Here is a 57,671-nt window from a genome sequence, read left to right on the forward strand (position 1 = left end):
TCGGCAAAGACGCGGTAGCGTCGTTCCGCATGGAGCTGGTCGATCGCGTCCTCGAAGAACCGCTGATAATTCATGTCGGCTTCCCAGTTTTGGGCTGGATCATAATCATTGCCCGATTGGCCGTCCACCGGCCCGTTTTGGTCAAAATGCCACGCCCCGCACCTGTTCCTAACGAGGGGCGGATCATGGCCTATTTCCTGGCGATAACGGCCTGTAGGGCGCTTTTGTTTCGACATGATGCCATATGCCGGCCAAGTCGGTTACGCAGGGTTTTATTGGTCATAGGGCGGGCTTTCCAGTAGAGCGGGTGTTGAGACAGTTTCCGATAGATCTTGAATGCGAGGACGCGGAATGACGGTTTTGGTGACAGGCGGCGCCGGCTATATCGGCAGCCATATGGTCTGGGAATTGCTGGATGCGGGCGAAAGCGTGGTCGTTCTCGACCGGCTTTCGACCGGTTTCGAATGGGCGGTGGCACCGGAGGCAAAGCTGGTCGTCGGCGACGTCGCCGACAAGGAATTGGTCGGCTCCATCATCCGCGACAACAATGTCGACGCGATCATCCATTTCGCGGGCTCGATCGTCGTTCCCGAATCCGTCGCCGATCCGCTCGGCTACTACGAGAACAACACCTGCAAGACGCGCACGCTGATCGAAACGGCGGTGCGCGAGGGCGTACCGAACTTCATCTTCTCCTCGACCGCCGCCGTCTATGGCGGCGCTGGGCTGGAACCGGTGCGCGAGGATGCCAGCCTGACGCCGGAATCGCCCTACGGCCTCTCCAAGCTGATGAGCGAATGGATGCTGCGCGATGCGGCGATCGCGCATGGCCTGCGCTACACGGCGCTGCGCTATTTCAACGTCGCGGGCGCCGATCCCAGGGGGCGCACCGGCCAGTCGACGCCGGGCGCCACGCATCTGATCAAGGTCGCTTGCGAGACGGCGCTCGGCAAGCGGCCGTTCATGCAGGTGTACGGCACCGATTATCCGACGCCCGACGGCACCTGCATGCGCGATTATATCCATGTCAGCGACCTGGCCGCGGCGCATCGCCTGGCCCTTGAGCGGCTGCGCGCCGGGGGCGCGAGCCTCGTCGCCAATTGCGGCTACAGCCACGGCTACTCGGTGCTGGAGGTGATCGAGAGCGTGCGCCGCGCCTTCGGCCATGATTTCGAGGTCAGGACGGGCGAGCGCCGCCCCGGTGACGCCGCCGCGGTGGTTGCCAATTCCGATCTCGCCCGGACGGAACTCGGCTGGACGCCGCAACGCGACGATCTCGACCAGATCGTTGCAGATGCGCTCGCCTGGGAGCGTATCCTGACGGGGAAGAATTCCGCACGCGGTTGAGCGGGTTTTCCCAAGGGCTCGCAAGCCGCTCCGCGAAGCGCTATGGAAGCGTTCGCGGAGGGTGCGGAAGCGCGCTGCCCGGTTCGACCTTTTTTGGGGGGACGACATGAAGATAACGGTGCTCGGGGCCGGCGTCGTCGGCACGGCGGCCGCCTACTATCTGGCGAGCGACGGCCATGAGGTCACCGTCATCGAGCGTCATCCGGCGCCGGCGCGGGGCACCAGCCAGTCGAATGCCGGGCTGGTGTCGCCGGGCGATGCCACCGCCTGGGCTTCCCCGGCGGCGCTGAAGACCTTCCTGCGCGGGCTCTACAACCACGATCTCGGCATCAAGGTGCGACTGCGCTTCGATCCCTATTTTCTCGCCTGGAGCCTGCGCTTCCTGCGCCAGTGCACGGTGGCGCGCCTGCGCGCCAACACCGACGTCAAGCTGCGGCTCGCGCTCTATTCGCGCGACTGCATCAATGCGCTGTCGGAGGCGACCGGCATCCACTATGACGAGCGCAAGAAGGGCATCCTCTACTTCTTCCGCTCGCAGAAGAGTCTCGACACCGGGACCGACAATTATCGCTATCTTGCCGAGCATGGCTTGCCGATCGAGATCGTCGGGCGCGACCGGCTGGTCGAACTGGAGCCGGGGCTTGCCGGGGTGAAGGACAAGATAGCCGGCGGGGTTTATTCGCCCACTGACCAGACTGGCGATTCCAAACTGTTTGTCGACAGGCTCGCCGCCTATGCGACCGAGAGGCTTGGCGCCGAGTTCCGGTTCGGCACCACGGTCGAAGGTTTCGATATCGAAGGCGACAGGGTGCGGGCCGTCATCACCTCGTCAGGCCCGGTGGCCGGCGATGTGGTTGTCATCGCAATGGGCCCGGAAAGCGGCCTGCTCGGCCGCCGCTACGGCATCGACCTGCCGGTCTATCCAGTGAAAGGCTATACGGCGACGATTCCCCTGGAGGACGAAAGCAAGGGGCCGACCATGGGCGGCGCCGACGAGGACCGGCTGATCGGCTATTCCAGGCTGGGCAACCGCTTGCGGATGTCCTCGACGGCCGAGTTCACCGGCTTTGACCGAAGCTTCAAGCCCGCTGACTTCAATACCATCATCAGCACCGGCAAGGATCTTTTCCCTGGCGCCTTCGACGAGAAGAAGGCCATGTTCTGGGCGGGCCTGCGGCCGATGATGCCCAATTCCGTGCCGGTCATCGGCCGGGCCCGCTACAAAAATCTCTATCTCGACACCGGCCACGGCCATGTCGGATGGACCATGGCCTGCGGCTCGGGCAAATTCCTCGCCGACCTCGTCGCCGGCCGAAAGCCCGAAATCGATCCACAGGGGCTGGTCTATGAAGACTAGGCAAGCGGATCCGTAGTTAGCCCCGCCCTTCGACCGCCGCACGCCAGGTGCTTGCATAATCCGTCAAGGCGGGGTCGACCGGCGGTTCTTGTCTCAAACCCTTGCCATGCGCCTCAGCCTTGTCCGATGCCAGCAACGCGGCGCCGATGCTGGTGCCGGTCGCGGCTTCGGAGGCGACGACGCTTCTGGCGGTCGCCGCCGCCAGCATGCCGACAAAGAGCCGGTTGCGGGCGAAAGGGCCTTCGACAATGGTCGGGCCGTCGGCGCCGATCAGATCGAGGCAGGTCGCCGTCATCAGCGCCAGATAGAAAGAGATGGCGGCAAAGCGCTGGCCGCTGTTCATGCCGTCAGCGTTGAGCCACGCCGCCGCATGATGCGGGAACGGTCCCGACCCCTGTTGTGTCGATGGCAGCAGCAGCGTCCTTTTTGCCAGCACGGCCCCGACATCGTCTTCGGTCGAGTTCTCCGGCTGATCATCCGTCAGCACGGAAAATTCGCGGCCGCCCATGAAGCGCGCCGATGGCACGGGATCGCCCAGCGCGTTGACGTTGACCAGCGTATCACGCGCCGGGTCGAGCGCCACCGATCTGCCGCTGACCGACATCGACACCACCCAGGTGCCGGTCGAGACGACGCTGAAAGGCGGCGCGTCGGCGAGAAGATGCGGCAGCAGCGAGGCGTTGGAATCGTGCAGGCCGCAGAACACGGGCGTCTGCGGATCGAGCCCCGTTCGCTCGGCAAGCGCCGGCAGGAGCGGGCCGAGCCGGTCCCTTGCCGGCCGCACCGGCGCCATCAACGCGCGCCAACCGAGGCGGTCGATCATTGCCGAAAAATCCGCTTTCCACGGGTTCCACAGATCGGTGTGGCAGCCGAGCGAGGTCACCTCGTTGGCGGCGATGCCGGTCAGCCGCAGCGCCCAATATTGGGGATACATCAACATCGCCGTTGCCCTGGCGAATTCCGTCGGAAAGCGCTTCTGCTGCCAGAAGAATTGCGCGCCGAGATTGAGGCCGAGCGGCAGCCGCGGCGTGCCGGTTTCAGCGAAGGGCGGACGGATCGCGTCATACTCGGCCGCGAGTTCCTCGGGGCCGTCGAATTCGTAGTCGAGCACGGGCAACACCAGTTCGCCGGAGGCCTCAACCAGAGCGCCCGTCGCGCCATGGGTAGTGATCGAAACGGCGTCGATGGTCTGTTCGCGGTTGAGATCGGCAAGACTGTCGAGGATGAAGGCCCACAGCGCCTCGACGTCGTGATGCGGGTAGCGGGCTTGCCGCACCGGCGCGTTCGCCACTCGGCGCAGCGAGACCTCGCGCAGCGTGGCGAGGTCGACCAGCGCCACCTTGGCGTTGGTCTTGCCGATGTCGATGACGGCGATGTGGCGCGGGGCACTCATGCCATGTGGAACATGGTTTCCAGGGGCACGGCCACCGGCTCATTGTCAGGCCTGGTCTCCATGAGGTCGGCCATGTCTGCCCACCAGCGCTGCATCACCGGATGCTTCGGCAGGTCGGCCATGCCATGGTCGTCCCGCCGCCACAGCACGCCGAACAGGATGTTGGTCTCCTCGTCGAGATGGATGGAATAGTCGGAAACCCCGGCCTGCTTCAACAGCGCGACCAGCGATGGCCATATCTCGTCGTGACGCTTCTTGTATTCCGCCTTCATGCCGGGCTTGAGCATCATCTTGAACGCGTATTTTTCGGCCATCAGTGTCCCCCGCGCAGCCGCCGCCAGACGATCGGCAGCGCGATGACGATGATCAGGAGCAGGCCGATGAAGATCGACATGACGATGCCGGGCACGTTGAGCAGGCCGAGCCCGAAGGTCACCAGCCCCATGATGAAGGCGGCGAGCACGACGCCGACAATGCTGCCTGCGCCGCCAAGGATGCTGACGCCGCCAAGCACCACCATGGTGATGACTTCCAGCTCATAGCCCTGCGCGATCGAGGGACGGGTCGAACCGAGCCGGGAGGTGATCAGCACAGAGGCGATGCCGGACATCAGCCCGGTCAGGCAGAACAGGATGAACTTGATGCGGCCGACACGCACGCCGGAAAACTGTGCCGCGACCGGATTGTTGCCGATGGCGAAGACGCGGCGGCCGAAACTCGTGCGGTGCAGCACGAACCAGTAGACGACGGCGGCGATGAGAAAGAGCACCAATTCGAACGACACCACCCACCGGACGTAACCCTGGCCGAAGAAGGCGAAGCTCTCGGGATAACCCTTGTAGGCCTGGTCGCCGAGGATGATGAAGGCGATGCCTCGAAACAGGCTCATCGTGCCGATGGTGACGACGATCGAGGGCAGGCCAAGCCTCGTGACCAGCAGGCCGTTGAAGGCGCCGCAGCCGAGCCCGACGACGATGCCGATCGCCACCAGCACCGGCGTTCCGGCGCCGGCCTGCACCGCCATGCCCATCATGGTCGAGGCCAGCGCGATGATGGCGGCGACCGACAGGTCGATCTCGCCCGAAATGATCAGCAGCGCCATGGCGAAGGCGATCAGGCCCTTCTCGGTGAAGTTGAAGGTCAGGTCCGACAGCGAATAGGGGTCGAGGAAATAGGGCGAGGCGAAGCTGTTGATGGCGAAGATGGCGAGGGCCACCACGACCAGCAGCGCTTCCCAGGAAAAGATCGCCGAACGAAACGGCTTGTCGAGCCGGTCCGGAATGTGGCGCGGGGCAGGGACGTCGCTCATGCCGCCTCCATTTTTCTCAGGATGATGCGGCCCTGCTGGCGTTCGCCGCGCGCGTTGAGCACGACGGCGAGGATGATGGCGCTGCCCGAAATCGCCATCTGCCAGAAGGGCGAGATGTTGATGACCGGCAGCGCGTTGGAGATGATGCCCAGGAACAGCGCCCCCAACACCGCGCCCCCGACCGAACCGATGCCGCCGGCAATCGAGATGCCGCCGATGACGCAAGCGGCGATGATGTTGAGCTCGTAGCCATTGGCGACCTCGACCGAGGCGATCACGTAGCGTGAGATCCAGAGATAGCCGGCGAGCCCGCCGATCATGCCGGAGATGCAGAAGACGATGAATTTCGTCCGCCCGACATCGATGCCGGCATAAACCGACGCCGTAGGATTGACGCCGATGGCATAGATCGAGCGGCCGAGCGCGGTGCGCGTCATCAGGATGAAGAACAGCGCGATGACCAGAATGGCGATCCAGGACAGCACCGGAATGCCGAGTAAGGCCGCGCGTTGGAAGCCGATGAACTCGGGGCTCATCTTGTCGGCATTGACCCAGGCGCCGCCGGAGATGACGAAGGTGGCACCGCGATAGATGGTCAGCGTGCCCAATGTCACCACGATCGAGGGGATGTTCAGCCGCCACACCAGAAGGCCGTTGATGGCGCCGAGCACCAGGCCGACGACCAGGGCAATGACGATCAGCAGCGGGATCGGGATCGCCGGGTGAGCGGCGTTCAGCATCGCCACCACCATGCCGGTAAAGCAGAGGTTCGACGCCATCGACAGGTCGATCGAACGGGTCAGGATGACCACCATCTGCCCGAGCGCCAGGATCATCAGGATCGAGGTGTCGTTGAACACCTGGCGCAAATTGCCGGGGTCGGCGAAGGCGGGAAAACGCGTCGAGATCAGCCCGATCAGCACGACGATGGCCGCCAGCAACCAGATTTCGCGATATTTCAGCAAAGTTTTCATGCCGCGATCCCCGCCGCCGTCCGGACCAGCGTCTCGGCGTCCAGTCCGTTGTTGTCGTAGACGGCCGCGACAAGGCCCTCGCGCATGACGACGACGCGGTCGGACATGCCGAGGATTTCGGGCAGCTCCGACGACACCATGATAACCGACAGGCCTTGCGCCACCAGCTCGGCCATGAAGCCGTGCACGGCGGCCTTGGAGCCGATGTCGATGCCCTTGGTCGGCTCGTCCAGGATGATGACCTTGGGCGTGGTCGCCAGCCATTTGGCAATGACGATCTTCTGCTGGTTGCCGCCCGACAGCGTGCCGACATCCTGGCTGAGCGAGGAGGCCCTGAGGTCGAGCCGCTCGGTGTAGGAGCGGGCGAGCGAAAATTCCTCCGCCAGCCGCAGCACGCCGGATTTGGAGGTGCGTGCCAGCGACGGGAGAGAAACATTCTGGAAGATGGGCAGGCCGATCACCACGCCTTGCTTGCCGCGTTCCTCCGGCACGTAGACGATGCCGGCCTCGATCGAATCCGCCGCCGATTTCGGCACGATCGACTTGCCGTCCAGCGTGATCGTGCCGCCGGAGGTGCGAGTGATCCCTGAAATCGCCTGCATCACCTCGCTGCGGCCGGCGCCCACAAGACCGTAGAAGCCGAGAATCTCGCCCTTGTGCAGTTCGAAACCGATGTCGTTGAATTCGGTGGGGTGCGACAGGCCGGAGACCGACAGCACCTGCGCGCCGATCTCGGCCTTGCGCTGTGGAAAGATGTGATCGACCGCACGGCCCACCATCATGCGCACGATCTGGCTCTGGGCGGCATCCTTGATCAGCCCTTCGCCGACCATCTCGCCGTCGCGGAACACGGTGTAGCGGTCGGCGATGCGGTAGATCTCGTCGAACTTGTGGCTGATGAACAGGATCGCCTTGCCTTCGCTCTTGAGGAACTCGATCAGCAAAAAGAGCTCTTCGATCTCCTTCATCGAAAGGGCGGCCGTCGGTTCGTCCATGATGACGATCTGCGCGTCGATCGACATGGCCCGCGCCACGGCAACGAGATGCTTGTTGGCGATGCCGAGGTCCTTCAGCCTTGCATCGGCGTCGATATGGCGGGCATGCATGGTGTCGAGCACTTCGCGCGCATTTCTGCGCATGGTGCGCCAGTCGATGGTGCCAAAGCGGGTGCGCGGCGCATGGCCGAGAAAGATGTTTTCGGCGACAGTCAGATCGTCGAACAGCACGGTTTCCTGATGGATGGCGGTAACGCCGTGGCCGAAGGCGGCGTGCGCGCTGGGCAGGGTGACGTCCTGCCCGTCTATGCTGATCGTGCCCGCATCGGGCTGGTAGATGCCGGTCATGATCTTGACCAGCGTCGACTTGCCGGCGCCGTTTTCCCCGATCAGCGCCGTCACCTGGCCCGGATAGAGCGACAGGCTGACATTGTGCAGCGCGCGCACGCCTGGAAAGCTCTTCGAGATGCCGGACAGCGTCAGGCGTGGCGTGGAGGCCTGGGGCCCATCCTTCACCGTGCCGTGTTGGGCTGTCGTGTCCATGGTCGTATCAAGCCCTGAAACAAGGTGCGTTTGAAGTTGCGGCGGGGCGTGAACCCCGCCGCGTCAGCTTGAAGCTCCGGATCAGTAGATCTTGGAGAACTTCTCGATGTTGGTCTTGTCGAACTGGAAGGGCGGAGCCATCGCAGCCGAATTGGTGTCGTCGAGCGTGACCTTGCCGACGCGGCCGATCGACAGCGTCGCACCGGGCTTGGCCTCTTCCTTCTTCACCGCCAGATCGTGGGCGAGGTAGACGGCGGAGTAACCGAGATCGATCGGGTTCCAAAGAGCCACGGCCTGTGAAGCGCCGTTGTCGATGAACTTCTTGAACTCCGACGGCAGCGCGAGGCCGGTGACGTTGACCTTGCCGATCAGCTTCTCATCGGTGACGACCTGGGCAGCGGCGACGACGCCGACGGTGGTCGGCGCGATGATCGCCTTGAGGTTCGGATAGGACTTCAGCAGGCCCTTGGCTTCGTCGGTGCTCTTGGCCGAATCGTCGTCGCCATAGACGGTGGCGACGAGCTTGATCTTCGGGAATTTCTCCGGCAGCACCTTCTTGGCCGCGTCGATCCAGGCATTCTGGTTGGTCGCGGTCGAGGAGGCCGACAGGATGGCGACGTCGCCGCCCTCCGGCAAATAGTCGGCGGCGAGCTTGATGATGGTCTCGCCGATCAGGCCGGTGTCGGACGGGTTCAGGTGAAGCTGGCGGCCTTCCTTGGCGACGCCCGAATCCCAGGAGATGACGGTGATGCCGCGCTCCATGGCCTTCTTCAGCACCGGCACCAGCGCGTCGGCGTCATTGGCCGAGATGGCGATAGCGTTGACCTTTTGCGCGATCAGTGAATTGACCACCTCGATTTGCGCTTCGGCGGTCGCCTTGGTCGGGCCGGTGTAGATGATGTCGACATCGCCCAGTTCCTTGGCCGCCTCTTCGGCGCCCTTGTTGGCGGCGTCGAAGAAGCCGTTGCCGAGCGACTTCACCACCAGCGCGATCTTGACGTTCTCGGCATAGGCGGCATTCACGACCATGGCGGCGGAAAAGGCCGCCGTAACCATCAGTTTCTTCAGAAAGCTCATCGAATATTCCTCCCTTGAGCGTTGCATTCCATCGCCGCTGCGGGCGTGAGGGTGTCTCAGGCTTGCAGCGAAGATTCTTCCTTTGCCGACTTGCGGGCGACGATCAGCGTTACCCCCGCTGTTTCGAGCATCTTTGCCTCGCGGTCCTCGATGCCGTCGTCGGTGATGACGGTGGCGATGCGCGACAGGCCGCACAGGATCAGGCTGGAGCGTTTGCGGAATTTCGAGGAATCGACCAGCACCACCAGCTCGTCGGCCTGGTCGATCAACTTCTGCTCCGCCTGGATCAACAGCGGATCGCCTTCCATCAGGCCGAGCGGCCCGAGCCCCTGGGCGCCCATGAACATGCGGCGCGCGTAGAAATTGCGCGTCACGTCATTGTCGAAGGGCGACAGGATGATGTTCTGCTCGCGGTAGATGGTGCCGCCGGACAGCATCACCGTGTTCTTGGAGTGCTTGAGCAGGCTTTCGGCGATCGGGAAGGAATTGGTGAAGATCGGCATGCGGCGGCCGGTCAGGAAATGCACCATCTGGAAGGTGGTGGTGCCGCCGTTGATGATGATCGGCTCGCCGTCCTTGCAGAGCTCCACCGCTTCCCGCGCTATCGCCCGCTTCTGCGCGGCGTTGAGCGTCTCGTTGACGGAAAAAGGCCGGCCGGCAAGGCCGATGAACTGTGGCGGCGTGATCGCCTCGGCGCCGCCGCGCACCCGGCGCAGTCGCTTTTGCACGTGCAGGGCCGCGATATCGCGCCGGATCGTCGCCTCGGACGACTCCGTCAGGTCGACCATTTCCTGCACCGTCACCACAGGCTTTTCCTGGACGGCGGACAGAATGATCCTGTGGCGCTCTTTTTCGTGCATGGTTCCTCCCTGCATGGCCATCTGGCATTAGAAATCGCGCAGTGTCAATCATTTCCGATCATATAATTTCATTGTGCAGTGCAATATGATTGATGTTGATCGTTTGTGATTGACAAAGCCACGCCTTGCGTAGACATTCCCGACGAAAAGAGGAGCGCACCGTCCGCGCTTCAAGGGAGGATTACCCATGCTCGACAAGCGCTCCGGCTCGCGCCTCGCCAATCTTTGGGATGATGCGAAGGCAAGGGGGATGAGCGATCCCGAGCTTCTGGTCTATCGTTCGAACACGCTCGGCTCCGACAAGCGTGTCACCAATTACGGCGGCGGCAACACATCGTCGAAAATCCGGCAACAGGATCCGCTCACCGGACAGGACGTGGAAGTGCTGTGGGTGAAGGGCTCCGGCGGCGACAGCGCTTCGATCAAGCTTGATGGTTTTGCCACGCTCTACATGGACAAATTGCGAGCCCTCAAAGGCCTTTATCGCGGCGTCGAGCATGAAGACGAGATGGTGGGTTATCTGCCTCATTGCACCTTCAATCTCAATCCGCGCGCCGCCTCGATCGACACGCCGCTGCATGCCTACGTGCCGAAGCCCTATGTCGATCACATGCATCCCGACGCCATCATCGCCATCGCGGCCGCCAAAGATTCCAAGGCCTTGACGAAAGAAATCTTCGGCGATGCCATAGGCTGGCTGCCGTGGAAGCGGCCGGGCTTCGAACTCGGCCTGTGGCTGGAGAAATTCTGCTTTGACCATCCAGCCGCCAAGGGCGTCATCCTGGAAAGCCACGGCCTGTTCACCTGGGGCGAAAGCCCGAAGGAATGCTACGAAACGACGATCTCGGTGATCAACCAGGCGATCGAGTGGTTCGAGCGGCGTTCCGAGGGCGTCGCGATCTTCGGTGGCGAAGCGGTCAAGTCGCTCGACGCCGCCGAACGCCGCGCCATCGCCGCGAAGCTGATGCCGAGGATCCGCGGCCTCATCTCGGAAAAGAGTCATAAGCTCGGCCATTTCGACGATTCCGCCGCCGTGCTCGAATTCGTCAATTCCAGGGATCTGCGCCCGCTGGCGGCACTCGGCACCTCATGCCCGGACCATTTCCTGCGCACCAAGATCCGGCCGCTGGTCATTGAGTTCGATCCGGCCAAGCCCGATGTCGATGCCGTCATCGCGCGGCTGGCCGACGACATTGCCGAATACCGCGTCGGCTACCAGGCCTATTATGACAGCTGCAAGCATGCGGACTCGCCCGCCATCCGCGATCCCAACGCCGTCGTCTATCTGATGCCCGGCGTCGGCATGTTCACCTTCGCCGGCGACAAGGCCACGGCGCGCATTTCGGGGGAGTTCTACGTCAACGCCATCAACGTCATGCGCGGCGCCTCGACCGTCTCCTCCTATGTCGGCCTGCCTGCGCAGGAAGCCTTCGACATCGAATACTGGCTGCTCGAGGATCTGAAGCTGCAGCGCATGCCGAAGCCCAAGGCTCTTGCCGGCAAGATCGCGCTCGTCACTGGCGGCGCGGGCGGCATCGGCCGCGCGACGGCGAGCCGGCTGCTGCGCGAAGGCGCCTGCGTGGTGCTCGCCGACATCGACGAGACAGCACTTGCCAGCGCCAATGAGGAACTGGCCAAGGCCTATGGCAAGGATTTTGTCCGCCCCGTGGTCATCAACGTCACGTCGGAGGATCAGGTCGTCGCCGGCTTCGCCGAAACGGCGGTCGAGTTCGGCGGCATCGATATTCTGGTCTCCAACGCCGGCCTCGCCTCCTCGGCGCCGATCGAGGACACGACGCTGGCGCTGTGGAACAAGAACATGGACATCCTGTCGACGGGCTATTTCCTGGTCTCGCGGGAAGCGTTCCGGCTGTTCAGGGTGCAGAAGATCGGCGGCAACGTCGTTTTCGTCGCCTCCAAGAACGGCCTTGCCGCCTCGCCGAACGCTGCCGCCTATTGCACCGCCAAGGCCGCCGAGATCCATCTCGCCCGCTGCCTGGCGCTGGAGGGCGCGGAGGCGCAGATCAGGGTCAACGTCGTCAATCCGGACGCCGTACTGCGCGGTTCCAAGATCTGGTCCGGCGAGTGGAAGGAACAGCGCGCCGCCGCCTACAAGATGTCGACCGACGACCTCGAGGAACATTACCGCTCGCGCTCGATGCTTAAGCGCTCGGTGTTTCCCGAGGACATCGCCGAGGCGATCTATTTCTTCGCCTCCGACATGTCGGCCAAGTCGACCGGCAACATCGTCAATGTCGACGCCGGCAACGCGCAAAGCTTTACGCGCTAGGCCCTCCTTCTCCCCATTCACGGGGAGAAGGTGCCGGCAGGCGGATGGGGGCAGCGCCAGCTGAACGAAATTTGGGAGGAACAGCAGTGTCCGAAACCATCATCTCGGCCGACGTCGTCGAAAAAAACAACGCGGCGCGCAAGGCCGACCTCGAGCGTGACTACGCCTCGCTCGGCGAACGGCTCGACCGTCGCGGCATCGCCATCGACGCGATCCGAAACAAGGTCGAGAAATTCGCGGTGGCGATCCCCTCCTGGGGTGTCGGTACCGGCGGCACGCGCTTTGCCCGTTTCCCCGGCGCCGGCGAACCGCGCGACATCTTCGACAAGATCGAGGATTGCGCCGTCATCAAGCAATTGACGCAGGCGACACCGACGGTGTCGCTGCACATTCCCTGGGACAAGGCCGACCCGAACCGGCTGAAGCAGGCGGCCTCGCGTTTCGGCCTCGGCTTCGACGCCATGAACTCCAATACGTTCTCCGACGCCAGGGACCAAAAGCTGTCCTACAAATTCGGCTCGCTCTCGCATGCCGATGCCGGAACGCGCCGGCAAGCGGTCGAGCACAATCTCGAATGCATCGAGATCGGCAAGACGCTTGGGTCGAAGGCGCTGACGGTGTGGATCGGCGACGGCTCGAACTTCCCCGGCCAGGTCAACTTCGCCAAGGCGTTCGAGCGCTATCTCGATGCCATGAAAGAGGTCTATGTCGGGCTGCCCGCTGACTGGAAGCTGTTTACCGAACACAAGATATACGAGCCTGCCTTCTATTCCACCGTCGTGCAGGATTGGGGCACCAATTACATTATTGCCAAGGAACTCGGCGACAAGGCGTTCTGCCTGGTCGACCTCGGCCACCACGCGCCCAACGTCAACATCGAGATGATCGTGTCGCGGCTGATCCAGTTCAGGAAACTCGGCGGCTTCCACTTCAACGATTCGAAATATGGCGACGACGACCTCGATGCCGGTTCGATCGACCCCTACCGGCTGTTCCTGGTCTTCAACGAACTGGTCGACGCCGAACTGTCCGGCGCCGACGGCTTCGATCCGGCGCATATGCTCGACCAGAGCCACAACGTCACCGATCCGATCGAGAGCCTGATGCTGTCCGCGGTCGAGGTGCAGCGCGCCTACGCGCAGGCGCTGCTGGTCGACCGCAAGGCGCTTGAAGGTTTTCAGGACGGCAATGACGCGCTGATGGCAACGCAGACGCTAAAATCAGCCTACCGCACCGATGTCGAGCCGATCTTGGCCATGGCGCGGCTGAACACCGGCGGCGCCATCGATCCGGTCGCCGCTTACCGGGCGGCAGGCTACCGCGCCAAGGTCGCGGCGGAACGCCCGGCCGTTGCCGGCGGCAGCGGTGGCATTGTCTGAGGCCGATCCCGCCCCTCATCCGGTCGCTTCGCGGCCACCTTCTCCCCGCTGGGGAGAAGAGACTGGCGCGAGCGCTGACAGCCTCCTCTCCACTAGACTAGGGAAGAGGTCGGATGGCAATCCGGGTGGGGCTCTTTCTCGTGCTCCCTCAATTGTTAGTGGACTCGATCACCCCAACACGGTTTCCTAGGCGTCCCCCGCCAGGAGCCTCGCCATGCATATCACTCGCCGCACGCTGATCGCCGTCAGCCTCTCCTTCACAATCGCTTTCGCGCCATGGGCGGCCGCCTTCGCCGCCTCGCCAGCGCCTGCCAAAGGCGAGAACGGCATGGTTGTCACCGCGCAGCATCTGGCGTCGGAGGTGGGCGTCGAAGTCCTGAAGAAGGGCGGCAACGCCGTCGATGCGGCGGTCGCCGTTGGTTATGCGCTCGCCGTCGTCTATCCCAATGCCGGCAATATCGGCGGCGGCGGCTTCATGACTGTCCGCTTCAAGGACGGCAAGTCGACCTTCCTCGATTTCCGCGAACGTGCGCCGCTGGCCGCGACCAAGACCATGTATCTCGACAAGGACGGCAAACCGGTGAAAGGCGCCAGCCTCGACGGCTACCTCGCCGTCGGCGTGCCGGGCTCCGTCGCCGGTTTCGAGATGGCGCGCGAAAAATACGGCACCTTGTCCCGGCAGGACCTCATGGCGCCGGCCATTCGCTATGCCAAGGACGGGTTCATCCTCAATCAGGGTGACGCCGCCTCGTTTGCCGGAGGTGCCGACAGGCTGGCGAAGGATCCAGCTGCGGCGGCCATATTCCTGAAGCCGGATGGCAAGCCCTATGGCATCGGCGAGCGGCTGGTCCAACCCGACCTAGCCGCGTCGCTCTCGGCGATTTCCGAAAAAGGCCCCGACGCCTTCTACAAGGGCGCCATCGCCGATGCCATCGTCAAGGCAAGCGGCGCCAAGGGCGGTATCCTGGCCAAGGGCGATTTCGAACAATATGCGGTGCGCGAGCTCAAGCCGGTGACCTGTTCCTATCGCGGCTACGAGATCATTTCCTCGCCGCCGCCAAGCTCCGGCGGCGTCATCATCTGCGAAATCCTCAACGTGCTGGAAGGCTATCCGCTGTCCTATCTTGGCGCCGGTTCGGCCGAGACCGTGCATGTCATGGTCGAAGCCATGCGCCACGCCTATGTCGATCGCAACTTGGCGCTCGGAGATCCCGATTTCGTCGACAATCCGGTCTCGAAACTGCTGGACAAGGCCTACGCCAAGGACATTCGCGACAAGATCGACCCGTTCCGGGCCGGCGTCTCTCAGGACCTGATGCCGAAGGGGTTCGGCGAGAGCAAGGAGACGACCCACTATTCGATCATCGACAAGGACGGCAACGCGGTCGCGGTCACCTACACGCTCAACGGCTCGTTTGGCGCCGGCGTCGTCGCCGACGGCACCGGTATCCTGCTCAACAACGAGATGGACGATTTCACCCAGAAGCCCGGCGTGCCCAACCTCTACGGCCTGGTCCAGGGCGAGGCCAACGCCATCCAGCCGAAGAAGACGCCGCTGTCGTCGATGAGCCCGACCGTGGTGGCCAAGGACGGCAAGCCGTTCATGGTCATCGGCAGCCCCGGCGGTTCGCGCATCATCACCATTACGCTGGAAGCCATCGTCAACGTCATCGACCACGGCATGAACATCCAGGAGGCGATCGACGCGCCGCGCATCCATCATCAATGGCTGCCCGACACGGTCTATATCGAGCCGTTCGGACTGTCGCCGGACACCGAAAGGCTGCTGGCCGGCATGGGTTATCACCTCGATCTCAGCGACAAGACCTGGGGCCAGGCGGCGGGCATCCTGGTCGGCGGCAAGAGCCTTGCGGAAATCGGGAAGGGTGGCGGCGCGCGCTACAATGGCGCCATCGACAGCCGCGCCGCTTCCGGCGAGGCGCTCGGCTACTGATGGGACTGGCGCACTCCGCAAGCGCGTGAACCCGCGTCCGCAATCGCACCGAAAACGAAAAGACAGGGCGACCTGAGTTTCCGTGAAACGACCGCTCTAATTGACGATCAAGCCGTCACGAAATCAGCGTGACGGTGGATGCGATCAGCATCAGGGCCGCGATGCCGACGAACAGTGCGTAGATGCGCGGCCGGTCGAGCAGAAGCGCGTTTCCCGATATCCAGGCCGATGTGGCGCCGCCGAGCGCGAACAGGAAACCGTTGCGGTGGCCGAAGGTCATCGACGCGGCCATCAGCCCGCCTATGATCAGGGCGCCGAACACGATTATGACGGCGACCGCGTATCTCTCGAAGTCGTTGCCGCTACCCATGGCCGGCCCGATCGCATTCAAATTCGGCAGGTCATCCGGATCGAAGGGGCTGGTCGACCCGTATTCGTCTTGACCGATGGATTCTCGCATCACTCGTTCTCCGCTGACCGGCAACAAACCATCAACACATGCCGAGCGCAACCCGATCGCGTGTTTCTCCCTACGTGTTGACCGCGATATCCAACCGTTCCGGCAGGGCGCGCCAACCGTTTTGGCGGGTGCGGATCACCGCCGCAACTCCAGCGGTATCTGCCCGAATGGCAACGGTCCGCCAACCTGTTTTTAATATGGGCGTTTCTTCTGGAGAAAACATGATGGCGGAGTTGATTCGAGCTTCGACAGAAGCATTTTTACGCGACCGGAGCCGCGGCGCCAGGCGCGGCCGCGTAAAATTTTCAGCTCCGGGCGTCCGCTTGATGTTGAGCCAGGTGCGTTCCGCACTTGGGGCGAGCGTCATGCTGGCGCTCGCGGGCTCATGATGAACCAGCTCGACCAAAGCGGCCGGGCTGATCGCATGGACAAAGCTCGGCCGGGGATCGATTTTCGGCGACGGCCTGCGATATCCTAAGCTGGTATCAGGGCGGCGATACGGTGGATGCTGATCTCCTTGCGTGCCTTGGACGCCTCGTTGGTCAGCCTCATGTCGAACCTCTGTACTGGACAGCCTCAATCCATAGTGCGAGCGCGGTGGCAGGCGACCGTCCCTTTACTTTCAAATCGCGGCCTCGATAGCCGCCGGCCGCGATCCATACCGTTTTTGAACGCTGATAGATTGTTACGCCTCGTGCATTCGCCCAAGCGCATGATTCCGCGAACTTTGGAGCCATTGCCGAGCCCGTTCCCGAGAATGCTGTCTCTATGTGACAAAGCTGCGTGGCCATATCAGGTCCCCTAATTTTGACGGTCCCGGCCGACGATCCCCGACCCTCGCCCAAAATCACCGAATGAATGATAGGACCGCTTCCGTTACGGTAATGTGTCGCCACCAGCGCGGTCAGGTATCTCCCGATGCAAAAGCCGCCAGCTTTCGGCAGGGACAGGTCTGGAGTGGCCAGGGATTAAACCCAGCTTAGGTCAACGAGCGGGCGGAGAGCCGGGATCGGCCGCCATTCAAACCTGATCAGGAGATCGGGCTGGAGACGATGATGCGCAAGGCGCACCTGTTCGACGCACAGCGCGGCGCCAGGATAAATTAGGGGGAATGGCTGACGCGCGCTGGCGACTGTCAGCTCATCCTGTCTATCAAGGTTTGGCGTTGGCTTTCCGCCAAGCCTCGTACTCGTCGTTCGCGCTTGGGTGCAGTGGATAGTAGCGTTGCAACGGCGCGCCCCCCATGAGTTTCATTCGTGAGAATTCCTCCCAATCGTGATGTTTCTGGGATTCTTCGATGACCTTCGGGGCCATTGCGACGGGAAGCACCACCACCCCGTCGTCATCGGCGACGATGATGTCGCCGGGGATCACCGTCACACCGCCGCAGGCAATCGGAACGTTGACCGCATTGGGATAGATGCTGGTCTGCACATGATAATTTGGCGTCCAGCCGCGCAGCCAAAGAGGCAGGTCGAGCTTTTCGACATTGGGCCGGTCCCGCATGCACCCATCGATGACGATGCCCGCACCGCCTCTGCCCTTGAAATAGGTCGACATCATATCGCCGAAGACACCGGAGCTCATGTCGCCGCGCGCGTCGACGACGACCACGTCGCCCTCCTGCGCATGGTAGAGCACATGTCTGTGAAGTTGCGTCTCCGGATCGGCATATTCTCCCTCGGTGAAGAGGTCCGGTCTCTGCGGCATGAACTGCAATGTCAGTGCCGGCCCGACGATCGACTTCCCATGGTTCTGCGGCACCGGGCCGACCATGTGCGGATTGCGAAAGCCCATGTGGCCAAGTGTGCCCGCGACCGTGGCGGCGCCGATCTCCCTTAGCGCGTCGATCAGGTCCTTGGGCGGCCGCGTGATATCGGGAGTATGCGTCATTTTCGGACTCCGGTTGAAATTGAATTACCAGTTGGTGACAGAGCCGTCGCGGCGCTTGAGATGTGGCGCTTCCCAGAAACGGAAACTCTGCGCCTGGACCGCCGCTTCATTGACCTCGACGCCGAGCCCCGGCAGGTCGCTGACCGGATAATCGGTCCCGTCGAGCCTTGGCTGTACGGGGAAAAAGTCGGAATTGTCGAAACCCAGCTTCCTTTCGGGGATCCTGGTCTCGAGCCACGCGAAGTTGGGCACCGCGGCGGCGAGATGCACGGTTGCGGCCGTGCACACGGGGCCAAGGGGATTGTGCGGCATCAGGTCCACATAGTGCGCCTCGCTCCAGCCAGCGACTTTCATCGCCTCGGTGAGCCCGCCGACATTGCAGACATCGAGCCGGTTGAACTGGTGGATGCCGCGCTCGATGTAAGGCAGGAACTGCCACTTGCTGGCAAATTCCTCGCCGATGGCAAAGGGGATGTCGGTCATCGTACGAAGGGACTCGTACGCCTCCGGTGTCTCAGCCCGTATCGGCTCCTCGAGGAAATCAAGCACGCCGCGGCCGAGCTTGCTGCAGAAGCTCGCCGCCTCGGCCACCGACAGCCGATGATGATAATCGACGCCGAGCACCACCTCATCGCCCAGCGCCTCGCGCGCTTTGTTCAGCATGCTCGCGGTAGGGCCGATCGATTCACGCGGCTCGAAGACGTCCTTGCTGCTTTGTCCGATGGGGAAGAAGCGGATCGCCTGCCAGCCCTGCGCGCGCAGTTCGCGGGCGCGTTCGATCGCAACATCGCCCTCGGCCTCGTCTCCGGTCGAGGCGAAGGTGGGCACGCGGTCGCGCTGCTTGCCGCCAAGCAACTCGTAGACCGGCACCCCCAGCGCCTTGCCTTTGATGTCATGAAGGGCGATGTCCATGGCGGAAATCGCCGCCTGCAGGACCCGACCCCCTTCGAAGTATTGGCTGCGATAAACTTCCTGCCAGATACGCCCGATATGCATCGGGTCGCGGCCGATGAGAAACTCGCGATAGTGCTCGACCGCGCCGGCTACGGCTTTCTCGCGACCGCTCAAGCCGCTTTCGCCCCAGCCGAAGATACCCTGGTCGGTCTCGACCTTGACGAGCATCTGGTTGCGCGTTCCCACCCATACCGGGTAGGGCTTGATCGCGGTGATCTTCAGGTTCTTAGTCATACACGCCCGCGTTCCACGCGCATCCCCTGTCTCAGTCGGCCTTGAGGGCCATTTCAGTTTCGCCGTCGAACAGATGCATCCGCTCCTGGTCGAACTCGAGCCAGATCCGCTCATCAGGTTTGACGGCGACGTTGGGCGACACGCTGATGTTGACGATGGCGCCCGACAGGAATGCTTGCACGAAGGTGACGTCTCCGGTCGGCTCCACCGTATAGGCCTTGGCCGGAATGGCGCCCGGGACCGCGCTTTTGTGCAGCTTGATCGTCGAGTGCCGCGCGCCGAGCACGACCTTCTTGGTGGTCGCTCCCTGGACCTTGCGCGCGTTGAGTTGCGACAGCTCAAGCGTCCAGCCTTCCGCGCTGGTCAGCGCGGTGCTGCCGTTTGCCGTCGAAGCCTCCAGCGGAATGAGACTCATCGCCGGGCTGCCGATAAAGCTGGCGACGAACATGTTGACTGGATGGGCAAAGACCTGCGCCGGTGAATCGTATTGCTGTAGATAGCCGCCATTCATCACCGCCATCTTGTCGGCCATGGTCACGGCTTCGAGCTGGTCGTGCGTCACGTAGATGATCGTTGCCTTGAGGTCCTGGTGGAAGCGCTTGATCTCGGATCGCATCTGCACGCGCAGTTTGGCGTCGAGGTTGGAGAGCGGCTCGTCCATGAGGAACACAGCGGGGTCGCGGACGAGGGCACGGCCAAGGGCGACGCGCTGCTGCTGCCCGCCCGAAAGTTCCCGCGGTTTGCGCTCGAGCAGGTGCGTCATGTCGAGAACGCGCGCCGCTTCCCTGACCTTCTTGTCGATCTCGTCCCTGGAGAGTTTGCGCATCTGCAGCGGGAACGCCAGGTTCTTGTAGACCGATTTCTGCGGGTACAGCGCGTAGTTCTGGAACACCATTGCGATGTCCCGGTCCTTGGGGTCGAGATCATTGACCACCCGGTCTCCGATGACGATGTCGCCCGATGTGATCGAGGTCAGCCCCGCGACGAGATTGAGCGTGGTTGTCTTGCCGCAGCCTGACGGGCCGACCAGCGCAACGAACTCGCCGTCATTGACCGTCAGCGAAACATCGTTGACAGCTTTGAAGCCGCCATAGGTCTTGACGAGATCTTTGAGGACCACGTGGGCCATTGGCAACTCCCTAATGCTTGACCGCGCCTTCTGTAAGGGCGCGTACGAAGTATCGTTGCAGGACGAGGAACAGCACCACGACGGGCACGCTCATCATGAAGCTGGCCGCCATCAGGCCCGGAAAGTCCGTCGTGTTTTCCGAGAAGAAGCGCTGGATGCCGACCGGCAGCGTCAATTGCTCGTTCTTGGAAAGGAAGGTGTAGGCGTAGATGTATTCGTTCCAGGCGCCGATGAAGGAATAGATCGCGGTGGCGATGATCCCAGGCGTCGAGAGCGGCATCACGATCAGGATGAAGGCCTGGAACCGCGTTGCGCCGTCGATGCGCGCCGCCTGCTCGAGTTGCACCGGGATGTTGTCGTAGAAGCCCTTGAGCAGCCAGATCGCCAGCGGCAGCCCGAAGGTCAGATAGGTGAGAATGAGCGAGCCGTGCGTGTTCACCAGGCCGATCGCGCGCATCAGGATGAAGAGCGGCACGAGAAAGATCACTGCCGGAAACATGTTGCGCAGCAAAACGGCGAAGAACAGGAAGTTCCGTTCGGGGAAACTGAAGCGCGAAAAAGCGTAGGCCGCGGGGACAGCCACGATTACGGAAAGGATTGTCGTGACGGTCGACACGAACAGGCTGTTCCAGAAGAAGCGGAGGAAGTCCTGGCCGACGCTGTTCTGCGGATCGAGCAATTTCTGATAGCTGGCGAGGGTCGGCTCGTCCGGCCACCATTGCGGCGGGAATTGCGTCGCCGCGAACCCGGATTTGATCGAGGTGATCAGCATCCAGATCATCGGCAACGCCGTATAAAGCAGCATGAAAACGAGGAAGATGCGCCCGGCCCACCGCCACCCGTCGACGCGCATACGGCGACGGGTCTGGCCTCGGGAGACCGTCTCGGCAATCGCGCTCATGCACCGCCCTCCTTCCGCTCGTTGCCGCTCAGCGCACGGACATAGAAGTAGCCCAGCGTCATCAGGATGATGAACAGGAGCACCGAATAGGCCGATGCCACGCCCCAGCGCTGCCGGCCGAAGGCGAGTTCGTAAATATGGGTGATCCAGATATGCGACGCGTTCGACGGCCCGCCGCCGGTCATGATCCAGGGGATGATGAAGGAATTGAAGTTGGCCACTGCCAGCAGCAGGATCGTCACCACCGAGACGTTTCGAAGGTGCGGGAAGGTGACGTGCCAGAAGCGCTGCCAGGCATTGGCTCCGTCAACTTTCGCGGCGAGCAGCAATTGCTCGGGGACTGTCTGCAGGCCCGCCATCATCATGATCATAGCGAACGGAAACTCGCGCCAGATGTTGACGACGATCAGGGAGGGGAGAACCGTGCTGACATTGTCGATGAAATTCGGCGGTCGGTCGGCCAATCCGAGGCCGACCAGCACTGCGCCGATGATGCCGAAATCCGAATGGTAGATCCACTTCCAGATATAGGAGGCGGCGACCGCGCTGATGACCCAGGGAATGATCAGGATAGCGCGCAGCACACCGCGTCCGATAAAGTCGCGGTGGAGCGCCAGCGCAGTGGCAAACCCCAGGACAAAGGAGATGAAGGTGGACCCGAATGTCCAGACCAGCGTGTTCCAGGTGACTTTCCAGAACACCTCGCTGGTGAGGATGGCCGTGTAGTTGTCGAAGCCGATAAAGGTCTTGTCACGGAGCTGCAGGCCGGGCGGCGTTTTATAGAACGACAGCTCGATCGTGTAGTAGATCGGATAGGCGATGACGATGAGCATCACGGCGATCGCGGGCAGCACGTACGCGTAGTCGGCGCGATGCTCCCAGATATTCCGCAGCGCACCGGACCTGCCGGGTTGCAATTTTCGGCGCGCCTCGGCCTTGCCGGTCACGATCGTCACGATGGTATGCCCTTGTTTCTTCGGAACGAACCGGCTGCGCTGTCAGCGCAGCCGGTCAGGTCGTGGGTCAGGCGCAGGCTAGAGCCCGCCCATCAGGTCTTTCACCTTCTGGGCCGCGTCGTCCGCCGCCTGGTCGACGGTCATCGCTCCGGTCAGAGCATTCTGCAGCATGTCCGGGACGATGATGTTCATGATCTCCGGGGCCTGCGGCAGCGCCGGGAACGGGATGCCGTATGGCAGCATCGAGGTCGTGACATCGAGGAATTTGATGTTGTCCAGACGTTCCTTCATCCATTTGGTCTTGAAGCCGTTCAGGTTGCCGGGATTCGATCCGGCATAGGCCATCTTCAGCGACCATTCAGGGCTCGTCCACATGCAGATGATAGCCTTCGCCGCCGGCTCGTCTACCTTGCCGCCTTCGACATATTCGGGCTTCAGGATGTGGATGTTCGAGCCGCCGAACACGACCGCGCGCTTGCCGTCGGGCCCGGCCGGGATCAGGCCGTAGCGCATGTTGTCGATGACGGTCTGCGCCTTGTCCTTGTCGGTGCCCGTCGCCTTCTTCTGCAGGTCGAGCATGACATTGTAGTCGGACGGGTGCGAGATCATCATGCCGAGTTGGCCGGCGACGAACAGGGGCTGGTTATCGGCCTGCTGGTTGGTGAGTGCCGAAACCGGAACCGACTTGTCGCGAACATACATGTCGTAGGAAGCCTGCAGCGCCGCCTTGCTCTGCGGGCTGTCCAGCTCGACCTGCTCATAGGTCGGGTTTGCCGCCGCTTCGTCGAAGACGCCGCCACCATAGGCCCATAGCTGCGGCATGAAGCGATACGGCGTATTGCCGGCATTCTTGCGAGCCACGAGGCCATACCCGGCAATGCCGAGCTTGTCGTGGATCTGCTTGGAATACTTGATGACGTCGTCCCAGGTTGCCGGTGGCTTGTCCGGATCGAGGCCGGCGCGTTTGAAGATGTCGGCGTTCCAGATGAACGCCATCGTTTCGTTGTTGGTTGGAATGCCGTAGGTCACCCCGTCCCAGGTCACGGCCTTCATGGCGCCGGGCCAGAAGTCCTCGGTCGAATAGCCCACGTCCTCGGGCTTCAGCGGCTGCAGATAGCCTTTTGAAGCGAATTCGGTACCACCCAGGATTTGCAAGCGGACCGCCATCGGCGCGGCATTGCCGAGGAGCGCGGTGCGGAACTTGTCGAGAAGATCGTTATAGGTGAGGGCTTGTTCCTCGAGCTGGATGTTTGGATAGGTCTTGCGGAAGGTTTCGAAGAATTCCTTGTAGTATTGGCGCAGGAGGTCGGGGTCGCCCTCGAACACGCCCTGATACCAGAAGGTCAGTCGCCCCTTGTAGTCCAGCGGGGTGACCTTGGCACAATCGGCCGCCGTGTCGAAATCCTGTGTGCCCGCAATGGCGCGAACATATTCCGGCGACCACTTGCTGAGGTCGACCGGCGGTGCGCCCAGCGCCGATGTGGACATCAGTGATGCCGCCAAAACGCTGACGACAGTGCCGCGCAGGACCGCACTGCCGAGTATAATCCTCGTCATAGGTATCCTCCCTGGTTCTCCCATGCCGCTTTGCGGCGAGGCAAAGCGGTCTTGCTCGTTTGATCGCAGGACGTCTTTGTATCTGTGTACCCGTTCGGGAGCCTTGTACGTTTTCAGATCATGAATTGCCTGTCAACGCGTTAGATCGTACATTGTTTATCGAAACTTTGCGTGTTAATCGGAAAGGGTGTGTATTAATCCAGGGGAGCCGGCCTTGGCCGAACCAAACGATTTCAAAGCCAAGCCACCGGTGGGGATTGACCCCATAGGGGCGTCCAGCGAGGGCGCCTCGCTTTATGAGCTGATCAGGGAAGACATCATCGAGGGACGGCTTGCCGCCAACGAACGGCTCGTGGTCACTGATCTCGCCCGGCGCCACGGCACCTCGACCAACCCCGTGCGCGAAGCCTTGCAGCTGTTGCGCGGCGAAGGCTTTGTCACCTTTCTCCCCAACCGCGGGGCGCGCGTCCGGCCTATCGATCAAGAGTTTGTCCGCGACATTTATGAGATCGGCGTTCTGATCGAGCCGGCCCTGACGCGATGGTTTGTGAATATGGCCACCGGCGAGGACATCGCCGAACTCCAACGTCTCCAGGACCTGATTGAAGAGAACAACTTCGCCGATACGTTCAGGCACAGCGAGCTGGATACCGCCTTCCACACCGTGATGTACCAGCGGCATTACAACCGCCATGCCGCCGAGCTTTGGTGGAAGCATCGTGAAGTGCTGCGAGCCGTGAGCCGGCGTTTCAATTTCACGCTTGCCCGGCGTGCCGCGATCATTCGCGAGCACCGCGAACTCATCGCGTTCGTAAAGGCGGGAGATGCCGACAAGGCGGCCGAACTCGTTGCCCGCCATGTCGAGGGCTCCGGCCGGCACATCCTCGAACATATGCGTGCGCGCAACGCCGCTCGGGCCGGATAGAATGCCCGTTCCAGAACATCGCTAGCCCGACGATCAGACAGAGGTAGCTGACATGAAAATTACGAGCATTCGGCCGTGGCTGATCAAGTCCGATGCGTCCTATTGGGGAGAGTACCTGTTCGTCGAAGTGACGACCGACGAGGGGGTGAGCGGCTGGGGAGAGATCACGACCACCACCAGGCTCGCCAATCGCGCGCTCTGCACGATCCTGCGGCAGATCGGTGCCGCCGTGACCGGCGAGGACCCGGCCCGGATCGAGCACCTCTGGCACAAGATTTTCCGCAGCTTCACCTATATGGGCAGCCGCGGCGCCGCGGTCGAATGCGTGAGCGCCATCGACATAGCTCTCTGGGACATCCGGGGCAAAGTTTTGGGCAAGCCGATCTACGAGCTGCTGGGCGGGCCGGTGCGCGATGAAATCGCGCTCTACACCCATCCCAACCAGTCCAAATTTACCAGCAAGGAGGCGGTGGTCCGCGAAATTCGGGACATCGTCGAGTCCGGACACACCGCGCTCAAGTTTGATCCTTTCCCGCATCAGGGACGTAGCGCCGATGGCGTGTCGCGCGAACAGCGGGACGGCTACCTCGATGGCAGCATGACTCGCAAGGACGAGCGCGAAGCGGCCGAACTCACGGCTCTGATCCGCGAAACGGCGGGCCCTGATGTCGACATTCTCATCGATGCGCACGGCCGTTTCGATGTTCCAACCGCCATTCGCCTCTGCCGAAGCCTCGAGGAAGCCGGCCAGATCGACTGGTTCGAGGAGCCTTGCCCGCCCGAGAGCCTCAATGCCCTCAAGCAGGTGCGTGAGAAGGTCAGCGCCGCCATCTCGTGGGGAGAGCGCGGCCACACCAAGTGGGACTTCGTGCCGGTGCTCGAAAACAAGCTCGCTGACTACATTATGCCTGACGTCACCTGGACCGGCGGCATTACCGAACTCAAGAAGATCTCTGCCCTGTGCGAAGCCTACTACGTCCCGGTCTCGCCGCATGACGCCGCGGGGCCGATCAACGTGGTGGCGGGCGCGCAGGTGATGATGACAGTTCCTAACTTCTACAAGCTCGAGACGTCGGAGTGGAACCTGGGTAAATACGATCATCTCATCGACACACCGCTCGACGTTTCGAACGGCAGCCTCAAACTGACGTCGAGGCCCGGTCTCGGCATCGAGATGGACCGCGAGTACCTGCAAGCCCACGAGATTGAGCTGGGCTGACGCATGTCGCATGTCGGGGCTGCATGCCGCCGAAAAGCCCGCCTACCAAAAACGAGGATAAGTGATGCCCAAGACCGGTGGAGCCGACGAAGCCCTTGATCGGGTGAACATGAACTCCAAGCCGTCCGATCTTCGCATCACCGACATGCGGGTGGCTGAAATCGTCGGCGCACCGTTCACAACGGCGCTGCTCAAGATCTACACCAACCAGGGCATCGTCGGGCTTGGCGAGGTGCGCGACGGGGCCAGCGCCACCTACGCGCTGATGCTGAAGAGCCGGTTGCTTGGCGAGAATCCCTGCAACATCGATCGCCTGTTTCGCCGGATCAAGCAGTTCGGCGGGCACGGCCGGCAAGGCGGCGGCGTCTCGGCGGTCGAAATCGCGCTGTGGGATCTCGCCGGCAAGGCCTATGGCGTTCCGATCTACCAGATGCTCGGCGGCCGGTTTCGGGAGAAGGTGCGCCTCTATTGCGATACCGATGCAACCGTGCCGAGCGGCACAGAGACCGGCAAGCGCCTCAAGCAGCGCATGGAACTCGGCTTCACCTTCCTCAAGATGGATCTGGGGCTGATGCAGATCGCGGATGTGCCCGGCGCGGTCGTGTCTCCTGCCGGCTCACTCGAAGGCTATCGCGTTCATCCTGCCCGCGGCCCACTCAAGACCGTTGATGAGCGGCGCGCCCGCAACGCGGCCTACGACCTGCATAATGTCGCCCACCCGTTTACCGGCCTCCATTTTTCCGACAAGGGCCTCGACCTGCTCGAGCAGTACATTGCCGAAGTTCGCGAGGTCATCGGCATGGAGATCCCGCTCGCTATCGACCACGTCGGCCACATCTCACTCCAGAACGGCATTCGGCTCGCCAGGCGAATTGAAAAATACGTGCCGGCCTGGCTTGAGGACGTGATTCCCTGGCAATACACCGAGCAGTACCGGCAGTTGCAGGACGCCACCACGGTGCCCATCTGCACCGGCGAGGACATTTACCTCAAGGAGGGGTTCGAGCCTCTGCTCAAGAGCGGTGGCCTCTCCATTGTCCACCCGGACCTGCTCACCAGCGGGGGCATCCTGGAGACCAAGAAGATCGGCGACATGGCGCAGGATCACGGCGTCGCCATGGCCATCCACATGGCCGAAAGTCCAATCGCCGCGATGGCCGCGGCCCATGTCGCCACCGCGACCGAGAACTTCATGGCGCTCGAATATCACTCCGCCGATGTCGACTGGTGGGACGATATCGTCACCGGCCTTCCCAAGCCGCTCGTGCAGGACGGGTTCATCACTGTTCCGGACAAGCCGGGTCTGGGGATCGACGACGTCGTAGACGAGGTGATCTCGCAGCATCTGCAGCCGGGTGTGGTCGGCATCTGGCAATCCACCGAGCATTGGGACAATGAATATAGCTGGGACCGGACCTGGAGTTAGCCCAGACCCCCAGCCCTCATTCCTCCAGCTCACAGGGCCAACGACCGGCCATTCGTGTCGACCTCTCCGAGGGGAGAGGCGAAGAAAGAAACGGACGAAACCATGATCTACGAACTGCGTATCTATGACTGCCTGCCGGGCAGGCTGCCGGCTTTGCTCAAGCGCTTTTCCGACCAGACGCTGGCCATCTGGGAGAGGCATGGCATCCGCCAAGCCGGGTTTTTCACCACGGCGATCGGCGAAAACAGCAATCGCCTTACCTATTTCCTCGCCTGGGAATCGCTGGCCGAGCGTGAGGCGAAATGGGCGGCTTTCGTCACCGATCCGGCATGGCACAGGGCCCGGGACGAGTCTGAGCGTGACGGGCAGATCGTTGCCAATATCGCCAGCCAGCTGCTCACACCGACAGCTTTCTCGTCTGTGAAATAGGACTGTGCCATGAAGATCACCGACCTGCGCTGCGCCGTCATCGGGCGGCATCCCATCGTTCGCGTCGTCACTGACGAGGGCCTCCATGGCCTTGGCGAGGTCGAGTTCACAAAGACCTATCTCAAGCCCTTTGTGCTGCATTTCCGCGAGGCGCTGATCGGCGAGGATCCGACCGACGTCGAGCGGGTGATGCTGAAGATCCGCCAGCGAGGTTCGTTCAAGCCCTATGGCGCCGCCGTCTCCGCGATCGAGCATGCGCTGTGGGACATTGCCGGCAAGGCCGCTGGCGTGCCGGCCTACAAACTGCTCGGCGGCAAGGTGCGCGACAAGGTGCGCGTCTATAACGGCTCGATCCGCCGGAAACGCGCGGGCGACCGGCCGGAGGATTATGCGGCCGACGTCAAATGGATGATGGAGCAGCCGCAGAACTTCTTCATGGTCAAGCAAGGAATCTCGTTCCACTCGAACATGAAGGACAGCATCGAGGACTTCCATTATGGCGTGACGCAGAAGAAGGCCGGCTATCACGGTGCCATGGATCAGGGCGTGATCAGCGAGCGCGGTTTCAACCACATGCTCGACTGCGTGATCGCCATGAAGGAAGTGCTGGGCGACAAGGTCAGCCTGGCGCTCGACTGCGGCCCGGGCTGGATGCTGCCCGATGCGATCAAGTTCGCTCGCGCGGTGGAGAAGTACAATTTGATGTGGCTCGAGGACATGCTGACCGGCGACTATGTGCCGTGGGTCAATCCGCAGGCCTATCGGGAGCTGACAACCTCCACCTCGACGCCGATCCATACCGGCGAGCAGATCTACTTGCGGCACAATTTCAAGGAGCTGATCGAGACGCAGGCCGTGCGCGTCATCGGCCCCGATCCTGCCGATATCGGCGGTATTGCCGAACTCAAATGGGTCGCCGAGCATGCCTACATGCACTCGATCCTGATGGCGCCGCACGGCACCGCGAATGGCCTACTGGGCCTCGGCGCGCTGATCAATGTTTGCGCCACCTTGCCCGCCAACTACATCGCCTTCGAATATCCGAGCGCCTCTGACCCCTGGTGGGAGGATCTCGTGATCGGCCTGCCGTCGCAGATCGTGAAGGACAGCATGGTGGACCTGCTGGAAGCGCCGGGACTGGGCCTCGATATCGACGCCGAAGCAGCCAGGAAGTATCTCAGGGAAGAGGATACGGGCTTCTTTGATTGAACCCCTCTTCTTTCGTCACCGGAACCACGCCGACCGCGCCGCTACATTCTCATCGGTATCCGTCGTCAGACGCCTGTTGATGTGATCCACAGCTTGGGTCAAAGTTGGTTGGTCTGAACTGGACCGTCAGAGGCGGTGGCGTTGAAGCGGACTGGCAAAAACATCGTTGTCTGCTGCGATGGAACGGGAAACCAGATCGAGCGCAATCTCTCGAATGTCTTGAAGTTGTTCCGCATCCTGAAGAAGAATGAGGAGCAACGCGTCTATTACGAGGCCGGTATAGGAACAATCGGTGCCAGCGATGCCTGGGCGCGATGGCGTCAGAACACGAAATCCGTGTTCGAGCTCGCAACTGGATATGGTCTCGACGCTGAAATCGCCGGCGCCTACGCCTTCATCTGCAGGCACTACGTCGAAGGGGACGTAATCTTCCTCTTTGGCTTCAGCCGCGGAGCCTATACAGCCCGCGCCGTTGCGGGCTTGATCCACATGATCGGCCTGCTGCATCCGGACCAACTCAACATCGTTGAGTATGCCGTAAGCTCTTACAAGCAAGCCAGCGATGAGCACGACCTTAGCGTTGCCTGGCACTTTTCCAAGGTTTCAGGAGCCCGGGACGCGCGCATCAGATTTCTTGGTGTTTGGGACACCGTGGCGTCGATCATCGTGCCGCGAAGCGACCGGCTTCTACCACAGCTCCTGACACTGCCGCATACGAGGACCAACCCGAGCGTCGAAGTCTTTCGACATGCAATTGCGATCGATGAGCATCGCCGCATGTTCCGGTTGAACCGGTGGATCGAGCCGCAGCCATTCGTCGAAAACCCTTTCGACAAGATTGCGCCGGCAAAAGAGCAGGACATCAGGCAAGTCTGGTTCGCCGGATCTCATTCGGATGTCGGCGGTGGCTATCCTGAAGAGGAAAGCGCCATATCCAAATTTCCGCTCGACTGGATGATTGATCAGGCCAAAGCATCTGGATTGCAGACCAATTCCCGCATGCTGGAGCGGCTTGTCTTCGGGGAAGGGAAGGGCGAGGGGACGATGACGTTCGTCAGCCCCGAACCGTTGGGGATCGTGCATGATTCAATGACCGTGGGCTGGAAGCCGCTCGAGTGGATCCCAAAGTCCGTCAAATGGCGTGAATGGAAGCGAAAATCGGTCCTCGGCTTCTACCTACCGCAAGCCGAGCCGCGCACGATCGAGCGACAGGGACGGCGGCCGCTGGTCCATCAGTCGGTTCTGGATCGGAAGGCGGCGATCCCGGCCTATAAGCCCGAGAATTTTCCAACCGCATTCGATGTTGAACCTTATGGTGACCTCATGAAGGACCACCTGGCCAACGAAGCTGGTTAGCGCAGGCGCCGAGCGGGCCGTGAAGCCGGTGGAGAAATCTCAGGTGGGCACGGCGCGATTTCATCAGTCAACGCGTGGAACGCGCGCGTTTCGCCGGATCATGGAACTGTTCTGCTTCAACGCCGGTTCAACGAGACGGCAATGATGATGATAGCGCCCTTGATCACCTCCTGGATGCTGGTCGAAAGACCGAGCACGAGAAGACCGAATCCGAGTATCCCTATGAAGATTGCGCCGACGACAGAACCGACGATCGATCCATAGCCGCCGAAGAGACTTGTCCCGCCTATGATCACGGCCGCGATGACATCGAGTTCGAGACCCGCTCCCAGGCTGGGATTGCCGGCGGTGGAGCGGGCCGCGAGCATCATCCCTGCAAGGGATGCCATCATGCCGGACAGCACAAAGGCGAAAATCTTGACGCTGTCCGTCCTCACCCCGGAAAAGCGGGCGGCTACAGGATTTCCACCGGTCGCATAAACACGCCTGCCGAAGGGCATCTGGTGCAGAAGATAATAGCCGACGGCAGTTAGGACGATCGTCCACCAGATTGGCGCCTGCACGCCCAGAAAACTGCCGTTCCAGAACAGGTTCGAGAAATCATCGTCGACGATAGACACCGGCCGGGTGCCGGTGATCGTCAGCGCCAGTCCGGAAAAGATCGACAGCATGCCAAGGGTCACAAGAAACGATGGAATGCGTATTTTCGTAACAAGGATGCCCGAGGTGGCCCCGATCGCTGCGCCGGCGGCCAGCACCAGAAGAGCTGCCACATAGGTGGGAACATCCTGGCCGAGCAGCAGCGCTCCGATCATCCCTGAAAAACTCGCAACCGATCCTACCGACAGGTCGATTTCGCCGCAGATGATGACGAATGTCATGCCGATCGCCATTGCCGAAACGATGGCTGTGATTCGCAGAACCGCGCTTGCGGTCGAGACAGACGCGAAGTGTGGAGCAAACAGGACGAAGTAGAGGGTTATCGCCAGGAAGATCACATAGGTGATGTGATCGCGGAAAAAATTTATCGCATTTGCGTGCGAGGGCATAGGGGACGGTTTCATGCTGCAACTCCCTGGGCGCGCGCACTGGCTTGTCTGGCCGCCTCGGCCTGCAGCAACGCGCGAAGTTTTGTCTCGTCGTCCGCGCGATCGATGCTGCGCGTAATCCGCCCTTGCGCCATGACCAGAATGCGATCGGACAAATCCAGAAGTTCTTCGAGTTCCGAAGAAATAAGCAGCACGGCGACGCCTTCGCCGGCCGTGCGGCGCACAAGGTCGCGCATATCGCGCTTGGCATTGATGTCGACGCCGGAGGTTGGTTCGTCGAGGATCAACAGCTTCGGCGTCATGGCCAGCCATTTGGCGAAGACGATCTTCTGCTGATTGCCGCCCGAAAGCTCCTGGGCTTTCTGTAAGGGACCGCGGCACAGGATACTGAGATCGTCCCGGTATTGTCTGAACAGAGCCGTTATCCGGGCCTTCGCCATCGGCCCGAACGGACCCGCCAGCGAGAACTCGGAAAGGCGGGGGAGCGCGAGGTTCTCCTCGATCGAGCGCCCACCCACAAGACCTTCGAGCCGACGGTCTTCGGGAACAAGCGCGATACCGGCAGCGATGGCCCTGCTCACACTGCCCGGCTGGACGAGGTCGCTCCCGACGGCGATGTGGCCGGTTACATCCGGAAGGATGCCGAACAAAGCCTTGCCCAGGGTCGAGCGGCCACTGCCGACAAGCCCGGCAAGGCCGACGATCTCGCCCGGGTCGATCGAGAACGACACGCCGGACAGTTTGCGCGAGGTGGCAAGGTCACGGACCTCAAGAGCCGGCATCCCGGCGGGCGTCGCCGGTTGACGATTTGCTGGCGCGGCTGCGGCTGGGGAAGCTGTTTCGACCTTGGGCCGGGACATCAACGACGCGATATCCTCGATGGACGTCTTCTCCGGATCGAGCGGGCCGACCAGTCGCCCATCCTTGATGATCGAGATGCGATCCGAAAGCTGCAGCACATCGGCCATGCGATGGCTGATGTAGACGATACCGATTCCGTTCTGCTTGAGCTGACCGATTGTCCGAAAAAGCGTTTCCTCCTCATGGATGGTCAGGGACGAAGTCGGCTCGTCCATTACGAGCAGCTTGGCGCCCCGCGAGATCGCTTTGAGAATCTCGACCATCTGGCGCTGAGCGAACGCCAGGTCGCCCACACGTGCCGAAGCATCGAGCGAGAAGGCAAATCGCTCGATCAGAGCCCGGGCCTCGCGCAGCATTTTTCTGGCATCGACACGTCGGCCGAAGGCGAGCGGCTCGCGAAGGATAAACAGGTTTTCGGCAACCGAACGGTTCGGCAAGACGCTCAGCTCCTGGAAGATCATTGCGATTCCGCGATCGATCCTCTCTCGAAGCGACAGGGCGGTGACGTCCTCGCCGTCGAACAGAATCCGGCCTTCGTCCGTCCGATACGCGCCCATGAGGATCTTCATGAGCGTCGACTTGCCCGCACCGTTTTCGCCGAGCAGTGCATGCGTTTCGCCGGCCTTGACCTCGAACGAAATGTCCGACAGCACGCGGTTCGCGCCAAACGACTTGCCGATGCGTTGCATCGTTACGATAGGGCGCTGGGACGTTGAAGTTTTCGCTTCGGCCATGACGATTTCTCGATCGCTCGGGGAGCGCCGGCGGACTGCTGCGGCCCGCCGGCGAAAGAAGGAGCCAGAGCAATTCCAGGAAAAGTGTGTACGGTTTTCCGTCTGGAATTGCGCAAAAACAAAGAGATAGAGCGGTTCGCCGTTTCCGTGAAACGGTGAACTGCTCTAGAAGCACTCGCCGTTGCAGATTTTCACCACCGAAGCCGGCGCATCTTCCTTGGTGACCTGCTTGAGGGCACTGAGAAGGTCGAGCTTCTTGACGCGCAACGTCGGTACCGAAATGTACGGCGGGACGTCATGTCCAAGCAGAGCAAGCGCGGCCGCCTTGGCCTCCGCGACACCCTGGTCATAGGGGCGTTGCGCACCCACGGCCAGAAACTCGCCACGTGCAACGTTCAGCGCGCTGTCTGCGGCAATGTCATTCGTGGTGATGACGATGTCGCGGCCGAGTGTCTTGGCCGCGGCCACGACCTGCTGCGCGGGCGTGTCCCAGGCAACGAAGATGCCCTTCATGTCGGGATGCGCCGTCAACATGGCGGTGGCGACCTCGTAGGCCTTCTCAGGCGCGGTGAAGGTACCGACGTCCGCGACCTTGATGTCGGGGTGTTCGCCGAATGCCTTGAGTGCGCCGACCTTGCGGGCCGCGACAGAGTAGTAGTAGTCATAGACCAGCGTGATGATGCCGACCTCGCCCTTGCCGCCAATGGCCCCGACAAGTTCCTGCGCGGCGAAATAGGCGTTCTTCTCATTGTCGGAAGCGACAACGGACACATAGTCCTTGCCCGGCGCCATATCGACCGGAACGTTGTCCATGAAAACCAGCTTGATGCCGGCTGCCGCCGCCTTCTTGTAGGCTTCGGATTCGGACTTCGGATCGATCGGGATCGAGAAGATCACATCCGGCTTGCGTGCGATCATCTGCTCGAGATCACTGATCTGCTGGCCGGGCTGGAACTTGGCGTCGGTGGTTCCGACAACCTCGATGCCAAAATCCTTGAGCGTGTTCGAGATCCCGGCCACCTGCAATTGGGGCCAGCCGGCATCCATGGTGTGCATCACCAGCCCGGCGGTGAACTTTCCGGCCTTCAGCTTTGCAAGGTCGGCATCGGAGAATTTCAGCACGTCTGGCGACACCGCCGGTGGACCGTCCGGGAAGCCCGGAACGGGTTGGCCTCTCGGCGATAGGGGCAGCGGCTCAAGCAGCGCCTTTGCTTCCGGTGGAATGGTGTCGTCGGCGATCGCCGAAGATGCGGCCAGTCCTGACAGTGCCACGGCCAAAGCCGCCGCCATGAATCCACGATAGTGCATTTTATTCCTCCCGATGAGATGAAACGGCCATTTTGGCCGGGTAGCGACCTGGCTGGTCGTACTGTCTGGGCGCTGTTCAGCGCCCGTAAGGCATCAATGCCGCCGTGGCGGCACCCGAGTAATTCACGTAGACCGTCTTCTTGCGCATGTAGCTCTCGAGCCCGTGTACGCCGTCATCGCCGCCCAATCCGCTCTCGCGGAAGCCGACATGGAAGCCCTGCAGCATTTCTGGCCCGATCCGGTTCACATAGATTTCGCCAAACGAAACCTCGTTGACGGCGTTCATGACGCGACCCAGATCGTTGGTGAAAAGATAGGCCGACAGGCCATAGCGACTGGCATTGGTGATGCTGACTGCCTCCTCGAAGGTGTCGAAGGGCATGATCGGCACGACCGGGCCGAAGATTTCCCGCGTCATGATCGGCATGTCGGGCGTCACGTCGGTCAATACGGTCGGATTGAGCCAGTAGCCGCCGTCGATCGGCGCCTTGGCCGGGCGTCCGCCGGCCAGAGCCAGCTTCGCGCCGCCCGCGACGGCTTCCGCCAGGACCACCTCGACCTTTTCCAATTCCTCACGACTGACTTTGGGACCGATATCGGTATTCGCCTGCATCGGATCACCGACGACCAGCGACTTCGAGAACTCCACGAAGCGCGTGACGAACTGATCGTAAATCGAACGGTGAACGAGCGTGCGTTCGTTGCATATGCAGACCTGCCCGCAATTCATGTAGCGCGAAGTGGCCGCCGACCGCACCGCCAGCTCGAGATCGGCATCGGCCAGGACGATGAAGGGGGCCTTGCCGCCAAGCTCCAGCGAAACGGGCGTCAGGTTGCGCGAGGCATTCGCCATGATGCGCTTGCCGGTCGGCACGCTTCCGGTCATGGTGATGAGGTCGACGCCGGGTTCCGTGCACAGCACCTCGCCTATGGTTTCGCCTCGTCCTGTTATGATGTTGACCACGCCGTCCGGCACGCCCGCTTCCACAAAGATGCGAGCCATTTCGAGCGCCGAAAGCGGCGTGTCTTCATGCGGTTTGAGGACGATGGTGTCGCCGGCGATCATGGCGGGCGCCACCTTTCGGCTGACCAGGGCGCTCGGATAATTCCAGGGAATGATGGCGGCGACGACGCCTACGGGTACGCGCTGGATCCAGACCTGCTCTCCCGCATAGTCGGATGGCAGGATCTCACCTTGAATGCGGCGGGCAAACTCGGCGTAGTAGTCGAAGAACTCGGCCGCACCGCCGACTTCACCCATGGCCTCATTGATCGGCTTGCCTTGTTCCCTGACGACCACCTCGGCCAGATGTCGGGCGTTCTGCCGGATCAAGACCGCGATCCGCTTCATGATCGCCGCACGGGCGAGGGGTGATTTGAGCCCCCAGGCTTTCTGCGCCTTACGGGCTGCCTCTATCGCCTGGCGAGCCTGATCCGGACTTGCCTCGGGCACGTCGACAAAAGCCTTGCCGTTGGCCGGGTTGATCACCGGGCGCGTGCCGGCTTCGCCGGTGACAAATCTGCCGTCGATCAGCATGAGATGGGACGTCTCTACAGCCATGGTTCGATCCGCTTCTTCGTGCGTTGCAGGCGTGCCGGCGCCTAAGGTTTGGATTTTGCCGCGGCCATCTGGACGGCGAACTCGATCGCCTCGACCAGGCTGTCCTCGTTGGCGATGCCCTTGCCGGCGATGTCGAAGGCCGTGCCGTGGTCGACGGAGGTACGAATGATCGGAAGGCCGAGCGTCACATTGACACCGGAGAGCGCTTTCCATTCACCGGTCGCGGGATCGACATTGAAGCCGAGCAGCTTCACCGGAACATGGCCCTGATCGTGATACATCGCGACCACCGCATCATACTGACGCGCACGTAGCTTGACGAAGACCGTGTCGCCCGGAACAGGTCCAACCACGGTGAAATCGGGCGATGTGTAAGAGGCGACGACCGGGGTCGTGATGTCGATGTCCTCACGACCGAAAATGCCGCCTTCGCCAGCGTGCGGGTTGAGCGCGGCAATCGCAATGCGCGGATGCGCAATGCCGAGGCCCTGCAATGCCTCGACAGTCAACTTGATAACCCGGCGCAAACGAGGTCCGGTCAGTTTCGAGGGAACTTGAGCCAGCGCCACATGGGTCGAGACATGGCTGACGCGAAAGTCGCCATGGGCAAGCATCATCACGGAATCGCGGGCGCCCGTCAGTTCTGCCAGCATGTCGGTATGGCCGGCATAGTGATAGCCGGCCAGGTTGAGCGCTTCCTTGTTGAGGGGGGCCGTAACGATACCCGCAATCGAGCCGGCCTGGGCCAGGCGAACAGCCTTTTCGATGGCCAGGTAGGCAAGGCGCCCGCCTTCGGCCGACATGACGCCTGTCTCTACGGGTGTCCGCTCTGGTCCGGCCTCAAGAATGGCCACGGGCGGAAAAGGTCTGGCGGCCGAAGCCGACGGTTCTTCCCGCTCGATACGTCCTGAAATGGACTCCATCGCGCGCATCGCGGTGGCGCTGCCGATGATGAGAAGCGACAGTGACCCGTCGGCCAGGCGCGGTTTCAGCCGTGCGCATGCCTTCGCGATGATCTCGGGGCCGATGCCCGCGGGATCACCCATAGTGATGCCGAGCCTTGGACCAGACATAAACACCCCATATCGGTCAATTGTGATCATCTTCTAATCCTTCGGGCCAGATATGCGCAATAGTTTTCTTTCGCGATCATTTACAATCAAATCTCACAGGCTGAATCGGGCTTGCGTCTCTCCCTCTGCGGCTGAAATCTCGACCACACTCGGCTTCGCAGTGCTTTTTGACGCTATTTGACCGGCAGGCGGATGTCCCGCGTCTTCGCCGGCGATCGTCCTGATCAGGAACGCGCGAGAGCGGCAAGCCTGCAGAGCAGGGCGCTGTCGCCGAACGCGCCCGATTTCGAAATCGTGGCCAGCCCCTCGAAAACGCCGCCTTTGATGACGGAAACCGGCAGCCCCGGCTCGATCTCGCTTTCGACCGTGAGTTCGACGGCGCCTAGGCTGTCGCACACCGACCGCAATGTTTCGCCGCCAGTGACGAGCAACGTGCCGGGCTTCGGCAAATCTTCGAGAAGCGAGGCAAACACCTTGCCGATATGATCCGCCACCGCGTGGCGATCACCCGATGCAGCGACGCTGACAATCGAAGGCGCGCCTTGCATCATCCGCTCCGCCAAGCGCTTTCTCGCTTTGTCGATGTCGCGTTCGATAACGATATGCGCATCCGCATGCCGGGCGGCAAAGACGGCCACCTGTCCCGCAGTGATCTCGTGATTTGTGCCGACAAGGCCAAGGAACGGCCCGGACAACGCAAGAGCAGGCTTCTGCGGGGCTTTCATGTGCCGAGCGAGTGCCGCCGCCAGGCCGCCTGTACCGACCCACAAGGTCCGTGCCTCCGACATTCCGGCCGTTGCGACGATCTTGTCCAGGTCCGTGTCCGTTTCGGCATCGTAGAGGGTGATGAAATGGACCGGTCGTGCCCTCGGTGTTGAACGCCCGACCGAAAAGCGCTGGCCGAGGTCGGCGAGGAGGTCGGGACCAACCATTTCAGGCCGATCGAGCCGCCATTGGCGCCCGGCGCGCGTAACACGCCCTTGAAATGGGAAAGCAGGCGCCAGCACAACGCGCTGGTACGTCCCCTCGACGATGCAGGCTTCTATTTCGGCGATGACGTGACCGCGCAAAAGGCTGTCGATCTTCTTGAAACTCAGCTGTCCGGCGGCGAGCCATGGCGCGAGCGCCTGGTGCCTGGCGACGGCCGTGGCCTCGGCGCCCTCTCGTGTGGCGACATCGACAGCCATGCGCTCCGAAAACGGACCGTCCAGTCGCCAGCTCACCCCAATGCCGTGGCCGGGCGATGCGAAGGAAACCGCGCTGTCCAGGGCGCCGGTCAGGTCATCGGCTACGACCCGGATATCCACGCCCTCAAGAGCGCTCAACTGAAGAACCTGGACGGCTGACGCGCACGACGCGGACGTTCACATCGAGCGTCCGAAGATTGGTGAGGTGAGCTTGATCGATGCCCTCGTCGGTAATGATCTGGTGGATATCGGCCAGACGGCAGATGGTGCAGAAATTGGGGGCAGTGAACTTCGAATTGTCCGCAAGCACGACGACACGGCGCGCCGCCGCGATCATCGCCTGCTTCATCGCCGCAACCTCTAGCGAGGTCTCCGTGAGCATGTCTCCGGTGATGGCATGGGTCCCAAGAATGGCCACATCGGCGTGGATGGTTCGCAGGAAATTCTCGCCGGGCTGGCCGACCAGGGTCAGTGAGCCCGGCTTGCAGGTGCCTCCAAGCATGACGAGGCGTACTTCCGGCACGGTTGCAAGTATCTGCGCGATCGCAAGACTGTTGGTAACGGCGGTAAGCGGGATAGGCGCCGCGGCGATGGCGCGGGCGACTTCCAGCACGGTCGTGCTTGCGTCGAAAATGACGCTTTGGCCGGCGCGGAGTTCCGACATCATGGCGGCACCGATGGCCTCTTTCTCTGCCCTGGCGAAATGCGCCGCGGTGGCGAGATCCGGCTCGAAGGTGGCGAGTTCCGTGCGCTGAAGCATCGCCCCGCCATGCGTTCGCTCCAGTGCTCCCTGCCGTTCAAGCGTCTCGAGATCGCGCCGGATCGTCGAAGGCGATGCGCCGATGAGATCGATGAGCTCCTGAACGCCTACGGCTCCTTGCCGTTTAAGGCATTCGAGGATGAAGGCATGACGCTTGGCCGGAATCAAGTCGACCCGTCCGCGCCCGCCATCGTCTTCCCATGACCCGGCGGACGCCGAGGGCGCCATGTCCTCCACCGCTGATTTTCGGACATTCCTTGCCACGTTTGTATCTCCGCACCGTGCCGCAAACGCTCGCCTGAATCACGCGAGCGATGTCCCGCAAATATCACGAATCCATCCAGCGAGCCCAATCGTTTGTCATTTTTGGTGGGCGATTTCCCACCGTTTTGGCTTCGTTAGAATTATTTTGACTGATTTTTGACCGCCGGCGTTAATCGAATGACGTCAGTCTTCGTCAATAAAAGTTGAAAACGAGCAGTTTTCGTCAAAAAGATGAAAATGGAGTCAGTGACGCAAGGCCCCTGTAGGCTTCCGTCGCGGACGGGGTTGGAGGAACACTGTCTTGCTAGTCAAGCCTGAAATCGTCCATCGTGGGCGTCGCTGCCGCGGCCTCGGATGTCAAGCGCCCCGCAGGGAAGGCAAGATGATAGGCGCTAAGGCGAGGAATCCCGACGCCAAGCTCCTCCGGCTCGAAGCCAAATTTAACGAACTCATCGAAAAGGTGGGGCGATCGCCGAAGGCCTTGCCATTTGGCAGGATCGGAAGCCGCCATTCAAATGGCGCTGCAGGCATCGCCAGATCGGCTCGGTGATAGACATGGCCAAGTTCCGCCCGGCGGCTTGGCGGCGGTTAAGAATTTCGACGCCGAGGCGAAGGGCGGCGAACGGAAATTGTCAAACCGGTCTGAGAAAAGCGTCAAACTCTGGAATTCGCCGCTATGACGCGATCCTAAAAAGACTTGAATATCAAAGGTATAAGGATGGTGCCCAGAGGCGGATTCGAACCACCGACACGCGGATTTTCAGTCCGCTGCTCTACCAACTGAGCTATCTGGGCCTGTTCCGGCTAACGAAAACTCGCGCTCCGGATTTCATGGAAGCGCCGTGGGCGTCCCTTGAAAGCGCGTGGGTTATAGCATGGGAATCCGGCCTGTCCAGCGCCCAGATGTGGATTTCCGGCAGGAAAAGAAGTGCCGCCCGATGCGCTGGTTTCCGCGCCACGCCGCCGCTATCTGGCGCCCGCCAATCCCTTGCGAAAATCCGTAGGTGTCATGCCGGCGAGCTTCCGGAACGACTTGTTGAAGGCGCTGAGCGAACCGAAGCCCGAATCCATCGCGACCCTGAGCACATTGGCGTCCTGGTGCATGAGCAGCGCCTGCGCATAGCTCAGCCGCAACAGGTTGACATACTCGTTGAGTGTCATGCCGGTCGATTTCTTGAAGATGCTCATGGCGTATTTGGGATGGAGGTCGGCGGCCGCCGCTATGTTCATGCAATCGATGTCGTAGAGGAAATTCTCGGCGATGAAATCGCACATGCGCCCGACATTGCGCGACGACTGCTGGTCGAACGGGCTGCCCGCTTCCTGTCCGGCCGCATTTTCCGGCACCAGCCTGTAGGGCTCGAACCGTACCCGCTCCAGCCGCAGCAACAGTTCGTTGACGGCGTGCTCCGCCCTGGCCGGGTCGCCGGAGCGGGCGTAGCGGTTCCAGCGGTCGAAATTATCGTTGTCGGACTGATCGGTGGCGCTGGTCACCAGCGTGGCACCCGTCATCAGCCGGTGACGTATGTCAGCCGGCAGATGCAGCCGGAAGAAATGCACCAGCGGCAGATGCGCGCCGGCATAGATGGCGTCGTCGCTCAAATCGTCCATCTGGTGCGGCAGTCCGCCCCAGAACAGGCACATCTCACCGGCCGAAAGCGAGATTTCGTGGTCGTTCATGCGGTAATGCACGCTGCCGCGCACGATGAAGTTTACCTCGACCTGCGCATGCCAGTGCGGTTTGAGCATCACCAGGGGTGCGGTGTGGAACATCTGCAACAGCAGCGGCATTCCTTCCACGCTGCTGGCGCCAGGCTGGTAAAACGGCCGGTCCGGCATCTTACTTTCCGCCAATTTCGTATTCCCTTTGTCGGGGACAAGCCTTCCGCGCCGCATAGTCTAGCCCGGCTCGCAGAGAGAGCAAATGAAATGGGAGGATTTCAATGCGCATCACACTGTCCTGCGCCGCGCTCGCGCTTGCCTTGGGCTCAGCCCCGGCCTTCGCGCAATCGGGCGAAATCACCATCTGGAGCTGGAACATCGCCGCCTCGTCGCTGAAGGCGACGATTGCCGGGTTCAACAAGCTGCATCCTGACATCAAGGTCACCGTCCAGGATCTCGGCAACCAGCCGACCTATGACAAATCGATCGCCGGATGCGCCGCCGGTGGCGTCGGCCTGCCTGATGTCGTTACCATCGAGAACGGCGAGGCCGAGAATTACTGGAGCCAATTTCCCGATTGCTTTGTCGACCTGCACACGCTGGGCTACAGCGCCGAGGACCAGGCGAAATTCCCCGATTTCAAGCGCACCGAGCTCGAGGTCGGCGACAAGGCCTATGCGATGCCGTGGGATTCCGGCCCGGTCGCCGCCTTCTACCGCCGCGACTTCTACGAAAAGGCCGGCGTCGATCCGGCGTCGATCAAGACCTGGGACGATTTCATTGCCGCCGGCAAGAAGATCCAGGCCGCCAATCCCGGCGTCACCATGACCAACGCCGACTTCAACGGCGACACCGAATTCTTCCGCATGATCTCCAATGAACAGGGCTGCGGCTATTTCTCCGAGGATGGCCAGTCGATCACGGTGAACCAGCCGAAATGCATCGATACGCTGGCCAAGATCAAGGAGATGAAGGACGCCGGCGTCATCTCGTCGGCCGATTGGGGCACAAAGATCACCAACAACACCGCCGGCACCGTCGCCACCCAGGTCTATGGCGGTTGGTATGAAGGCACCATCCGCACCGAATCGGCCGGCGAAAACGGCAAATGGGGCGTCTACCTGATGCCGAGCCTTACCGCCGACGGGCCACGCGCCGCCAATCTCGGCGGGTCGTCGCTGGCCATCACTTCCGGGTCGAAGAACAAGGAAGCGGCTTACGAGTACCTGAAATACACGCTCGAAACCAATGAGGGCCAGATCACCATGCTGAAGGAGTTCGGCCTCGTTCCCTCGCTGGTGTCGGCGCTGAACGACCCCTACGTCTCTGAAGGCCTGCCCTATTGGGGCGGCCAGGCGGTGTGGAAGGACATCCTCGCCACTCTGCCCAAGATCGTCCCCAGCCGCGGCACGCAGTTCCAGAGCGATGCCGAAATCATCATGCGCGCGGTGCAGACCAAATATCTCGCCGGCGGCTATCCCGATGCCAAGGCGGCACTCGACGATGCCGCCGGCCAGATCGCGGCGGCGACCGGACTGCCGGTCAAGTCATAACCTCCCAGACGGGGTCCGGGCGGGCATGCGCCGCCCGGACCCGACCTCGGCCCGCGGGGCTTCCTCGCGGGACGTGTGAAATGTCGCATGTCCCGACTAACCGGTTGCCGCTGCGCGCGGGACCACAGCTTGAAACGCCGACGAGAGGAGGAGGAGCACGATGCGCAACCGCAACGCCACGGCCTATCGTTTCCTCGCGCCCTATTTGCTGATCTTCTCCGTCTTCTGGGTATGGCCGATCATCTCTTCGTTCCTGATCTCGTTCCAGGCGACGCGCACCGTGCCCTGGCGCTTTGCGCCCGGCTTCAACTGGGGCCGGCTGATCGGCGATCCGGCCTTCTTCAATGCCTTGAAGAACACGCTGCTCATCCTCGTCATCCAGGTGCCGGTGATGATCGCGCTGGCCATGGTGATGGCCGTGCTTTTGAATTCGCCGCTCCTGAAGGCGAGGGGACTTTACCGCTTCGCCTTCTTCGCTCCCGTGGTGGTCGGCGAGGTCGCCTACTCCGCGGTGTTCCGGCTGATGTTCAACCTCGATTTCGGCATCATCAACAAGCTCCTGAACAGCGTCGGGCTGCCCAAGATCGACTGGTTCTCCAATGTCACGCCGGCCATGGCGCTGATCATGATCGCGGTCACCTGGCGCTGGGCCGGCTACAACGCCATCATCCTTCTGGCCGGCATGCAGTCCATCCCCGAGGACGTCTGCGAGGCGGCGACGCTCGACCGGGTCAGCAAGCTCAAGCAGTTCTTCTTCATCACCTTGCCGCTGTTGAAGCCGGTCATCGTGTTCTGCACCGTGCTGTCGATCATCGGCACCATGCAGCTGTTCACCGAGCCGTTCCTGATCACCGAACGCGGCGGACCGGGCGGCGGCACCGAGACGCTCGGCCTGCTGCTCTATCGCCAGGGCTTCCGGTCGCTCAATTTCGGCTATGCCTCGGCCGTCGCCTACACCATGGCGGGGCTGGCGATCGCCATCACGCTGGTGCAACTGTGGCTGACGAGGGAACCGAAATGAGCTCGCTCGCCTCGGCCAGGCTGAAGCGCAGCCTCTTGCTGCATCTTTTCCTCACGCCACTGGCGCTGATCTGGCTGTTTCCGCTATGGATGATGGTCGTGTTCTCGACCATGCCGGACAACGGCATCTTCAGCCCCGGCATCGAGTTGCTGCCGCACGGCAATTTCGTGGACAATTTCAACAACCTGCAGCGCGACACCGACTTTGTCGGCGCGATTTTCATCTCCGTCTCGGTGGCGGTCACCTACACTGTTCTGTCGGTGCTGCTGACGTCGATGGCCGGCTGGGCGCTGGCGCGTTACCGGTTCGTCGGCAAGGGCTTGGTCGTCGCCATCATCCTGGGCACCATCACGCTTCCCTATGCGGTGGTGCTGATCCCGCAATTCATCATGGTGGCGCGCGATTTCAAGCTCGCCAATACCTGGGTGGCGTTGATCGTGCCGCCGCTGTTCAATTCGCTGGGCGTGCTGTTCATGCGCCAGAGCTTTTCCATGATGCCCGATGACCTGTTCGATGCCGCCCGCGTCGAAGGCGTGAAGGAGTGGCGCATCTTCGTCTTCATCGCGCTGCCGCTGGCGCGGCCGATGCTGGCCGCCCTTTGCATCATCCTGTTCCTGGCGTCCTGGAACAATTATCTCTGGCCGCTTTTGATCAACAGCCAGCCCGGCGCGATGACCGCACCGGTGGCGCTCGGCACGCTGATCGGCCTCACCAAAGTGTCGTGGGGCGGCATCATGGCGGGCGCGGTAGTGCTGACGGTGCCGATGCTGATCGTGTTCGTGCTGCTGCAACGCCATTTCATTGCCGGCATCGCCGCCGGCGCGGTCAAGTAAGGGTAGGCATGGCAACCGTCACGCTCACGAATGTCGTCAAGCGCTTCGGCGTTTTCGAGGTCGTCCATGGCGCCAACATCGACATCAGGGATGGCGAGTTCGTCGTCTTCGTCGGCCCGTCTGGCTGCGGCAAGTCCACGCTGCTCAGGATGATCGCCGGGCTGGAGGATATCAGCGATGGCGAGATCGCCATCGGCGGCAAGGTGGTCAACGATGTCGAGCCGGCCGACCGCGGCATCGCCATGGTGTTCCAGTCCTACGCGCTCTATCCGCATATGAACGTGGAGCAGAATCTCTCCTTCGGCCTGCGTATGACCGGCAATCCGAAGGCCGACACCGACCGCAGGGTGAAACGGGCGGCCGAGATCCTGCGCATCAGCGAATTGATGGAGCGCCGTCCGAAGAAACTCTCCGGCGGCCAGCGTCAGCGCGTTGCCATCGGCCGCGCCATCGTGCGCGAGCCGCAGGTGTTCCTGTTCGACGAGCCGCTGTCCAACCTCGACGCCGAACTGCGCGTCCAGATGCGGGTCGAGATCTCGCGCCTGCACAAGGAGCTCGGCACCACCATGGTCTATGTCACGCACGACCAGACCGAGGCGATGACGCTCGCCGACCGGATCGTCGTGCTGCGCGGCGGCCATGTCGAGCAGATCGGCCGCCCGCTCGATCTTTATGACAATCCCGACAATCAGTTCGTGGCCGGTTTCGTCGGCTCGCCGAAGATGAATTTCATCAAGGGCCGCGTGGTCGGCTGCGATGCGCGCGGCGTCGTGGTGGAACTCGCTGGCCAGGAGAAGACCCGCATCACGCAGCCGCTGACGGGCGCCGCGCCCGCAATCGGCAGCAAGGTCATCGTTGGCGTGCGGCCCGAACATTTTGGCAGCGCCGGAGAAGGCGACGCCGATCTTGCCGTCACCATCGATGTGGTCGAGCACCTGGGCGGCACGAGCTTTCTCTACGCCAGAACGGCCAATGACGAGGACGTGGTGATCCAGCGCGACGCGGCCAAGGTCCCCGAGACATCAGAGATCATCGTATCCATCCGCAAATCCTACCTGTTCGACGAAAAAGGGCTGCGGCTGCGCTGATCGGCTGCCCTTTCCCATCCCGCAAGGAGAATGACAATGACTGCAACCACGCCCATCCGCTGGGGCATTCTCGGCCCGGGCAGCATCGCCAAGGCCTTCGCCGGCGGCGTCGCCGCCTCCCGCAACGGAAAGCTGGTCGCCATCGGTGCGCGCGATCCGGGCAAGCCGGGCCTGGCGCAGAGCTTTCCCGGCGCGCGCATTCTCGAGGGCTACGAAGCATTGCTCACTGACGCGGAAATCGACGCGATCTACATTTCGGTCCCGCACCCGGGCCACGCGCAATGGGCGATCCGGGCGGCGGACGCGGGAAAGCATGTGCTGTGCGAAAAGCCGCTGGCGCTGACCGCCTTCGAGGCCGACGCCATGATGCATGCGGCGCGCAAGGCCGGCACCTTTCTCGGCGAGGCCTTCATGTACCGGCTGCACCCGCAGACGCTGAAGCTGGTGGAACTGATCAAATCCAGCGTCATCGGCGAGATCAGGATGATCAAGTCGAGCTTCGGTTTTGCCATGCCTGATTTCATGCCGCAGCACCGGCTTTATGCCAATGATTCGGCCGGCGGCGGCATCCTGGACGTCGGCGGCTATCCCGTCTCGATGGCGCGGCTGATTGCCGGCGCCGCGGCCGGCAAGCCGTTCCTCGAGCCGGACAAGGTGACCGGCGTTGCCCATCTTGGCCAGTCCGGCGTCGACGAATGGGCGTCCGCGCTGCTGCACTTTCCAGGTGGCATCCTCGCCGAGGTCTCCTGCAGCATCTCGCTCAACCAGGACAATGTGCTGCGCATCTTCGGCACCAGGGGCCGCATCGAAGTGCCGGATTTCTGGTTCGCCGGCGGCGACCGCGATGTCGGCCTCGGCCGGATCAATGTGATCGGCGCGGACGGCGTGCGCGAAACCATCAGCGTGAACGAAAAGCGTCACGTCTATTCCTTCGAAGTCGACGCCGCCGGGGAGGCCATCCTTGCCGGCCGGCAGGAGTTCGCCTGGCCAGGCATGGCCTGGGCCGACAGCCTCGGCACCTTGCGCGTGCTCGACAGATGGCGCGCGGCTGTGGGGTTGGAGTACGAGATCGAAAAGGCCTCGCGACGCACCAACACCATCGCCGACCGGCCCTTGCGATCCGGCGGCACGGCGATCGCCAAACGCGCCATTCCGGGCCTGTCGAAGCCGGCCTCGATCGTGGCGCTCGGTTTCGAGGATTTCCGCACTTTCTCCTCGGGTTCGATCCTGCTCGATGCCTTCTTCGAGGCTGGCGGCAATCTGTTCGACACCGGCTATGTCTATGGCGGCGGCTACACCGAGACGCTGCTTGGGCAATGGCTGAAGAACCGTGGCGTGCGTGAGCAGTCGGTGGTCATCGCCAAGGGGGCACATTCGCCGCTTTGCTATCCCGACATGATCGGCAAGCAGCTCGTCCAGTCGCTCGACCGTCTGCAGACCGACCATGTCGATATCTATTTCATGCATCGCGACAATCCGGACGTGCCCGTCGGAGAATTCGTCGATGCGATGGACCGCGAGGTCAAGGCAGGCCGCATCCGTGGCCCGTTCGGCGGCTCGAACTGGACGATGCAGCGCATGGACGAGGCGATCGCCTATGCCGAGCGCACCGGCAAGCAAAAGCCCGGCGCGCTCTCCAACAACTTCTCGCTGGCTGAAATGCTGGAGCCGATCTGGGCCGGTTGCGTGACCTCCTCCACCGATGACTGGAAGGCCTGGCTGACCGCCCGGCAGATGCCGAATTTCGCCTGGTCGAGCCAAGGGCGCGGCTTCTTCACCGAACGCGCCGGGCGCGACCGGCGCGACAATGAAGAACTGGTGCGGGTCTGGTACTCGGAGCGCAATTTCGGCCGCCGCGACCGGGCGATCGAACTTGCCGCGCGGCTGGGCAAGAGCCCGATCCATATTGCGCTCGCCTATGTGCTCAACCAGCCTTTCCCATCGGTGCCGTTGATCGGCCCGCGCACGCTGGGCGAACTGGACGACAGCTTGCGCGCCCTCGACATCGCGCTTTCACCTGCCGATCTCCAATGGCTGGACGGCGGCAGCCGGCAAGCGGCGTAGTGCATGTCATGCAAGGCTGCGCTGGACGGCGACGGGGTCAGGTCTCGTCGTCGGACACCCTGATGTCGCGCCTGGCCGGAACCCTCATGCTGGCATACATGCCGGTGGTGCGGAACTGGCCCGGGCTAATGCCGTAACAGCGGCGGAAGACCTTCGAGAAATAGTTCGCGTCCTCGAAGCCGCACAGGATGGCGACTTCCTTCACGGGCAGGAAGTCAGCCTTGGTCAAAAGCTTGGCGGCGCGTTGCAGCCGCTGCTGCAGTACGAACTCCGCGGGCGGGATGCCTTCGCTCTCGGCGAAGCAGCGCGAGAAGTGCGCCCGGCTGAGGCCGCTGATCTGGACGAGGTCCGCTACCGGCAGCGGCCTGTCGAGATTGGCGTTGATGTGGTCGATGACCGGCTGCATGGCGCTCTGCTTCTCCGCAAAGGCGTGCGAGCCGAAGACATCGTCGTAGAGCGCCATCGCCGCCTCATAGGCGATCGCTGAAGCCGCCCCCGGCGCAGCGGCCCCGTTGATGAGACGCAGGCTGCAATCGGCGAGATGATCGATCGTCTCCGGCTGCAGCCGGAACACCGGACCCGAGACGTCGAGGATCGATTTGTGGATGCGCAGCGCCTCCTCGCCATTCATCGAGATCCAGAAATATTCCCAGCGCTCGTCCTTGGCCAGCCAGTAGCGGTGGTTGTGCGGCACCAGCACCAGCAGCGTGTCGTTCTGCTGCAGGCGATAGTCGCGGTTCTCATAGCGAAGCCGGCCGCTTCCGTTGATCGTGTGCTGGAGCACGGTGAATGGCGTCTGGCCGCGCTTGCGCCCGTCCCAATCATAGATTTCGCCTTCGCGCACTTCGTAGCCGGTGCTCGTCGGCATGGCATGCAGGCGCTGGCGACCGCGCGGCAGCGAGATCGTGCGCATCGACTGTCCGTTGGCGATCAGATCCCGCAGCACAAAATTACCCTTGAAAGCATAATCCTTCTCTGGCCGCGCTCGCGAATAAGCGCATAATCCATCCCCGAAGAACGTGAAGAACCCGCGGTCGAGGAGCGGGCGGGAGGAGAAAAGCCGGAATTCGGCTCGATTGGCACGCGCGCCTTGGCGTGTGGCCATATCCTCCCTTGCTGCTCCTTGCCTAGCATCCGATCGGATCGAGGTGAAGGTGATGAGTTTCAAAATCGCTATTATCGGCGCCGGCAGCGTCGGCTTCACCAAGAAACTGTTCACCGACATACTGTGCGTGCCGGAATTCAAGGGTATCGAATTCGCGCTGACCGATGTCAGCGAGCACAATCTCCAGATGATCAAGGCGATCCTCGACCGGATCGTCGAGGCCAACAAATTGCCGACCAAGGTGACGGCGACGACAGACCGCCGCAAGGCGCTCGAGGGCGCTCGTTATGTCATCAGCTGTGTGCGGGTCGGTGGCCTCGAAGCCTATGCCGACGATATCAGGATCCCCTTGAAATACGGCATCGACCAATGCGTCGGCGACACGATCTGCGCCGGCGGCATCCTCTATGGCCAGCGCAACATCCCGGTGATCCTCGATTTCTGCAAGGATATACGCGAGGTCGCCGAGACCGATGCGAAATTCCTCAACTATGCCAACCCGATGGCGATGAACACCTGGGCGGCGATCGAGTACGGCAAGGTCGACACGGTCGGGCTGTGCCACGGCGTCCAGCACGGCGCCGAGCAGATCGCCGAGGTGCTGGGCGCGAAGTCGCCTCGGGAGCTCGACTATGTCTGTTCCGGCATAAACCACCAGACCTGGTTCATCGAGTTGCGCCTGAACGGTCGCGAAATCGGCAAGGACGAGCTGGTCGCCGCCTTCGAGGCGCATCCGGTCTATTCCAGGCAGGAGAAACTGCGCATAGACGTGTTGAAGCGCTTCGGCGTTTATTCGACCGAAAGCAACGGCCATTTGTCCGAGTATCTTCCCTGGTACCGCAAGCGCCCGGACGAGATCACCCGCTGGATCGACATGTCCGACTGGATCCATGGCGAGACGGGCGGCTATCTCCGTTATTCCACCGAGACCCGCAACTGGTTCGAGACGGAATATCCGCAATTCCTCGAAGCGGCGTCGAAGCCGATCGATCCGTCAAAACGCTCCAACGAGCATGCCAGCCACATCTTGGAGGCGCTGGAGACCAACCGCGTCTATCGCGGCCACTTCAACGTCAAGAATGACGGTGTCATCACCAATTTGCCGCAGGACGCCATCGTCGAATCGCCCGGCTTCGTCGACCGCTTCGGCATCAACATGGCGGCCGGCATCACCTTGCCGGAAGCATGTGCCGCGACCTGCATATCCTCGATCAATGTCCAGCGCATGTCGGTGCATGCCGCCATATCCGGCGACATCGACCTGCTCAAGCTTGCCGTGCTGCATGACCCGCTGGTTGGTGCGGTATCGACACCGGAGGAGGTCTGGCAGATGGTCGACGAAATGGTCGTCGCCCAAGCGGCCTGGCTGCCGCAATTTGCGCATGCGGTTCCGGCGGCAAAAGAGAGGTTGTCGAAATCCAGGGTCAAGACCCGCGAATGGGCGGGCGCCGCTTGGCGCAGCGTCCGCTCGATCGAGGAGTTGCGCGCCGAAAAGGCCGCGCTGAAGCAGGCCGGCTGAAAACCCAGGTGGCGGCGACGGGCCTGCGGGAGACAGGTCCGCCGCGGTCGCCGTCCGGGCAGAAGACGAGCAGCAGCAAAACAAAACGTCCGAACACGAGGGAGGAGACAATGAGGAACCTACGCAGCATTGGCATGGTCGCGGGACTGGCGCTGGGCGTTTCCGTCCCGGCGCTTAACGCTTTCGCCTCCGAGCCGACGGTCCCGCCGGTACCGGCGGCGTTTCCGGCCGAAGGCAAGATCACTTATGTGCCGCGCGACTCCATCCTGGAGTTCAAGGCGCTGCCCGACTATCACGAGCCGGACTGGGTGACCGAGAAATACGTCAAGGCCGGCAAGCTGCCGCCGGTGAAAGACAGGCTGCCGAAGGAGCCCTTGGTTTTCAAGACGGGCAACATGCCTGATGGCATCGGCGTCTACGGCGATACAATGCGCCACGTTATCGGCGGGCGGCCGGAAGGCTGGAACTACGGCGCCGGTCAGACGCAGGGATGGGGCGGCATCGATATCGGCCTGTCCGAATGCCTGACGCGCACCGCGCCGCTGTTCCAGGTCGAGGCCAAGGACACCGAACCGCTGCCCAACCTCGCCAAAAGCTGGGACTGGTCGGCGGATGGCCACAAGCTCACCATGCACCTCGTCGAGGGTGCCAAATGGTCCGACGGCGCGCCCTTCAACTCAGACGACGTCATGTTCTACTGGGACGACGAGGTCGTCGATCCCAATGTCTCGCCGCTCAATGGTGCCACCCAGGAAACGTTCGGCGTCGGCACCACGCTCAAGAAGGTCGACGACTACACCGTCGAGTGGACCTTCAAGGAAGCCTTCCCGAAACAGTATCTCTACGCGATGGCCTACGGCACTTTCTGTCCTGGCCCCGCGCACATATTGAAGCCGCAGCATCCGAAATATTCGAAGAACACCTACGACCAGTTCAAGAACGCCTTCCCGCCGGAATATATGAACATGCCGGTCATGGGCGCCTGGGTGCCGGTTGAATACCGGCCAGACGACATCATCGTCATGCGCCGCAATCCCTATTATTGGAAGGTCGATGAGAAGGGCAATCAGCTGCCCTACCTCAACGAATTACATTACAAGCTGTCCACCTGGGCCGACCGCGATGTCCAGGCGGTGGCCGGCTCGGGCGATTTCTCCAATCTGGAGCAGCCGGAGAACTTCGTCGCCTCGCTGAAGCGGGCCGCGGAGGCGAATGCGCCTGCACGCCTGGCGTTCGGTCCACGGCTGATCGGCTATAATCTGCGCCTCAATTTTTCCGCTAATGGCTGGGGCAACCCGGACGAGCGCGGTCAGGCGATTCGCGAGCTGAACCGCAATGAGGATTTCCGCAAGGCCGTTACCATGGCGCTCGACCGCAAGGCGCTTGGCAACTCCCTGGTCAAGGGGCCGTTCACCGCCATCTACCCCGGCGGCTTGTCCTCCGGCACCAGCTTCTATGACCGCAAGTCGACGGTCTACTATCCCTTCGACCTCGAGGGCGCTAAGGCCGAACTCGCCAAGGCCGGACTCAAGGATACCGATGGCGACGGTTTCGTGAACTTCCCGGCCGGCACGGCCGGCGGCAAGAATGTCGAGATCGTCATGCTGGTCAACAATGACTACGGCACCGACAAGAGCCTCGCCGAAGGCGTTGTCGCCCAGATGGAGAAGCTCGGGCTGCGGATCGTGCTCAACGGTCTCAACGGCACCCAGCGCGATGCCTCGCAATATTCCGGGCGCTTCGACTGGCTGATCCGGCGCAACGACCAGGAGTTGACCTCCGTCGTGCAGAACACCGTGCAGCTCGCTCCCGTCGGCCCCAAGACCAGCTGGGATCACCGCGCACCTGAAAGCGGCGAGGTCGACCTGATGCCTTTCGAGAAGGACCTCGTCGACATCGTCAACAAATTTGTCACGTCTGAGGACAATGACCAGCGCGCCGCCCTGATGAGAGACTTCCAGAAGATTTCGACGGAGCACGTCTACAATGTCGGCCTGACGGAATATCCCGGTGCGCTGATCGTCAATAAGCGCTTCTCCAACGTTCCAAAGGGCACGCCGATCTACATGTTCAACTGGGCAGAGGATTCGATCATTCGAGAACGGGTCTTCGTGGCGGCCGACAAGCAGGCGAAATACGAATTGTTCCCGGAAGAGCTGCCCGGCAAGCCTGGAGACAAGGGCCCGATGTAAGTTTACCTCCCCTGACTGAGACCTCCGGCCGCGCCGCTGGCGCGGCCGGACAAAGGCAACCTCCGAACGCACCAAAAGGACGCGATCGGCAAGACGAGGAAGCGGACCGTCCATGCTGCGATTTCTGCTCATGCGCATAGCGTCGGCAATCCCGGTCCTTGCCACACTGAGCCTCGTCACCTTCGCCATCATCCAGGCACCGCCCGGCGATTATGCCGACTACATCCGCTCGCAGCTGATCAACCAGGGAGGCGCCTCCTTCGCCGAAGCCGACGCGCAGGCCAACGCCTACCGGATCGAACATGGCCTCGATAAGCCGCTGCCCGTCCAGTATCTCAACTGGATCGGCGGCATCGTCACCCGCGGCGATTTCGGCTACAGCCTCTACTACAACAAGCCGGTGGCCGACGTTGTGGGCGAGCGCCTGCCGCGCACCCTCATCCTGGCGCTTGTGTGCCATCTGCTCGCCTCGGTGCTCGGCATCACCTTCGGCATATGGGCGGCGACCCGGCAATACACCTGGATCGACTCGACACTTTCGGCCATCTCCTTCCTCGGCATGACGGTGCCGCGCTTCCTGATGGCGCTGATCATCGTCTATCTCCTGGTCTTCCAGTTCAACGTCTCGGAGATAGGCAGCTTCTTCTCGCCGCAATATGGCGGCGCGCCATGGTCGTGGGCCAAGTTCCTCGATCTGGTCAAGCATGTCTGGCCGGTGGTTGCGATCGCCACCTTCGGCGGGCTCGCCTACAACATGCGCGTCATGCGCGGTAATCTGCTCGACACGCTGAACGCCCAATATGTCGAGACGGCCAAGGCCAAGGGGTTGACCGGCAGCGCCGTCGTCATGCGACACGCCGTGCCCAATGCGCTGCATCCGCTGGTCATGTATCAGGGCGTGGTGCTGCCTTACATGCTGACCGGCGAAATCGAGACGGCGATCATCTTCGCGCTGCCGACCGTCGGCCCGGCGATCGTCGGCTCGATGGCGGTCGGCGACGTCTATGTCACCGCCACTTTCATGATGGTGCTGTCGGCGACGCTGATCGTCGGCAACATCATCGCCGACATGTTGCTGGTCCTGCTCGATCCGCGCGTGCGCCAGTTCGGGGAGAGCTAGATGTTGGCCCGCGATACATCGCCACCGCCGCTGCCGGCCGAAGGACCCGTCGAGAGACCCGCGCACGGCAACGAGAGCTACACCGCGCTCGTCTGGCGCCGGCTGAAGCGCTCCTGGACCGGCATGGCGGGGTTCTGGCTCGTCGTGCTGCTGATCCTCATGGCGGTGTTCGCCGAGTTCCTGGCGCCGATGGACCCGAAGGTGACCGATGTCGCCTTCGCGCCGCCGCAACTGCCTGCTTTCCACGACAGGGACGGCGATTTCGTCGCCCGGCCCAGGGTCTATGCGCTGGCGGATTCGGCGGATCTCGATCCGGTCACCTTTCAGCCCATCGTCGGTCCCGACTATGATCATCCAAGATTGCTCGGCCTTTTCGTCGAGGGCGCGCCCTACAGGCTCTTCGGGCTCATTGCGGCGAACCGGCATTTCTTCGGTTCGATGGACGGCCAGCCGGTGCATTTCCTCGGCACCGACAAGTTCGGACGCGACGTGCTCTCGCGCGCCATCCATGGCTCGCGCGTCTCGCTGATGATCGCGCTGACGGTGGTCTTCATCATCACCGTCATCGGCACTACGGTCGGCATGGCTTCCGGCTATTTCGGCGGTCGGTTCGATGTCTGGATGCAGCGCTTCGTCGAACTCGTGCTGGCCTTCCCGCAGCTGCCGCTCTATCTGGCGCTGACGACGCTGATCCCGGTCACCGCGCCCACCAACGTCTTCCTCGCCTTCGTCATCATCGTCATGTCGGCGCTGGGCTGGGCGCAGATGTCGCGCGAGGTGCGCGGCAAGACGCTGGCGCTTGCGCGCATTGAATACGTACGCGCCGCCATGGCGGTGGGCGCCACCGACCGGCGCATCATCATGCAGCACATCTTCCCCAATGTGATGAGCCATGTGATCGTCGCGGTGACGCTGGCGATCCCCACCGTGGTGCTGCTCGAATCCTTCCTCGGTTTTCTCGGCTTTGCGGTGAAGCCGCCACTGATCTCCTGGGGGCTGATGCTGCAGGACACCGCGACCTACTCCGTCATAGGCACCTATCCGTGGATCCTGTCGCCGGTCGGCTTCGTGCTGGTCACCGTCTTTGCCTTCAACGCGCTGGGCGACGGCCTGCGCGACGCCGTCGATCCTTATTGAGGTGGCTGGGATGACGCTCGCGCTCGCCGAACCCTTCGCACCTTCCGTCCGGCACGACCATGACGGACGCCAGGGAGAACCCGTGATCGATGCCCGCAACATCGAGGTCGCCTTCAAGGTCGAGCACGGCACCGTCGAGGCGGTCAAGGACGTCTCGTTCCAGCTCTATCGCGGCGAGACGATCGCCATCGTCGGCGAATCCGGTTCCGGCAAATCGGTGACGGCGCGCACCGTCATGGGATTGCTGTCCCGGCGCGCCACCGTTTCACCGAGATCGACCGTCTGTTATGATGGGCAGGACATCCTGAAGTTCCCCGAAAGCGCCCGGCGCAAGCTGCGCGGCAACCGCATCTCGATGATCTTCCAGGAGCCGATGAGCTCGCTCAATCCGATCTATACGATCGGCAGCCAGATCGTCGAGGCGATCAGGGTTCATCGCAAGGTCGGCCGGCGGCAAGCCTGGGCACGGGCGCTCGAACTCCTGCAGCATGTCCAGATCCCGGATCCCGTCGCGCGGCTCAAGCAATATCCGCATCAGCTCTCGGGCGGCCAGCGCCAGCGCGTGATGATCGCCATGGCGCTGGCCAACGATCCCGACGTGCTGATCGCCGACGAACCGACGACGGCGCTCGACGTCACCGTCCAGGCACAGATCCTGAACCTGATCCGCAATCTGCAGAAAGAGCTGCGCATGGCGGTGATCCTGATCACCCATGACCTCACGGTCGTGCGCAAATTCTCCGACTACGTCTATGTCATGCAGCATGGCGAGATGCGGGAGCATAACGTCACCGAACGTCTGTTCTCCGATCCCCAGCATCCCTATACGCAACGACTGCTCGCCTCCGAACCGCGCGGGCGGCCACAACCGCTGCCGGAGGGCTCCGGCACCATCCTCGAAGCGAACGGGGTGCGCGTCTGCTTCATGCTGCGTCACGGCACCTTCCTCAAACCCGACTGGCGCGAGCTGGTCGCCGTCGACGATCTCGATCTCAAGCTTTGCCGCCACGAAACACTGGGACTGGTCGGCGAATCCGGCTCCGGCAAGACCACATTCGGCCAGTGCCTGCTCAGGTTGATCGATGCCAAGCGCGGCGAGATCCGTTTCGACGGCCAGCCGATCCATGGGCTGTCACGGGCCGAGATGCGGCCGCTGCGATCGCGCATGCAGGTCGTCTTCCAGGATCCGTTCTCCTCGCTCAACCCGCGCATGACGATCGGGCAGATCATCGAGGAAGGGCTGATCGTCAACGGCATCGGAGCGACGCGGCGCGAGCGGGTCGAGCGGGTGCGCGAGGCGCTGGTCAGCGCCGGCATGCCGGGCGACATCCTTTCGCGATTTCCGCACGAGTTCTCCGGCGGACAGCGGCAGCGCATCGCGATTGCCCGAGCCATCGCGTTGGAACCGGAATTCATCCTGCTCGACGAACCGACATCAGCGCTGGACCTCTCCGTCCAGGCGCAGATCATCGATCTCTTGCGCAAGCTGCAGGACGAGCGCGGCCTGAGTTATCTTTTCATCTCGCACGATCTCAAGGTGGTGCGCGCTCTGTGTCACCGCGTCATCGTCATGCAGCATGGCAAGATCGTCGAACAGGGACCTGTCGACGAGGTCCTCACCGATCCCAAGACCGCCTACACCGAACGGCTCGTCCGGGCCGCTTTCGACGTGGCCTGAACACATGCCGGAGGTTAGCGTGGCAAGACATCCCAGGATCACTTTCATCGGCGCCGGCTCGACCGTGTTCATGAAGAACATCGTCGGCGACGTGCTGCAGCGGCCGGCGCTTTCGGGCGCGACGATCGCGCTGATGGACATCGATCCGCAGCGCCTGGAAGAGAGTGCCGTCGTCGTCAACAAGCTGATCGCGACGCTCGGCGTCAAGGCAAAGGCCGAGACCTATTCCGACCAGCGCAAGGCGCTGGCCGGTGCCGATTTCGTCGTCGTCGCCTTCCAGATCGGCGGCTACGAGCCCTGCACCGTCACCGACTTTGAAGTGCCGAAGAAATATGGCCTGCGCCAGACCATAGCCGACACGCTCGGCATCGGCGGCATCATGCGAGGCCTGAGGACCGTGCCGCATCTGTGGAAGATCTGCGAGGACATGCTCGCCGTCTGCCCCGAGGCGATCATGCTGCAATACGTCAACCCAATGGCGATCAACACCTGGGCGATATCGGAGAAATATCCAGAGATCAGGCAGGTCGGCCTCTGCCACTCGGTGCAGGGCACCGCGATGGAACTGGCGCACGATCTCGATCTTCCCTACGAGGACATCCGCTATCGCTCCGCCGGCATCAACCACATGGCCTTCTACCTGAAGTTCGAGCACCGCCAGGCCGACGGCTCCTACCGCGACCTCTACCCAGATCTCCTGCGCGCCTATCGCGAGGGCCGCGCGCCCAAGCCCGGCTGGAATCCGCGCTGCCCCAACAAGGTGCGCTACGAGATGCTGACCCGGCTCGGCTATTTCGTCACCGAAAGCTCGGAGCATTTCGCCGAATACACGCCCTATTTCATCAAGAGCGGCCGTCCCGACCTGATCGAGAAATACGGTATCCCGCTGGATGAATATCCCAAGCGCTGCATCGAGCAGATCGAGCGTTGGCAGGGGCAGGCGGAAGCCTACCGCTCGGCCGAGCGCATCGAGGTCGAGCAGTCGAAGGAATATGCCTCCTCGATCATGAATTCGGTCTGGACCGGCGAGCCGTCTGTGATCTACGGCAACGTTCGCAACAATGGCTGCATCACCTCGCTGCCCCGCGAGTGCGCCGCCGAGGTGCCGTGCCTGGTCGACGCCTCCGGCATCCAGCCGACTTACATCGGCGACCTGCCGCCGCAATTGACGGCGCTGATCCGCACCAACATCAACGTGCAGGAACTGACGGTGCGGGCGCTGACGAGCGAGAACCGGGAACACATCTATCATGCGGCGATGATGGATCCGCACACGGCAGCCGAGCTCGACCTCGACCAGATATGGTCACTGGTGGACGAGCTTCTTGCCGCTCACGGCGACTGGCTGCCGGCCTGGGCGCGCGTGAGCCGCAAGATCCAAGCCGCCTGATCAAGCGTCGCTCTTAGCTTATTTCGGCTCGTCGGCGTCGGGTTCTTCCTCGTCGTCGCGGGCTTTGATGACATAGGCGCCCTTCAGCCAGCGGTTGAGGTCGATGTCCTTGCAGCGCTTGGAGCAGAACGGGTAGGTCTCGCGCGCCGAAGGCTTGCCGCATTCGGGGCAGGGGCGCCTTGGCCGCAGCGGCGTCACCTTGTCGTCCGCGCTCATGGCCGCGCCGAGGACCAGTTGTGATGGACCTTGAAGCCTTCGCCCGAAAGCAACGCTACGGTCTCGTAAAGCGGCAAGCCGACGACATTGGTGTAGGAGCCGACCAGCTTGACGACGAAAGCGCCCGCAAGCCCCTGTACGGCATAGCCGCCGGCCTTGCCGCGCCATTC

At 62.2% G+C, this 57,671-nt stretch carries 49 protein-coding genes and 1 tRNA gene (1 of these 50 running past the window's edge); 22 read left to right on the forward strand and 28 right to left on the reverse strand.

Annotated elements, in window-relative coordinates; translation table 11 throughout:
- The coding region (locus FJ443_RS31490; protein ID WP_140528008.1) for a hypothetical protein at window positions 1-236 on the reverse strand (236 nt) is incomplete at its 3' end.
- Between the two features lie 115 nt (window positions 237-351).
- Between FJ443_RS31490 and galE the strand changes: the two genes are divergently transcribed.
- Window positions 352-1,347 carry a UDP-glucose 4-epimerase GalE gene (gene galE / locus FJ443_RS28260; protein ID WP_140666500.1) on the forward strand — a complete coding sequence of 332 codons (996 nt, stop codon included), beginning with the start codon at window positions 352-354 and terminating at the stop codon, window positions 1,345-1,347.
- 106 nt (window positions 1,348-1,453) lie between these two features.
- Window positions 1,454-2,704: a D-amino acid dehydrogenase gene (locus FJ443_RS28265; protein WP_140666502.1), complete on the forward strand. Its 1,251-nt coding sequence runs from the start codon at window positions 1,454-1,456 to the stop codon at window positions 2,702-2,704.
- Window positions 2,705-2,720: 16 nt separating this feature from the next.
- Here the strand turns inward: FJ443_RS28265 and FJ443_RS28270 are convergent, their stop codons facing one another.
- The 7 genes from FJ443_RS28270 to FJ443_RS28300 form a co-directional block, all read right to left on the reverse strand.
- Window positions 2,721-4,097: an FGGY-family carbohydrate kinase gene (locus FJ443_RS28270; RefSeq protein WP_140666504.1), complete on the reverse strand. Its 1,377-nt coding sequence runs from the start codon at window positions 4,095-4,097 to the stop codon at window positions 2,721-2,723.
- Window positions 4,094-4,411 carry an L-rhamnose mutarotase gene (rhaM, locus tag FJ443_RS28275; protein ID WP_140496569.1) on the reverse strand — a complete coding sequence of 106 codons (318 nt, stop codon included), beginning with the start codon at window positions 4,409-4,411 and terminating at the stop codon, window positions 4,094-4,096. Before rhaM ends, FJ443_RS28270 begins: the two co-directional genes overlap by 4 nt.
- Entirely contained in the window at window positions 4,411-5,406 is a 996-nt protein-coding gene (locus FJ443_RS28280) for an ABC transporter permease (protein ID WP_140557654.1), read from the reverse strand. Before FJ443_RS28280 ends, rhaM begins: the two co-directional genes overlap by 1 nt.
- On the reverse strand, window positions 5,403-6,380 hold the full coding sequence (locus FJ443_RS28285) for an ABC transporter permease (protein ID WP_140564780.1): 978 nt from the start codon (window positions 6,378-6,380) through the stop codon (window positions 5,403-5,405). Before FJ443_RS28285 ends, FJ443_RS28280 begins: the two co-directional genes overlap by 4 nt.
- Window positions 6,377-7,918, reverse strand: coding sequence for a sugar ABC transporter ATP-binding protein (locus tag FJ443_RS28290; protein ID WP_140666506.1), 1,542 nt, complete (start codon window positions 7,916-7,918; stop codon window positions 6,377-6,379). Before FJ443_RS28290 ends, FJ443_RS28285 begins: the two co-directional genes overlap by 4 nt.
- 81 nt (window positions 7,919-7,999) lie before the next feature.
- Window positions 8,000-8,995 (reverse strand): rhamnose ABC transporter substrate-binding protein, encoded by a 996-nt coding sequence (rhaS, locus tag FJ443_RS28295; RefSeq protein WP_140496561.1) that lies wholly within the window; start codon window positions 8,993-8,995, stop codon window positions 8,000-8,002.
- A 56-nt stretch (window positions 8,996-9,051) separates the two neighbouring features.
- A complete protein-coding gene (locus FJ443_RS28300; protein WP_140496559.1) occupies window positions 9,052-9,855 on the reverse strand; it encodes a DeoR/GlpR family DNA-binding transcription regulator in 804 nt (267 codons plus the stop codon).
- 187 nt (window positions 9,856-10,042) lie between these two features.
- Between FJ443_RS28300 and FJ443_RS28305 the strand changes: the two genes are divergently transcribed.
- The 3 genes from FJ443_RS28305 to ggt all read left to right on the forward strand — a co-directional run bounded on the left by FJ443_RS28305 (window position 10,043) and on the right by ggt (window position 15,478).
- Window positions 10,043-12,145: a bifunctional rhamnulose-1-phosphate aldolase/short-chain dehydrogenase gene (locus FJ443_RS28305; protein ID WP_140666508.1), complete on the forward strand. Its 2,103-nt coding sequence runs from the start codon at window positions 10,043-10,045 to the stop codon at window positions 12,143-12,145.
- A gap of 44 nt (window positions 12,146-12,189) precedes the next feature.
- Window positions 12,190-13,524 (forward strand): L-rhamnose catabolism isomerase, encoded by a 1,335-nt coding sequence (gene rhaI / locus FJ443_RS28310; protein ID WP_140666510.1) that lies wholly within the window; start codon window positions 12,190-12,192, stop codon window positions 13,522-13,524.
- Between the two features lie 214 nt (window positions 13,525-13,738).
- A complete protein-coding gene (gene ggt, locus FJ443_RS28315; protein ID WP_140666512.1) occupies window positions 13,739-15,478 on the forward strand; it encodes a gamma-glutamyltransferase in 1,740 nt (579 codons plus the stop codon).
- A 115-nt stretch (window positions 15,479-15,593) separates the two neighbouring features.
- Here the strand turns inward: ggt and FJ443_RS28320 are convergent, their stop codons facing one another.
- From FJ443_RS28320 to FJ443_RS28355, 8 genes are all read right to left on the reverse strand, one after another.
- On the reverse strand, window positions 15,594-15,938 hold the full coding sequence (locus FJ443_RS28320) for a hypothetical protein (RefSeq protein WP_140496551.1): 345 nt from the start codon (window positions 15,936-15,938) through the stop codon (window positions 15,594-15,596).
- A gap of 70 nt (window positions 15,939-16,008) precedes the next feature.
- Window positions 16,009-16,305, reverse strand: a complete 297-nt coding sequence (locus FJ443_RS28325) for a hypothetical protein (protein ID WP_140666514.1) — start codon at window positions 16,303-16,305, stop codon at window positions 16,009-16,011.
- Between the two features lie 785 nt (window positions 16,306-17,090).
- The gene (locus FJ443_RS28330; protein WP_140496549.1) at window positions 17,091-17,831 is read right to left on the reverse strand and encodes a ribonuclease activity regulator RraA; all 741 of its coding nucleotides are present in this window, start codon (window positions 17,829-17,831) and stop codon (window positions 17,091-17,093) included.
- Window positions 17,832-17,855: 24 nt separating this feature from the next.
- Complete coding sequence (locus tag FJ443_RS28335; RefSeq protein ID WP_140666516.1) at window positions 17,856-19,019, reverse strand: mandelate racemase/muconate lactonizing enzyme family protein; 1,164 nt, start codon at window positions 19,017-19,019, stop codon at window positions 17,856-17,858.
- Window positions 19,020-19,050: 31 nt separating this feature from the next.
- A complete protein-coding gene (locus tag FJ443_RS28340) occupies window positions 19,051-20,148 on the reverse strand; it encodes an ABC transporter ATP-binding protein (RefSeq protein WP_140496545.1) in 1,098 nt (365 codons plus the stop codon).
- 10 nt (window positions 20,149-20,158) lie between these two features.
- Window positions 20,159-21,049, reverse strand: coding sequence for a carbohydrate ABC transporter permease (locus tag FJ443_RS28345; RefSeq protein WP_140666518.1), 891 nt, complete (start codon window positions 21,047-21,049; stop codon window positions 20,159-20,161).
- Window positions 21,046-22,005, reverse strand: coding sequence for a sugar ABC transporter permease (locus FJ443_RS28350; RefSeq protein ID WP_140666520.1), 960 nt, complete (start codon window positions 22,003-22,005; stop codon window positions 21,046-21,048). Before FJ443_RS28350 ends, FJ443_RS28345 begins: the two co-directional genes overlap by 4 nt.
- Before the next feature lie 78 nt (window positions 22,006-22,083).
- The gene (locus FJ443_RS28355) at window positions 22,084-23,562 is read right to left on the reverse strand and encodes a sugar ABC transporter substrate-binding protein (RefSeq protein WP_140524025.1); all 1,479 of its coding nucleotides are present in this window, start codon (window positions 23,560-23,562) and stop codon (window positions 22,084-22,086) included.
- Between the two features lie 214 nt (window positions 23,563-23,776).
- Between FJ443_RS28355 and FJ443_RS28360 the strand changes: the two genes are divergently transcribed.
- From FJ443_RS28360 to FJ443_RS28385, 6 genes are all read left to right on the forward strand, one after another.
- Window positions 23,777-24,487: a GntR family transcriptional regulator gene (locus FJ443_RS28360; protein WP_140496537.1), complete on the forward strand. Its 711-nt coding sequence runs from the start codon at window positions 23,777-23,779 to the stop codon at window positions 24,485-24,487.
- A gap of 52 nt (window positions 24,488-24,539) precedes the next feature.
- On the forward strand, window positions 24,540-25,706 hold the full coding sequence (locus FJ443_RS28365; RefSeq protein WP_140557673.1) for a mandelate racemase/muconate lactonizing enzyme family protein: 1,167 nt from the start codon (window positions 24,540-24,542) through the stop codon (window positions 25,704-25,706).
- 64 nt (window positions 25,707-25,770) lie between these two features.
- The gene (locus tag FJ443_RS28370) at window positions 25,771-27,132 is read left to right on the forward strand and encodes a mandelate racemase/muconate lactonizing enzyme family protein (protein WP_140564767.1); all 1,362 of its coding nucleotides are present in this window, start codon (window positions 25,771-25,773) and stop codon (window positions 27,130-27,132) included.
- Between the two features lie 102 nt (window positions 27,133-27,234).
- On the forward strand, window positions 27,235-27,561 hold the full coding sequence (locus FJ443_RS28375) for an NIPSNAP family protein (RefSeq protein ID WP_140496531.1): 327 nt from the start codon (window positions 27,235-27,237) through the stop codon (window positions 27,559-27,561).
- 9 nt (window positions 27,562-27,570) lie between these two features.
- Window positions 27,571-28,770 (forward strand): mandelate racemase/muconate lactonizing enzyme family protein, encoded by a 1,200-nt coding sequence (locus FJ443_RS28380; RefSeq protein WP_140496529.1) that lies wholly within the window; start codon window positions 27,571-27,573, stop codon window positions 28,768-28,770.
- A gap of 141 nt (window positions 28,771-28,911) precedes the next feature.
- A complete protein-coding gene (locus tag FJ443_RS28385; protein WP_140666522.1) occupies window positions 28,912-30,126 on the forward strand; it encodes a DUF2235 domain-containing protein in 1,215 nt (404 codons plus the stop codon).
- A 116-nt stretch (window positions 30,127-30,242) separates the two neighbouring features.
- On the opposite strand, the gene FJ443_RS28390 is transcribed toward FJ443_RS28385, so the two are convergent.
- The 9 genes from FJ443_RS28390 to FJ443_RS28430 form a co-directional block, all read right to left on the reverse strand.
- Window positions 30,243-31,190, reverse strand: a complete 948-nt coding sequence (locus FJ443_RS28390; RefSeq protein WP_181168517.1) for an ABC transporter permease — start codon at window positions 31,188-31,190, stop codon at window positions 30,243-30,245.
- The gene (locus FJ443_RS28395) at window positions 31,187-32,770 is read right to left on the reverse strand and encodes a sugar ABC transporter ATP-binding protein (protein WP_140666526.1); all 1,584 of its coding nucleotides are present in this window, start codon (window positions 32,768-32,770) and stop codon (window positions 31,187-31,189) included. The genes FJ443_RS28390 and FJ443_RS28395 overlap by 4 nt, the downstream gene beginning before the upstream one ends.
- A gap of 165 nt (window positions 32,771-32,935) precedes the next feature.
- Window positions 32,936-34,078 carry a substrate-binding domain-containing protein gene (locus FJ443_RS28400; RefSeq protein ID WP_140557683.1) on the reverse strand — a complete coding sequence of 381 codons (1,143 nt, stop codon included), beginning with the start codon at window positions 34,076-34,078 and terminating at the stop codon, window positions 32,936-32,938.
- Window positions 34,079-34,154: 76 nt separating this feature from the next.
- Window positions 34,155-35,639 carry an aldehyde dehydrogenase gene (gene aldA / locus FJ443_RS28405; protein ID WP_140513323.1) on the reverse strand — a complete coding sequence of 495 codons (1,485 nt, stop codon included), beginning with the start codon at window positions 35,637-35,639 and terminating at the stop codon, window positions 34,155-34,157.
- Window positions 35,640-35,680: 41 nt separating this feature from the next.
- A complete protein-coding gene (gene pdxA / locus FJ443_RS28410) occupies window positions 35,681-36,712 on the reverse strand; it encodes a 4-hydroxythreonine-4-phosphate dehydrogenase PdxA (protein WP_140513561.1) in 1,032 nt (343 codons plus the stop codon).
- A 224-nt stretch (window positions 36,713-36,936) separates the two neighbouring features.
- On the reverse strand, window positions 36,937-38,037 hold the full coding sequence (locus FJ443_RS28415) for a four-carbon acid sugar kinase family protein (protein WP_140513325.1): 1,101 nt from the start codon (window positions 38,035-38,037) through the stop codon (window positions 36,937-36,939).
- A complete protein-coding gene (locus tag FJ443_RS28420) occupies window positions 38,024-38,923 on the reverse strand; it encodes a DeoR/GlpR family DNA-binding transcription regulator (RefSeq protein WP_318012661.1) in 900 nt (299 codons plus the stop codon). The genes FJ443_RS28415 and FJ443_RS28420 overlap by 14 nt, the downstream gene beginning before the upstream one ends.
- Window positions 38,924-39,642: 719 nt before the next feature.
- Window positions 39,643-39,718, reverse strand: a tRNA-Phe gene (locus FJ443_RS28425).
- A gap of 171 nt (window positions 39,719-39,889) precedes the next feature.
- Entirely contained in the window at window positions 39,890-40,762 is an 873-nt protein-coding gene (locus FJ443_RS28430; RefSeq protein WP_140501013.1) for a helix-turn-helix domain-containing protein, read from the reverse strand.
- 104 nt (window positions 40,763-40,866) lie between these two features.
- Between FJ443_RS28430 and FJ443_RS28435 the strand changes: the two genes are divergently transcribed.
- The 5 genes from FJ443_RS28435 (at window position 40,867) to FJ443_RS28455 (ending at window position 47,144) form a co-directional block, all read left to right on the forward strand.
- Window positions 40,867-42,138, forward strand: a complete 1,272-nt coding sequence (locus tag FJ443_RS28435; protein WP_140501015.1) for an extracellular solute-binding protein — start codon at window positions 40,867-40,869, stop codon at window positions 42,136-42,138.
- Window positions 42,139-42,298: 160 nt separating this feature from the next.
- Entirely contained in the window at window positions 42,299-43,159 is an 861-nt protein-coding gene (locus FJ443_RS28440) for a sugar ABC transporter permease (RefSeq protein WP_140666528.1), read from the forward strand.
- On the forward strand, window positions 43,156-43,992 hold the full coding sequence (locus FJ443_RS28445; RefSeq protein ID WP_140666530.1) for a carbohydrate ABC transporter permease: 837 nt from the start codon (window positions 43,156-43,158) through the stop codon (window positions 43,990-43,992). Before FJ443_RS28440 ends, FJ443_RS28445 begins: the two co-directional genes overlap by 4 nt.
- 8 nt (window positions 43,993-44,000) lie before the next feature.
- Window positions 44,001-45,080: a sn-glycerol-3-phosphate ABC transporter ATP-binding protein UgpC gene (ugpC, locus tag FJ443_RS28450; RefSeq protein WP_140666532.1), complete on the forward strand. Its 1,080-nt coding sequence runs from the start codon at window positions 44,001-44,003 to the stop codon at window positions 45,078-45,080.
- A 36-nt stretch (window positions 45,081-45,116) separates the two neighbouring features.
- Window positions 45,117-47,144 (forward strand): aldo/keto reductase, encoded by a 2,028-nt coding sequence (locus FJ443_RS28455; protein ID WP_140666534.1) that lies wholly within the window; start codon window positions 45,117-45,119, stop codon window positions 47,142-47,144.
- A 37-nt stretch (window positions 47,145-47,181) separates the two neighbouring features.
- Here FJ443_RS28455 and FJ443_RS28460 read toward each other — a convergent pair whose 3' ends face one another.
- Window positions 47,182-48,057, reverse strand: coding sequence for an AraC family transcriptional regulator (locus FJ443_RS28460; protein WP_140501110.1), 876 nt, complete (start codon window positions 48,055-48,057; stop codon window positions 47,182-47,184).
- 244 nt (window positions 48,058-48,301) lie between these two features.
- Here FJ443_RS28460 and FJ443_RS28465 point away from each other — a divergent pair, with 244 nt between their 5' ends.
- The 6 genes from FJ443_RS28465 to FJ443_RS28490 all read left to right on the forward strand — a co-directional run bounded on the left by FJ443_RS28465 (window position 48,302) and on the right by FJ443_RS28490 (window position 57,285).
- A complete protein-coding gene (locus FJ443_RS28465; protein WP_140666536.1) occupies window positions 48,302-49,768 on the forward strand; it encodes an alpha-glucosidase/alpha-galactosidase in 1,467 nt (488 codons plus the stop codon).
- 110 nt (window positions 49,769-49,878) lie between these two features.
- Window positions 49,879-51,960 (forward strand): ABC transporter substrate-binding protein, encoded by a 2,082-nt coding sequence (locus FJ443_RS28470; RefSeq protein WP_140666538.1) that lies wholly within the window; start codon window positions 49,879-49,881, stop codon window positions 51,958-51,960.
- A 112-nt stretch (window positions 51,961-52,072) separates the two neighbouring features.
- Window positions 52,073-53,080 (forward strand): ABC transporter permease, encoded by a 1,008-nt coding sequence (locus FJ443_RS28475; protein WP_140666540.1) that lies wholly within the window; start codon window positions 52,073-52,075, stop codon window positions 53,078-53,080.
- Window positions 53,081-54,217 carry an ABC transporter permease gene (locus FJ443_RS28480; protein WP_140501031.1) on the forward strand — a complete coding sequence of 379 codons (1,137 nt, stop codon included), beginning with the start codon at window positions 53,081-53,083 and terminating at the stop codon, window positions 54,215-54,217.
- Between the two features lie 10 nt (window positions 54,218-54,227).
- The gene (locus FJ443_RS28485) at window positions 54,228-55,895 is read left to right on the forward strand and encodes an ABC transporter ATP-binding protein (protein ID WP_140666542.1); all 1,668 of its coding nucleotides are present in this window, start codon (window positions 54,228-54,230) and stop codon (window positions 55,893-55,895) included.
- A gap of 19 nt (window positions 55,896-55,914) precedes the next feature.
- Window positions 55,915-57,285 carry an alpha-glucosidase/alpha-galactosidase gene (locus FJ443_RS28490; RefSeq protein WP_140666544.1) on the forward strand — a complete coding sequence of 457 codons (1,371 nt, stop codon included), beginning with the start codon at window positions 55,915-55,917 and terminating at the stop codon, window positions 57,283-57,285.
- 18 nt (window positions 57,286-57,303) lie between these two features.
- Here the strand turns inward: FJ443_RS28490 and yacG are convergent, their stop codons facing one another.
- Together yacG and FJ443_RS28500 are read right to left on the reverse strand one after the other, a co-directional pair.
- Entirely contained in the window at window positions 57,304-57,501 is a 198-nt protein-coding gene (yacG, locus tag FJ443_RS28495) for a DNA gyrase inhibitor YacG (RefSeq protein ID WP_140501037.1), read from the reverse strand.
- Window positions 57,498-57,671, reverse strand: partial view of a Maf-like protein gene (locus FJ443_RS28500; RefSeq protein WP_140666546.1) — the 3' portion only. Its footprint extends 453 nt past the window's final position; the window shows 174 of its 627 coding nt (coding positions 454-627); the start codon falls outside the window, past its right edge — the gene reads right to left on this strand; its stop codon occupies window positions 57,498-57,500. Before FJ443_RS28500 ends, yacG begins: the two co-directional genes overlap by 4 nt.

Origin of the sequence: Mesorhizobium sp. B2-6-1 (assembly GCF_006440475.1) — a bacterium.
In the GTDB taxonomy this organism is placed as follows: domain Bacteria; phylum Pseudomonadota; class Alphaproteobacteria; order Rhizobiales; family Rhizobiaceae; genus Mesorhizobium.

Bases quoted from the DNA above. Each gene is read 5' to 3' on its own strand.
- galE (WP_140666500.1), top strand. From the start codon at position 352: ATGACGGTTTTGGTGACAGGCGGCGCCGGCTATATCGGCAGCCATATG.
- FJ443_RS28265 (WP_140666502.1), top strand. From the start codon at position 1,454: ATGAAGATAACGGTGCTCGGGGCCGGCGTCGTCGGCACGGCGGCCGCC.
- FJ443_RS28270 (WP_140666504.1), bottom strand. From the start codon at position 4,097: ATGAGTGCCCCGCGCCACATCGCCGTCATCGACATCGGCAAGACCAAC.
- rhaM (WP_140496569.1), bottom strand. From the start codon at position 4,411: ATGGCCGAAAAATACGCGTTCAAGATGATGCTCAAGCCCGGCATGAAG.
- FJ443_RS28280 (WP_140557654.1), bottom strand. From the start codon at position 5,406: ATGAGCGACGTCCCTGCCCCGCGCCACATTCCGGACCGGCTCGACAAG.
- FJ443_RS28285 (WP_140564780.1), bottom strand. From the start codon at position 6,380: ATGAAAACTTTGCTGAAATATCGCGAAATCTGGTTGCTGGCGGCCATC.
- FJ443_RS28290 (WP_140666506.1), bottom strand. From the start codon at position 7,918: ATGGACACGACAGCCCAACACGGCACGGTGAAGGATGGGCCCCAGGCC.
- rhaS (WP_140496561.1), bottom strand. From the start codon at position 8,995: ATGAGCTTTCTGAAGAAACTGATGGTTACGGCGGCCTTTTCCGCCGCC.
- FJ443_RS28300 (WP_140496559.1), bottom strand. From the start codon at position 9,855: ATGCACGAAAAAGAGCGCCACAGGATCATTCTGTCCGCCGTCCAGGAA.
- FJ443_RS28305 (WP_140666508.1), top strand. From the start codon at position 10,043: ATGCTCGACAAGCGCTCCGGCTCGCGCCTCGCCAATCTTTGGGATGAT.
- rhaI (WP_140666510.1), top strand. From the start codon at position 12,190: ATGGGGGCAGCGCCAGCTGAACGAAATTTGGGAGGAACAGCAGTGTCC.
- ggt (WP_140666512.1), top strand. From the start codon at position 13,739: ATGCATATCACTCGCCGCACGCTGATCGCCGTCAGCCTCTCCTTCACA.
- FJ443_RS28320 (WP_140496551.1), bottom strand. From the start codon at position 15,938: ATGCGAGAATCCATCGGTCAAGACGAATACGGGTCGACCAGCCCCTTC.
- FJ443_RS28325 (WP_140666514.1), bottom strand. From the start codon at position 16,305: ATGACGCTCGCCCCAAGTGCGGAACGCACCTGGCTCAACATCAAGCGG.
- FJ443_RS28330 (WP_140496549.1), bottom strand. From the start codon at position 17,831: ATGACGCATACTCCCGATATCACGCGGCCGCCCAAGGACCTGATCGAC.
- FJ443_RS28335 (WP_140666516.1), bottom strand. From the start codon at position 19,019: ATGACTAAGAACCTGAAGATCACCGCGATCAAGCCCTACCCGGTATGG.
- FJ443_RS28340 (WP_140496545.1), bottom strand. From the start codon at position 20,148: ATGGCCCACGTGGTCCTCAAAGATCTCGTCAAGACCTATGGCGGCTTC.
- FJ443_RS28345 (WP_140666518.1), bottom strand. From the start codon at position 21,049: ATGAGCGCGATTGCCGAGACGGTCTCCCGAGGCCAGACCCGTCGCCGT.
- FJ443_RS28355 (WP_140524025.1), bottom strand. From the start codon at position 23,562: ATGACGAGGATTATACTCGGCAGTGCGGTCCTGCGCGGCACTGTCGTC.
- FJ443_RS28365 (WP_140557673.1), top strand. From the start codon at position 24,540: ATGAAAATTACGAGCATTCGGCCGTGGCTGATCAAGTCCGATGCGTCC.
- FJ443_RS28370 (WP_140564767.1), top strand. From the start codon at position 25,771: ATGCCCAAGACCGGTGGAGCCGACGAAGCCCTTGATCGGGTGAACATG.
- FJ443_RS28375 (WP_140496531.1), top strand. From the start codon at position 27,235: ATGATCTACGAACTGCGTATCTATGACTGCCTGCCGGGCAGGCTGCCG.
- FJ443_RS28380 (WP_140496529.1), top strand. From the start codon at position 27,571: ATGAAGATCACCGACCTGCGCTGCGCCGTCATCGGGCGGCATCCCATC.
- FJ443_RS28390 (WP_181168517.1), bottom strand. From the start codon at position 31,190: ATGAAACCGTCCCCTATGCCCTCGCACGCAAATGCGATAAATTTTTTC.
- FJ443_RS28395 (WP_140666526.1), bottom strand. From the start codon at position 32,770: ATGGCCGAAGCGAAAACTTCAACGTCCCAGCGCCCTATCGTAACGATG.
- FJ443_RS28400 (WP_140557683.1), bottom strand. From the start codon at position 34,078: ATGCACTATCGTGGATTCATGGCGGCGGCTTTGGCCGTGGCACTGTCA.
- aldA (WP_140513323.1), bottom strand. From the start codon at position 35,639: ATGGCTGTAGAGACGTCCCATCTCATGCTGATCGACGGCAGATTTGTC.
- pdxA (WP_140513561.1), bottom strand. From the start codon at position 36,712: ATGTCTGGTCCAAGGCTCGGCATCACTATGGGTGATCCCGCGGGCATC.
- FJ443_RS28430 (WP_140501013.1), bottom strand. From the start codon at position 40,762: ATGCCGGACCGGCCGTTTTACCAGCCTGGCGCCAGCAGCGTGGAAGGA.
- FJ443_RS28435 (WP_140501015.1), top strand. From the start codon at position 40,867: ATGCGCATCACACTGTCCTGCGCCGCGCTCGCGCTTGCCTTGGGCTCA.
- FJ443_RS28440 (WP_140666528.1), top strand. From the start codon at position 42,299: ATGCGCAACCGCAACGCCACGGCCTATCGTTTCCTCGCGCCCTATTTG.
- FJ443_RS28445 (WP_140666530.1), top strand. From the start codon at position 43,156: ATGAGCTCGCTCGCCTCGGCCAGGCTGAAGCGCAGCCTCTTGCTGCAT.
- ugpC (WP_140666532.1), top strand. From the start codon at position 44,001: ATGGCAACCGTCACGCTCACGAATGTCGTCAAGCGCTTCGGCGTTTTC.
- FJ443_RS28455 (WP_140666534.1), top strand. From the start codon at position 45,117: ATGACTGCAACCACGCCCATCCGCTGGGGCATTCTCGGCCCGGGCAGC.
- FJ443_RS28460 (WP_140501110.1), bottom strand. From the start codon at position 48,057: ATGCGCACGATCTCGCTGCCGCGCGGTCGCCAGCGCCTGCATGCCATG.
- FJ443_RS28465 (WP_140666536.1), top strand. From the start codon at position 48,302: ATGAGTTTCAAAATCGCTATTATCGGCGCCGGCAGCGTCGGCTTCACC.
- FJ443_RS28470 (WP_140666538.1), top strand. From the start codon at position 49,879: ATGAGGAACCTACGCAGCATTGGCATGGTCGCGGGACTGGCGCTGGGC.
- FJ443_RS28475 (WP_140666540.1), top strand. From the start codon at position 52,073: ATGCTGCGATTTCTGCTCATGCGCATAGCGTCGGCAATCCCGGTCCTT.
- FJ443_RS28480 (WP_140501031.1), top strand. From the start codon at position 53,081: ATGTTGGCCCGCGATACATCGCCACCGCCGCTGCCGGCCGAAGGACCC.
- FJ443_RS28485 (WP_140666542.1), top strand. From the start codon at position 54,228: ATGACGCTCGCGCTCGCCGAACCCTTCGCACCTTCCGTCCGGCACGAC.
- yacG (WP_140501037.1), bottom strand. From the start codon at position 57,501: ATGAGCGCGGACGACAAGGTGACGCCGCTGCGGCCAAGGCGCCCCTGC.